General features: G+C 71.8%; 59 protein-coding genes and 1 riboswitch (2 of these 60 cut by a window edge). Of the genes, 15 read left to right on the top strand and 44 right to left on the bottom strand.

The window, feature by feature from the left end:
- From AB0I04_RS03105 to AB0I04_RS03095, 3 genes are all read right to left on the bottom strand, one after another.
- Nucleotides 1-258: the 5' portion of a hypothetical protein gene (locus AB0I04_RS03105; protein ID WP_360878061.1), read on the bottom strand. The gene continues 48 nt to the left of window position 1, outside the view; the window shows 258 of its 306 coding nt (coding positions 1-258); its start codon is at nt 256-258; its stop codon lies off the left edge, out of view.
- A gap of 74 nt (nt 259-332) precedes the next feature.
- A complete protein-coding gene (locus AB0I04_RS03100) occupies nt 333-977 on the bottom strand; it encodes a response regulator transcription factor (protein WP_360878058.1) in 645 nt (214 codons plus the stop codon).
- The gene (locus AB0I04_RS03095) at nt 941-2,446 is read right to left on the bottom strand and encodes a histidine kinase (RefSeq protein WP_360878055.1); all 1,506 of its coding nucleotides are present in this window, start codon (nt 2,444-2,446) and stop codon (nt 941-943) included. The genes AB0I04_RS03100 and AB0I04_RS03095 overlap by 37 nt, the downstream gene beginning before the upstream one ends.
- Nucleotides 2,447-2,722: 276 nt before the next feature.
- On the opposite strand from AB0I04_RS03095, the gene AB0I04_RS03090 reads away from it, so the two are divergent.
- From AB0I04_RS03090 to AB0I04_RS03075, 4 genes are all read left to right on the top strand, one after another.
- Nucleotides 2,723-3,928 carry an alpha/beta hydrolase gene (locus AB0I04_RS03090; RefSeq protein ID WP_360878052.1) on the top strand — a complete coding sequence of 402 codons (1,206 nt, stop codon included), beginning with the start codon at nt 2,723-2,725 and terminating at the stop codon, nt 3,926-3,928.
- Between the two features lie 363 nt (nt 3,929-4,291).
- The gene (locus AB0I04_RS03085) at nt 4,292-4,717 is read left to right on the top strand and encodes a hypothetical protein (protein ID WP_360878049.1); all 426 of its coding nucleotides are present in this window, start codon (nt 4,292-4,294) and stop codon (nt 4,715-4,717) included.
- Nucleotides 4,714-5,619 (top strand): aldose 1-epimerase family protein, encoded by a 906-nt coding sequence (locus AB0I04_RS03080; protein ID WP_360878046.1) that lies wholly within the window; start codon nt 4,714-4,716, stop codon nt 5,617-5,619. Before AB0I04_RS03085 ends, AB0I04_RS03080 begins: the two co-directional genes overlap by 4 nt.
- Before the next feature lie 371 nt (nt 5,620-5,990).
- Nucleotides 5,991-7,190: an aldolase gene (locus AB0I04_RS03075; RefSeq protein ID WP_360878043.1), complete on the top strand. Its 1,200-nt coding sequence runs from the start codon at nt 5,991-5,993 to the stop codon at nt 7,188-7,190.
- 199 nt (nt 7,191-7,389) lie between these two features.
- On the opposite strand, the gene AB0I04_RS03070 is transcribed toward AB0I04_RS03075, so the two are convergent.
- From AB0I04_RS03070 to AB0I04_RS03035, 8 genes are all read right to left on the bottom strand, one after another.
- On the bottom strand, nt 7,390-7,710 hold the full coding sequence (locus AB0I04_RS03070) for a hypothetical protein (RefSeq protein ID WP_360878040.1): 321 nt from the start codon (nt 7,708-7,710) through the stop codon (nt 7,390-7,392).
- Nucleotides 7,711-7,854: 144 nt separating this feature from the next.
- On the bottom strand, nt 7,855-8,433 hold the full coding sequence (locus AB0I04_RS03065) for a nucleotidyltransferase family protein (RefSeq protein WP_360878037.1): 579 nt from the start codon (nt 8,431-8,433) through the stop codon (nt 7,855-7,857).
- A gap of 81 nt (nt 8,434-8,514) precedes the next feature.
- Nucleotides 8,515-8,655, bottom strand: a complete 141-nt coding sequence (locus tag AB0I04_RS03060) for a hypothetical protein (protein WP_360878034.1) — start codon at nt 8,653-8,655, stop codon at nt 8,515-8,517.
- Nucleotides 8,656-8,786: 131 nt separating this feature from the next.
- On the bottom strand, nt 8,787-9,884 hold the full coding sequence (locus tag AB0I04_RS03055) for an XdhC family protein (RefSeq protein ID WP_360878032.1): 1,098 nt from the start codon (nt 9,882-9,884) through the stop codon (nt 8,787-8,789).
- On the bottom strand, nt 9,877-10,986 hold the full coding sequence (locus tag AB0I04_RS03050) for a VWA domain-containing protein (RefSeq protein WP_360878029.1): 1,110 nt from the start codon (nt 10,984-10,986) through the stop codon (nt 9,877-9,879). Before AB0I04_RS03050 ends, AB0I04_RS03055 begins: the two co-directional genes overlap by 8 nt.
- Nucleotides 10,987-10,988: 2 nt before the next feature.
- On the bottom strand, nt 10,989-11,900 hold the full coding sequence (locus AB0I04_RS03045) for a MoxR family ATPase (RefSeq protein WP_360878026.1): 912 nt from the start codon (nt 11,898-11,900) through the stop codon (nt 10,989-10,991).
- Between the two features lie 341 nt (nt 11,901-12,241).
- A complete protein-coding gene (locus AB0I04_RS03040) occupies nt 12,242-13,426 on the bottom strand; it encodes a transposase (RefSeq protein WP_360878023.1) in 1,185 nt (394 codons plus the stop codon).
- A 75-nt stretch (nt 13,427-13,501) separates the two neighbouring features.
- Nucleotides 13,502-13,876, bottom strand: a complete 375-nt coding sequence (locus tag AB0I04_RS03035) for a helix-turn-helix domain-containing protein (RefSeq protein WP_360878020.1) — start codon at nt 13,874-13,876, stop codon at nt 13,502-13,504.
- 65 nt (nt 13,877-13,941) lie between these two features.
- Here AB0I04_RS03035 and AB0I04_RS03030 point away from each other — a divergent pair, with 65 nt between their 5' ends.
- Complete coding sequence (locus tag AB0I04_RS03030; RefSeq protein ID WP_360878017.1) at nt 13,942-14,568, top strand: NAD(P)-binding domain-containing protein; 627 nt, start codon at nt 13,942-13,944, stop codon at nt 14,566-14,568.
- Between the two features lie 259 nt (nt 14,569-14,827).
- Entirely contained in the window at nt 14,828-15,019 is a 192-nt protein-coding gene (locus tag AB0I04_RS03025) for a peptidoglycan-binding domain-containing protein (RefSeq protein ID WP_360878015.1), read from the top strand.
- A gap of 192 nt (nt 15,020-15,211) precedes the next feature.
- On the opposite strand, the gene AB0I04_RS03020 is transcribed toward AB0I04_RS03025, so the two are convergent.
- Together AB0I04_RS03020 and AB0I04_RS03015 are read right to left on the bottom strand one after the other, a co-directional pair.
- Nucleotides 15,212-16,222, bottom strand: a complete 1,011-nt coding sequence (locus AB0I04_RS03020) for an aldo/keto reductase family protein (RefSeq protein WP_360878012.1) — start codon at nt 16,220-16,222, stop codon at nt 15,212-15,214.
- A gap of 34 nt (nt 16,223-16,256) precedes the next feature.
- Nucleotides 16,257-17,156: a LysR family transcriptional regulator gene (locus tag AB0I04_RS03015; RefSeq protein ID WP_360878009.1), complete on the bottom strand. Its 900-nt coding sequence runs from the start codon at nt 17,154-17,156 to the stop codon at nt 16,257-16,259.
- Nucleotides 17,157-17,240: 84 nt separating this feature from the next.
- On the opposite strand from AB0I04_RS03015, the gene AB0I04_RS03010 reads away from it, so the two are divergent.
- Nucleotides 17,241-17,795, top strand: a complete 555-nt coding sequence (locus tag AB0I04_RS03010; RefSeq protein ID WP_360878006.1) for an NADH-quinone oxidoreductase subunit B family protein — start codon at nt 17,241-17,243, stop codon at nt 17,793-17,795.
- Nucleotides 17,796-17,891: 96 nt separating this feature from the next.
- Here the strand turns inward: AB0I04_RS03010 and AB0I04_RS03005 are convergent, their stop codons facing one another.
- Both AB0I04_RS03005 and AB0I04_RS03000 read right to left on the bottom strand, forming a co-directional pair.
- Entirely contained in the window at nt 17,892-18,062 is a 171-nt protein-coding gene (locus AB0I04_RS03005; protein WP_360878003.1) for a DUF397 domain-containing protein, read from the bottom strand.
- On the bottom strand, nt 18,050-18,862 hold the full coding sequence (locus tag AB0I04_RS03000) for a helix-turn-helix transcriptional regulator (RefSeq protein WP_360878000.1): 813 nt from the start codon (nt 18,860-18,862) through the stop codon (nt 18,050-18,052). Before AB0I04_RS03000 ends, AB0I04_RS03005 begins: the two co-directional genes overlap by 13 nt.
- 192 nt (nt 18,863-19,054) lie before the next feature.
- Here AB0I04_RS03000 and AB0I04_RS02995 point away from each other — a divergent pair, with 192 nt between their 5' ends.
- Together AB0I04_RS02995 and AB0I04_RS02990 are read left to right on the top strand one after the other, a co-directional pair.
- Nucleotides 19,055-19,792, top strand: a complete 738-nt coding sequence (locus tag AB0I04_RS02995) for an ABC transporter ATP-binding protein (protein WP_360877997.1) — start codon at nt 19,055-19,057, stop codon at nt 19,790-19,792.
- Nucleotides 19,793-19,797: 5 nt separating this feature from the next.
- A complete protein-coding gene (locus AB0I04_RS02990; RefSeq protein ID WP_360877994.1) occupies nt 19,798-21,582 on the top strand; it encodes an FtsX-like permease family protein in 1,785 nt (594 codons plus the stop codon).
- A gap of 75 nt (nt 21,583-21,657) precedes the next feature.
- Here AB0I04_RS02990 and AB0I04_RS02985 read toward each other — a convergent pair whose 3' ends face one another.
- Both AB0I04_RS02985 and AB0I04_RS02980 read right to left on the bottom strand, forming a co-directional pair.
- Nucleotides 21,658-22,338 carry an ABC transporter ATP-binding protein gene (locus AB0I04_RS02985; RefSeq protein WP_360877991.1) on the bottom strand — a complete coding sequence of 227 codons (681 nt, stop codon included), beginning with the start codon at nt 22,336-22,338 and terminating at the stop codon, nt 21,658-21,660.
- Complete coding sequence (locus AB0I04_RS02980; RefSeq protein ID WP_360877988.1) at nt 22,335-23,423, bottom strand: FtsX-like permease family protein; 1,089 nt, start codon at nt 23,421-23,423, stop codon at nt 22,335-22,337. The genes AB0I04_RS02985 and AB0I04_RS02980 overlap by 4 nt, the downstream gene beginning before the upstream one ends.
- Before the next feature lie 169 nt (nt 23,424-23,592).
- Between AB0I04_RS02980 and AB0I04_RS02975 the strand changes: the two genes are divergently transcribed.
- The gene (locus AB0I04_RS02975; RefSeq protein ID WP_360877985.1) at nt 23,593-24,813 is read left to right on the top strand and encodes a sensor histidine kinase; all 1,221 of its coding nucleotides are present in this window, start codon (nt 23,593-23,595) and stop codon (nt 24,811-24,813) included.
- Entirely contained in the window at nt 24,810-25,445 is a 636-nt protein-coding gene (locus AB0I04_RS02970; protein ID WP_360877982.1) for a response regulator transcription factor, read from the top strand. The genes AB0I04_RS02975 and AB0I04_RS02970 overlap by 4 nt, the downstream gene beginning before the upstream one ends.
- A gap of 124 nt (nt 25,446-25,569) precedes the next feature.
- On the opposite strand, the gene AB0I04_RS02965 is transcribed toward AB0I04_RS02970, so the two are convergent.
- The 10 genes from AB0I04_RS02965 to ribD all read right to left on the bottom strand — a co-directional run bounded on the left by AB0I04_RS02965 (nt 25,570) and on the right by ribD (nt 33,911).
- On the bottom strand, nt 25,570-26,286 hold the full coding sequence (locus AB0I04_RS02965) for a helix-turn-helix domain-containing protein (RefSeq protein WP_360877980.1): 717 nt from the start codon (nt 26,284-26,286) through the stop codon (nt 25,570-25,572).
- A gap of 34 nt (nt 26,287-26,320) precedes the next feature.
- Nucleotides 26,321-27,544: an FAD-dependent monooxygenase gene (locus AB0I04_RS02960; RefSeq protein ID WP_360877977.1), complete on the bottom strand. Its 1,224-nt coding sequence runs from the start codon at nt 27,542-27,544 to the stop codon at nt 26,321-26,323.
- Nucleotides 27,545-27,679: 135 nt separating this feature from the next.
- On the bottom strand, nt 27,680-28,339 hold the full coding sequence (locus AB0I04_RS02955) for a hypothetical protein (protein WP_360877974.1): 660 nt from the start codon (nt 28,337-28,339) through the stop codon (nt 27,680-27,682).
- A 96-nt stretch (nt 28,340-28,435) separates the two neighbouring features.
- Nucleotides 28,436-28,864: a PH domain-containing protein gene (locus AB0I04_RS02950; RefSeq protein ID WP_360877972.1), complete on the bottom strand. Its 429-nt coding sequence runs from the start codon at nt 28,862-28,864 to the stop codon at nt 28,436-28,438.
- 24 nt (nt 28,865-28,888) lie between these two features.
- Entirely contained in the window at nt 28,889-29,764 is an 876-nt protein-coding gene (gene hisG, locus AB0I04_RS02945) for an ATP phosphoribosyltransferase (RefSeq protein WP_360877969.1), read from the bottom strand.
- A 46-nt stretch (nt 29,765-29,810) separates the two neighbouring features.
- Nucleotides 29,811-30,323 (bottom strand): 6,7-dimethyl-8-ribityllumazine synthase, encoded by a 513-nt coding sequence (ribH, locus tag AB0I04_RS02940; RefSeq protein WP_360877966.1) that lies wholly within the window; start codon nt 30,321-30,323, stop codon nt 29,811-29,813.
- A complete protein-coding gene (locus AB0I04_RS02935; protein ID WP_360877963.1) occupies nt 30,320-31,528 on the bottom strand; it encodes a bifunctional 3,4-dihydroxy-2-butanone-4-phosphate synthase/GTP cyclohydrolase II in 1,209 nt (402 codons plus the stop codon). The genes ribH and AB0I04_RS02935 overlap by 4 nt, the downstream gene beginning before the upstream one ends.
- Nucleotides 31,525-32,172: a nicotinamide mononucleotide transporter family protein gene (locus AB0I04_RS02930; protein WP_360877960.1), complete on the bottom strand. Its 648-nt coding sequence runs from the start codon at nt 32,170-32,172 to the stop codon at nt 31,525-31,527. Before AB0I04_RS02930 ends, AB0I04_RS02935 begins: the two co-directional genes overlap by 4 nt.
- Nucleotides 32,169-32,768 (bottom strand): riboflavin synthase, encoded by a 600-nt coding sequence (locus tag AB0I04_RS02925; protein ID WP_360877957.1) that lies wholly within the window; start codon nt 32,766-32,768, stop codon nt 32,169-32,171. The genes AB0I04_RS02930 and AB0I04_RS02925 overlap by 4 nt, the downstream gene beginning before the upstream one ends.
- Nucleotides 32,769-33,911, bottom strand: coding sequence for a bifunctional diaminohydroxyphosphoribosylaminopyrimidine deaminase/5-amino-6-(5-phosphoribosylamino)uracil reductase RibD (gene ribD / locus AB0I04_RS02920; RefSeq protein WP_360877954.1), 1,143 nt, complete (start codon nt 33,909-33,911; stop codon nt 32,769-32,771).
- Nucleotides 33,912-33,979: 68 nt separating this feature from the next.
- A riboswitch (FMN riboswitch) is annotated at nt 33,980-34,110 on the bottom strand.
- A 181-nt stretch (nt 34,111-34,291) separates the two neighbouring features.
- Here ribD and AB0I04_RS02915 point away from each other — a divergent pair.
- A complete protein-coding gene (locus AB0I04_RS02915; protein WP_360877951.1) occupies nt 34,292-35,314 on the top strand; it encodes an MBL fold metallo-hydrolase in 1,023 nt (340 codons plus the stop codon).
- A 167-nt stretch (nt 35,315-35,481) separates the two neighbouring features.
- On the opposite strand, the gene rpe is transcribed toward AB0I04_RS02915, so the two are convergent.
- A complete protein-coding gene (rpe, locus tag AB0I04_RS02910; protein ID WP_360877948.1) occupies nt 35,482-36,147 on the bottom strand; it encodes a ribulose-phosphate 3-epimerase in 666 nt (221 codons plus the stop codon).
- A gap of 61 nt (nt 36,148-36,208) precedes the next feature.
- On the opposite strand from rpe, the gene AB0I04_RS02905 reads away from it, so the two are divergent.
- Nucleotides 36,209-36,799, top strand: coding sequence for a DUF3592 domain-containing protein (locus AB0I04_RS02905; RefSeq protein WP_360877946.1), 591 nt, complete (start codon nt 36,209-36,211; stop codon nt 36,797-36,799).
- A 51-nt stretch (nt 36,800-36,850) separates the two neighbouring features.
- Here the strand turns inward: AB0I04_RS02905 and AB0I04_RS02900 are convergent, their stop codons facing one another.
- Nucleotides 36,851-37,771 (bottom strand): LysR family transcriptional regulator, encoded by a 921-nt coding sequence (locus AB0I04_RS02900; RefSeq protein WP_360877944.1) that lies wholly within the window; start codon nt 37,769-37,771, stop codon nt 36,851-36,853.
- A gap of 129 nt (nt 37,772-37,900) precedes the next feature.
- On the opposite strand from AB0I04_RS02900, the gene AB0I04_RS02895 reads away from it, so the two are divergent.
- Nucleotides 37,901-39,184 (top strand): pyridoxal phosphate-dependent aminotransferase, encoded by a 1,284-nt coding sequence (locus AB0I04_RS02895; RefSeq protein ID WP_360877941.1) that lies wholly within the window; start codon nt 37,901-37,903, stop codon nt 39,182-39,184.
- Between the two features lie 81 nt (nt 39,185-39,265).
- Here AB0I04_RS02895 and AB0I04_RS02890 read toward each other — a convergent pair whose 3' ends face one another.
- From AB0I04_RS02890 to AB0I04_RS02875, 4 genes are all read right to left on the bottom strand, one after another.
- Nucleotides 39,266-40,651: a transcription antitermination factor NusB gene (locus AB0I04_RS02890; RefSeq protein ID WP_360877939.1), complete on the bottom strand. Its 1,386-nt coding sequence runs from the start codon at nt 40,649-40,651 to the stop codon at nt 39,266-39,268.
- On the bottom strand, nt 40,651-41,577 hold the full coding sequence (fmt, locus tag AB0I04_RS02885; protein ID WP_360877936.1) for a methionyl-tRNA formyltransferase: 927 nt from the start codon (nt 41,575-41,577) through the stop codon (nt 40,651-40,653). The genes AB0I04_RS02890 and fmt overlap by 1 nt, the downstream gene beginning before the upstream one ends.
- Before the next feature lie 19 nt (nt 41,578-41,596).
- On the bottom strand, nt 41,597-42,142 hold the full coding sequence (def, locus tag AB0I04_RS02880; RefSeq protein ID WP_360877934.1) for a peptide deformylase: 546 nt from the start codon (nt 42,140-42,142) through the stop codon (nt 41,597-41,599).
- Between the two features lie 69 nt (nt 42,143-42,211).
- On the bottom strand, nt 42,212-44,710 hold the full coding sequence (locus tag AB0I04_RS02875) for a primosomal protein N' (protein WP_360877931.1): 2,499 nt from the start codon (nt 44,708-44,710) through the stop codon (nt 42,212-42,214).
- A gap of 153 nt (nt 44,711-44,863) precedes the next feature.
- Between AB0I04_RS02875 and AB0I04_RS02870 the strand changes: the two genes are divergently transcribed.
- A complete protein-coding gene (locus tag AB0I04_RS02870; RefSeq protein WP_360877928.1) occupies nt 44,864-45,808 on the top strand; it encodes an ABC transporter permease in 945 nt (314 codons plus the stop codon).
- Between the two features lie 116 nt (nt 45,809-45,924).
- Here the strand turns inward: AB0I04_RS02870 and AB0I04_RS02865 are convergent, their stop codons facing one another.
- The 11 genes from AB0I04_RS02865 to AB0I04_RS02815 form a co-directional block, all read right to left on the bottom strand.
- The gene (locus tag AB0I04_RS02865; protein ID WP_360877925.1) at nt 45,925-46,293 is read right to left on the bottom strand and encodes an MmcQ/YjbR family DNA-binding protein; all 369 of its coding nucleotides are present in this window, start codon (nt 46,291-46,293) and stop codon (nt 45,925-45,927) included.
- A gap of 34 nt (nt 46,294-46,327) precedes the next feature.
- Entirely contained in the window at nt 46,328-46,525 is a 198-nt protein-coding gene (locus AB0I04_RS02860) for a hypothetical protein (RefSeq protein ID WP_360877922.1), read from the bottom strand.
- Between the two features lie 129 nt (nt 46,526-46,654).
- Nucleotides 46,655-47,827, bottom strand: a complete 1,173-nt coding sequence (locus AB0I04_RS02855) for a cytochrome P450 (protein WP_360877919.1) — start codon at nt 47,825-47,827, stop codon at nt 46,655-46,657.
- A 225-nt stretch (nt 47,828-48,052) separates the two neighbouring features.
- Nucleotides 48,053-48,793 (bottom strand): MBL fold metallo-hydrolase, encoded by a 741-nt coding sequence (locus AB0I04_RS02850; protein WP_360877916.1) that lies wholly within the window; start codon nt 48,791-48,793, stop codon nt 48,053-48,055.
- A gap of 144 nt (nt 48,794-48,937) precedes the next feature.
- Entirely contained in the window at nt 48,938-50,131 is a 1,194-nt protein-coding gene (gene metK / locus AB0I04_RS02845) for a methionine adenosyltransferase (RefSeq protein WP_360877913.1), read from the bottom strand.
- Between the two features lie 123 nt (nt 50,132-50,254).
- Nucleotides 50,255-51,439 carry a bifunctional phosphopantothenoylcysteine decarboxylase/phosphopantothenate--cysteine ligase CoaBC gene (gene coaBC, locus AB0I04_RS02840; protein ID WP_360878799.1) on the bottom strand — a complete coding sequence of 395 codons (1,185 nt, stop codon included), beginning with the start codon at nt 51,437-51,439 and terminating at the stop codon, nt 50,255-50,257.
- 134 nt (nt 51,440-51,573) lie between these two features.
- The gene (rpoZ, locus tag AB0I04_RS02835) at nt 51,574-51,840 is read right to left on the bottom strand and encodes a DNA-directed RNA polymerase subunit omega (RefSeq protein WP_252782944.1); all 267 of its coding nucleotides are present in this window, start codon (nt 51,838-51,840) and stop codon (nt 51,574-51,576) included.
- 14 nt (nt 51,841-51,854) lie between these two features.
- The gene (gene gmk / locus AB0I04_RS02830) at nt 51,855-52,439 is read right to left on the bottom strand and encodes a guanylate kinase (RefSeq protein WP_360878796.1); all 585 of its coding nucleotides are present in this window, start codon (nt 52,437-52,439) and stop codon (nt 51,855-51,857) included.
- A 58-nt stretch (nt 52,440-52,497) separates the two neighbouring features.
- Entirely contained in the window at nt 52,498-52,824 is a 327-nt protein-coding gene (gene mihF, locus AB0I04_RS02825) for an integration host factor, actinobacterial type (protein WP_252782942.1), read from the bottom strand.
- Nucleotides 52,825-53,738: 914 nt separating this feature from the next.
- Complete coding sequence (pyrF, locus tag AB0I04_RS02820) at nt 53,739-54,437, bottom strand: orotidine-5'-phosphate decarboxylase (RefSeq protein ID WP_360877909.1); 699 nt, start codon at nt 54,435-54,437, stop codon at nt 53,739-53,741.
- On the bottom strand, nt 54,434-55,368 hold the 3' portion of the coding sequence (locus AB0I04_RS02815) for a dihydroorotate dehydrogenase (RefSeq protein WP_360877906.1). 91 nt of this gene lie beyond the right edge of the window; 935 of the gene's 1,026 nt are visible here — the last part of the coding sequence; its start codon lies off the right edge, out of view; the stop codon is at nt 54,434-54,436. The genes pyrF and AB0I04_RS02815 overlap by 4 nt, the downstream gene beginning before the upstream one ends.

The raw sequence follows: 55,368 nt of genomic DNA, 5'->3' as shown, positions 1-55,368 counted from the left end.
CGATCCACTCGCCGCGCCCTGGGGCCCTCCGCTCGGGTCCGTGTCGCCAGACGCAAAGTAGCTGTGCGTAGTGACGTGGCTTTCTGCGGCGGCGTGGAGGTGGTCGGCGAGCAGGCCGGGCAGGTCGAGTGTCACCTGCGTCTTGGTCTTTGGACTGGGCCGCTCTGCGGGAGCGGGGAGCACGTCAACCTGTTGGGGGAGCTGGCGGGCGTCGGTCTGCTTGTCGGTGGAGTGCCGAAGGTAGATGCGGTCGACCATGCCCGATCGTGTCCCTTCACCCAGGTCGCCCGGTGCGTTCTGGCGGCCATCGTAGGGGGGCGAAATGGGGGTCTTTAGCGGTTGAGGTAGGCCAGGACGGCGAGGACTCGCCGGTTGTCGTCGCCGGAGGGTTGCAGGCCGAGTCTGTGGAAGATGGAGGTGGTGTGTTTGGCGACGGCTCGTTCGGTGATGACCATGTGCTGGGCGATGGCGGTGTTGGAGCGGCCTTCTGCCATGAGGGCGAGTACTTCGCGTTCTCTGGGGCTGAGTGTGGCCAGGGCGGTGTCGCTGGAGTTGTGGGTCAGCAGGCGGGTGATGACTTCGGGGTCGATGGCGGTGCCGCCGTCGGCGACCCGGCGTACCGCGTCGATGAAAGGGGCGCTGCGCAGGACCCGGTCTTTGAGGAGGTAGCCGATGCCGCCTGCGCTATCGGCCAGCAGCTCGCGGGCGTACAGCGGTTCGACGTACTGCGACAGCACCAGGACCGGCAGCCCGGGCTCCTCGCGTCTGGCTTTGAGCGCGGCGCGCAGTCCCTCGTCGGTGAAGGTCGGTGGTAGCTGGACGTCGACGATGGCCACGTCCGGCCTGTCGGCTGCCACGGCGGTGAGCAGGTCCGGCCCGTTGTCGACGGCGGCGGTGACCTGAACTCCGCGCGCTCTGAGCATCCGGGTCAGGCCCTCCCTCAGCAGGAAGAGGTCTTCGGCGATGACAACGCGCACGGGATCTCCAGGTTCACCAGGGTCGGCCCGCCGGGCGGGCTGCTGACAGCAAGGATGCCGTCGAACGCGGCGAGCCGCTGCTCCAGGCCGCGCAGCCCGGTGCCGTGCGCGGGATCGGCACCGCCGCGGCCGTCGTCGGTGACGCTGATCCGCAGTGTCCCGGCGGTGTGACCGATGTCGATCCAGACCTCGCCGGCCCGCGCGTGTTTGGACACGTTGGCCAGCAGCTCGCTGACCGCGAAGTAGGCAGCTGATTCGACCGGCGCCGGTGGCCGGCCCGGCAACTCGACCGCGAAGTGAACCCGCAGCGGCAGATCCAGAGCGAGCCCGTGCACCGCGTCGACCAGCCCCCGGTCGGCCAGCATCGGCGGGTGGATGCCGCGGACCAGGTCACGCAGCTCGGCCAGCGCTTTGACCGAGGAGTCCCTGGCCTCGGCCAGCAGCGCCCGTGCGGCCTGCGGGCTGGTTTCGACCAGTTCCTCGGCCGCGTCCAGGGTCATGCCCATCGCCACCAACCGGGCTTGTGCGCCGTCGTGCAGGTCCCGCTCGATGCGGCGCATCTGGGCCGCGCCGGCATCGATGGTGGCCGACCGGGTCTGGGCCAGGTGGCGGACCCGCAGCGCCAGCTCAGCCTGACTGTTGGGGCTCAGCATCGAACGGGCGAACTCACCGTACGCCGGCAGCAGCCGCGGCCCGGCCCACAGCCCGAGCGCCATCAACGCCAGACCCAGCGGCACGGCCAGCCAAGCGGTCGGCTGCAGGGTGGCCATGGTGCCCAGCCCACCGGCCACCAGGGCGGCGGGCGCGGCGACCAGAAGGCAGCCGCCGGTGGTGTTCACGGCCGTCCACATCAGGTCCCGCCAGGTCGCCGGGTCGGTCAGCAGCCAGCCGACCCACCGCAGGCGGACGGTCTTCTCGCCCGGAGCGGGCCGGTACGGGACGGCGATATTCACCCCGCACCACGCTCCGGCCAGCCGTCTGGTCAGTCCGGCCACCCAGCGTGTGCCCAGCACGCCGCAGGGAACCAGGAGTACCGCCAGGCCCAGGCACAGGAAGCTACGTCCGCCGGTGGGCGTGCCACGGTTGATCAGTACGGCCGTCAGTGCCAGTGCCGGAGGCGCCAGCGGCACGGCCCCGGCCTGCCAGGCGATGCGTCCGGTCACCCACCACATGCCCACCACGCTGCACGAGACCAGCAGAACCATCAGACCCAGCCACAGGTAGTCGTACTGACCGCGGGCGCCGGGATAGGGCGGTGGCACCGAGCCCGGGCCATCGAGGTGGTGGAACCCTACGGCGGCCACCGCGAGCACCGGAGCCCCCAGCAGCGCGGCGGCCCCGGCCAGCGTCAACCCGCACAACACCAGCCCGCGGGCACAAGCCACCAGGCCATCGCCTATCCAGAACGTCCATGACCGGCGCTCGCGCTGCGGGAACGCCGTTGCCGGGATCGTCGCTCTACCGGTCACCGCTGAGCTCCTCGGCCGGGGGTGTTTCGGTTCATTGTGCCGGGCGTCCGACCCGGCCCGCAGTGACCTTTAATCCCGAACCGCAGGTACGTCTACACGTACCTCATACATGCCATCCAGCCGTATATCGCCGCCAGCAGGTCGATACCTAGCGTAATTGGCAGCCCGGCACACCCGGGTCGGCTTCGAACTCATCGAGATCAAAAGGAACGCCATGAACCTGCAGTTCACCCGTCCCACCAGGCCGTACCTACGGCCGGCCGCGGCGGCCAAGCGATGACCATCGGATCGCGGACCCGTGGGCTGCGTGGCGGCCTGGCCGCCGCCACCACACTCCTCGCCTTCGTGCTGTCCGCCGCCTGCTCGCCGGCGCCCGCCTCCCCGGTGTCCGCGACTACGTCCGCTACCCCTTCGGCCACGCCCTATCTGCTCAAGCCGACCGGTCCTCATCCGGTCGGAACGACCTCGGTGTATTTGAAGGACACCTCCCGCCCCGACCCCTGGGTCCCCCAGCAGAAGGCCCGGGAGCTGATGGTCACCCTGTGGTATCCGGCGACGTCGCCGGGCCGACAGCGGGCGCAATACATGACGCCCAAGGAGTCAGAACTCCTTCTGAAGGGCGAGGGCGTCACCGGCGTGCCCTACGACGCGCTGAGCCGAGTCCGGACCGGCGCCTTCAGCGACGCCAAACCAGCCGGCCGCAGGCACGGTCTCCCCCTCGTCGTGCTCTCGCCCGGCTTCCAGGTGACTCGCAAAACACTGTCGGGCCTCGCCGAGGACCTGGCAAGCCACGGGTATGTGGTGGCCGGGATCGACCACACCTACGAGAACTTCGCCGAGACCTTCCCCGACGGGCGGATCACCACATGCGTCGCCTGCAAGGCCACCCAAGATCCGGGGTTCACCACCAAGCTCATGCAGGTACGGGCAGCCGACGTCTCCTTCGTCATCGACGAACTGACCGGGCCACACCCGGCATGGAGGGGCGCATCTTTGATCGACCCGTCCCGGATCGCGATGGCGGGCCACTCCCTCGGCGGCGCCAGCGCCATAGCAGCCCTGGTGAAGGACTCCCGCCTGCGCGCCGGGATCGACATGGACGGCACCACCTACGCCTCGATCCCAGACAGCGGGCTGCCACGGCCGTTCCTGTTCCTGGGCACGCAGGCCAACCACAGCCCGGGAGGTCGGGACACCAGCTGGGACCGTGACTGGAAACTCCTGACCAGGTGGAAGCGCTGGCTCGTCGTGGCCGGGGCGCAACACATGTCCTTCACCGACCTTGGGCTGCTGAACGACCAACTCGGCCTCGGCCACAACGCCGTCCTGCCCGGCACCCGGGGCATGCAGATCACCCGCCGATACGTCCTAGCCTTCTTCGACCTGAACCTGCGCAACCAGCCACAGCCCCTGCTGGACAAACCGTCAAAGCGCTACCCGGAACTCAAGTTCTGCTCCCCGGGCACCAACACCTGCCAATAGCGCTCCTCCCGGTGCGGTGCGGAGGGCACTCCCCACCGCACCGGGAGTTTCCTCCGCTCCCGAGCGTGGCCCGGCCAGACCGAACAAACCGAAATCGTCGAGCGCGTCTTCGAATTACCTCAGCTCAGACACAGATTCGTTGGATCTTCCGTGTTCGGGGACCCCTGTAGAGAGCACTGGTCCTCACCGACCGACGCGGGCACGGTTCCCGACCCACTCGCCGCGCCCCGGCGGGCAGGATCCCGGGCCCACGACAAGGCCGGCACGCCGTCGGTCCACCCCCGTCCCACGCGCACCGGCCCAGCGCGGTTCGTCGCCATTGGCTCTTCTGGTGGCCGGTCGTGATCAATACGCTCGGGCCTCATGGACCTGCTGCGTTCCGCGTGGAAGGCCGGCCCCGCCGCCGATCTGGGCGGATCGGTGCTGGTCAGCGTCACCGATTTCACCGCCGACCGGCTGCTCGATCTGCCGGGGATCGCCCGTGCCGGGTACCGCCTGCGCCGGTACTGGCCGGAGCTGGAGGGCGCGGTGGGCATGTGGCTCTGGACGCGACCGCTGGAACGGCGGGTGGGGTCGGTGTCCGTGTGGGCCGACGGCCGGGCTCTCCGCGGTTTCGTCAAACTGCCGGCCCACGTGGAGATCATGCGCACGTACCGGGTGCGCGGCTCGATCAATGCCACGATGTGGACGGCCGGAGAGTTCGACCCCGAGGAGGTCTGGCGGTCCGCGCGGCGACACCTCGCGGCGGGTGCGACGTCGCCTCCGGAGTCGACGACAATCGACGCATGACACTCTCCGGGAACCAGTACGAGATCGCCGCCGGGCCGTACGCCGCCGTCGTCACCGAGCAGGGCGGCGCGCTGCGCGCGCTCTCCCGGGACGGCCGGCCGCTGATCCTCACGCACGGCCCGGACGAGATGCCGCCCGCGGCCTCCGGGCAGCTGCTGGCGCCGTGGCCGAACCGCATCGACCGGGGACGCTATGAGTTCGGCGGCGAGGCGTACCAGCTGCCCGTCAACGAGCGCGAACGCGACAACGCGATCCACGGCCTCATCCGCCAGGAGTCCTGGGCGGTGGCCGACCAGGAGCCGCACCGGGTGCGCCTCACGCACCGGCTGCTCGGTCACACCGGCTATCCGTTCCGGCTGGACCTGGCCCTGGAGTACGCCCTCGACGCCGAGCGGGGCCTGACCGTACGCGTGTCGGCGCGCAACGCCGGTTCGCGGCCCGCGCCGTACGGGCACGGCGCGCACCCGTACCTCACCCTCGGCCGCTCGCTGGACGAGTGCGACCTCACGATTCCCGCCGACCGGTATCTCGAGGTGGACGACCGTGCCATCCCCGAGCCGGCCGCCCGGGAGGTGGCCGGCACCCCGTACGACTTCCGGGAGGGACGTCGGCTCGGCGCCACGGAGATCGACAACCCGTACACCGGGCTGCGCCGTGACGCGGATGGGCGCGCGTGGGTGCGCCTGGAGGACGGCACCCACTCGGTCGCGCTCTGGGCCGACGAGGCGCACCCGTGGTTGGAGATCTACACCGCCGACGAGACGCCCGCGGAGATGCGGCGTGCGGGATTGGGCGCAGAGCCGATGACCTGCCCGCCGAACGCCTTCGTCACCGGCACGGATCTCATCACGCTGGAGCCCGGCGCCGAGTTCAGCGGCTCCTGGGGCATCGTCGGCTCCTGATCGCCCGTTCCCCGTACGGGGAGCCAGACCGGTCCGCCGGCGGGGCGGATGCCGGTTCCGCTCGCGGGGAATCGGCTCAGGCCCGTCGGTGGTGTCGACGCGGGCGAGACCAGCTCCGCGCGTTCGCGGGGGAAACCGGGTCGGACCCATCGGCGGCGTCGACGCGGGCGCGACCGGCTCCGGGTCCGCCCCATCGGCGATGTCGAACGCGGGCGAGACGGTTCCGCGCGTTCGAGGGAACCGGTGGGCGCGGGCAGCGATCAGACTTCCGAGACGTGCGGCCGGACCGGGTCCGCTCGGCCGGCGATCGAAGGCCGCCGGGCGGGCCCGGATCGGTAACGTGTGACGCGGTGTCTTTGGGAAGGAACTCCGTGAAGCTGACCCTGTCCTCTGTCGACGACCTGAGCGCCCGTGTCGAAGAGGCGCGCGCCGAGTACGAACGCCAGTACCCCGGCGAGCCGGAGCAGCGCCGGCCGGTGCACACCGTGTGCGTCCCGGCGGACCGCTTCACCGCCGCGACCGCCGCGGACCTCGGCAAGGAGGCGCTGCGGCTGCTCGACGCGCACGCGCCCGACGGCGCGGCGGCGGCCACCGCGTTCGGCATCGACGCGGCGCTCGGCGACACCGTACGCGAGCGGGTCGCCGCCAAGCTCGCCCGCGACCCCGTGGAGGACCTGCGCATCGACTTCGCCGACGGGTACGGCGTCCGCGACGACGCCGAGGAGGACGGGCACGTCGCCGCCGCCGTCGAGGCGGTCGCCCAGGCGTACGAGACGCGGTCCCTGCCGTACTACTGGGGGCTGCGGGTGAAGTCGTTCGCGGACGGCGGGCACGAGCGGACCATGCGCACCCTCGACGGCTTTCTCACCGGCCTGGCCGAGCGTCTCGGCCGGCTGCCGGGCGGCTTCGTGATGACGTTCCCCAAGATCGTGACACCTGAGCATGTGCGGATCTTCGGCGACTTCCTCGGCCGGTTCGAGGAGGAGATCGGCCTGCCAGAGGGCCTGCTGCGCTTCGAGATTCAGATCGAGACCCCGCAGTCGGTCGCCTCTCTCCCGGAAATCCTCGACGAGGCCGGGAAGCGGTTGAGCGCCGCCCACTTCGGCGTGCACGGCTACACGGCCGCTCTCGGGCTGCCCCCGTCGGAGCAGCGGCTCGACCATCCGGCCTGCGACCACGCCCGGCACGTCATGCAGGTCGCCCTCGCCGGCACCGGCGTACGGCTGTCGGACGGATCGGCGAACGTCGTCCCGGCCGGCGAGGAGACCAAGGACGTGCACAAGGCCTGGCGGCTGCACGCGGGCCTGGTTCGCTACTCCCTGCTGCACGGCTTCTACCAGGGCTGGGACGAGCACGCCGCGCAGTTGCCGAGCCGGTACGCCGCGGTGTACGCCTACCTGCTGAACGGCCTGGACGACACCGTCGAACGGCTCCGCGCCCACCGTTCCGGGCAGGGCGACGGCGACGTCCTCGACGACCCGGCGACCGTCGCGGCGCTGACCGCCCGGCTGCGGTCCGCGGTCGACTGCGGCGCCGTCGACCGCGACACCGTACGCGAGCTGATCGACTGACTGAAGAGCCCACCGGCCCGTCGTCCGCAGGGCCCGGCGCCGGCTGATCGGCAGGCGCACCGGCCCCTCAGGCACGACTTCGCGCACGGACCGATCGGCGGGCCCACCGGCCCTCAGGCGCGGCTCCCTGCCCGAACGGATCAGCGGGCCCACCCGTGCGCCGACTGCGATCCCGGACCGGATCTGATCGGCCGGCGGCCTACCGGTCCGCCACCGCGCCCGGGTGCAGCGCTGCAGGCTCGTCGACGCGCCGGTCCTCGCCGAGGTCGTCCACGCCCATGAACTGCCGCAGGTCGTCGATCGCCATGGTCTGCTCGCGGATCTTGGCCATGATGTCGCGGAGCGTGTGCACCACGACGAGGGTGGCCTCCGCCTGGGCGAGGGTGGCGTGGACCTGTGCCAGTGCCGGGTCGGGAGGCATCTGGTTGAGGGCGTTCTCGGCCTTCAGCAGGTGGGAGGCGGCGGTGTCGTTGTGTGTCACCCAGTGGTAGCCGGGTTCCTCCGGCCAGGCAGACGTCATAGCGGGCTGCTTACCTTCCCAGCCGGAGCGCAAAGCCAGCGCCCGGCGATTTTGTCCGAACCGTACACGGCCCCCCGTGCCTCGGTAGGACGCGTGAGTCCCGCCGACGGTTGACGTCGCGCACGTCTCGATCCGACCTCCGTCTCAGCTGAGGCGTTGGAGGTCTTCGGGGGTGTCGATGTCGTCCGCGGCTGCGACGTCGTCGCAGGGGACGGCGACGACGAGCTCTGGGTGGGCGCGTAGGAAGCCCCGGGCGCCGACGTCTCCCGAGGCACCGGCCGCCGCCTCCGCGAAGTGCTCGTGGGCGATGAGGACCGGGTTGCGCGGCCGGCCGCCGTACGTGGCGACCGCGACCCGCGCTCCGGACTCATGCGCCGCGCGCAGCCGGCGCACGGCCGCCGCCGTCACCCGTGGCTGGTCGACGAGTGCGATGACGACGGCCGGGCAGTCCGGTGCCAGCGCGGACAGCCCGGCGCGCAGCGATGACGCCATGCCGGTCCGCCAGTCCGGGTTGTGGATGACGACCGCGCCGGCCACGTCGACCGCGGCCGCGCCGGTGACCACCACGATCGGGGTACAGCCCGCCTCATGGAGCATGCGCGCCCCGCGGTCGACGAGCCGCACGCCGTCGATCTCGACCAGTGCCTTCGGTATGCCGAGCCGGCGCCCCTCTCCCGCGGCGAGCAACAGCCCCGCCGGTGCGCCAGCGTGCCTGATCCCCATCTCGGGAGCGTATCCATCCGCGTGGCCCCGGTCACGCCTCATCGGCACGCGGAGAGACGGCACGGCACGCCGGGAGATCGATCAGCGGTGGCCGGCCACGGGCGGGAGGACACCGTGGGTGGCACGATCGGGAGCGGCCACCGCTCCAGCGGCCATGGCGGCCCCGATCAGCGCCGTGACGACGAGCCGGTGCGCCACGGTCTTCCGGGTGTTCTGCGACATGATCAACGGCCTTCTTCCCCGTTCGTCTGGACTCTTCCGAGTCTCGGCCATGATCCACGCCCGCGCAGTAGGGCCAGATCGACTCTTGGACGGTGGGGCCAGCCCCACCAGTGCCACGGGGTCAGGTGACACTAGCCCCCGTGGATCCGTCCGTCGGTCTCGCTGAGGGGGAGTCCGCTGCCGCCCCAGCGGAGCCGGATCAGCTCGGCCGCGACCGACACGGCGGTCTCCTCCGGGGTACGGGCGCCGATGTCGAGGCCGATGGGCGAGCGCAGCCGCGCGATCTCGTCCTCGGTCACGCCCGCGTCGAGGAGCCGTTTGACCCGGTCGTCGTGGGTGCGCCGGGAGCCCATCGCCCCCACGTAGGCCGCCGGGGTGCGCAGCGCCACCTCCAGCAGCGGCACGTCGAACTTCGGGTCGTGGGTGAGCACGCAGATCACCGTGCGCTCGTCCACCTCCGTGTCGGCCAGGAAGCGGTGCGGCCACTTCACCACCACCTCGTCCGCCTCGGGGAAGCGCTTGGCGGTGGCGAAGATCGGACGGGCGTCGCACACGGTCACGTGGTAGCCGAGGAACCGGCCCATCCGGACGACCGCCGCTGCGAAGTCGATCGCGCCGAAGACCAGCATGCGGGGCGGCGGCGCGAAGGAGTGCACGAAGACGGACAGCTCGTCGCGGCGGCGTTCGCCGTCCGGTCCGTAGCGGCGGATGCCGGTGATCCCCTGGGCCAGCATCCCGCGGGCGTCGTCGTCGACGGCGGCGTCCAGGCGGTCGAGCCCCAGGGAGCCCGCCACGCGGTCGGACCAGATGACGCGCCGGGCGCCGAGCTCCCGTGGCCCGGCGACGACGGTGGCGACCGCGACCGGCTCGTGCCGGTCGATCGAGGCCGTCACGTCCGCGAACTCCGGGAACGTCGCCGGGCCGACCGGCTCGACCAGCACGTCGAGCTGTCCGCCGCAGGTCAGGCCGACGGCGAAGGCGTCGTCGTCGCTGACGCCGTAGCGCTGGACGACCGGCCGCCCCGTCTCCAGAACCTCCTGCGCCAGTTCGTACACCGCGCCCTCGACGCAGCCGCCCGAGACGCTGCCCACCGCCTCTCCCCCGGCGGAGACGGCCATCGCGGCGCCCGGCGGGCGGGGTGCGCTGCGGAACGTGTCGACGACGGTGGCCAGGCCGAACGTCTCCCCCTCGGCGTACCAGGTACGGATCTCGTCGAGCACGTCACGCATCGCCGATCACTCCTGCCAGTTCCTCGAGCGCGGCCAGGCTGTGCCCGGCCACGAAGTCGTCGACGTACGGTAGTGCCGCCGCCATCCCCGCCGTGAGGGGTTCGTACCCGGGTCGGCCCTTGTGCGGGTTCGCCCACACCACCCGGTGGGCGAGCCGGCGCAGCCGCGCCATCTGCGCGGCCAGCAGCGTGGCGTCCCCGCGTTCCCAGCCGTCGGAGGCGAGGACGACGACCGCGCCCCGTGCCATGCCGCGCTGGCCGAACCGGTCGAGGAACTCCTTCAGCTCCTCGCCGAGCCGGGTGCCGCCGCTCCAGTCGGGGATCGCGGACGACACCGCCCCCATCGCCGCGTCGGGTTCGCGCTGCCGCAGTTCACGGGTGACCCGGGTCAGCCTCGTGCCGACGGTGAACACCTCGGTGCTGCGCGGCGCGCAGCGTACGGCGGCGTGCGCGAAGCGCAGGAGGACGTCGGCGTACGGGCTCATGGAACCGCTGACGTCGACGAGCAGCACGACCCGGCGCGGGCGGGTCCGGTGCGCACGGTGATGGAGCCGAGAGATCTCGCCGCCCCGCCGCAGGATCGAGCGGACCGTCCGGCCGGGGTCGAGGCGGCCCCGATGGGCCTGGGTGAACCGCCGGGAGCGGCGGCGCGCCGAGACGTCGTCGAGGAGCGCGATCAGCCGATGCACCTCGTCGCGTTCTTCGGCGCTGAGCCGGGCGACGTCGCGCCGACGCAGGACCTCGGCCGTGCTGGCCGCAGCGACGCTCGGGTCGCCGCGCGCCTCCTGCCCGGCGGTGTCGGCCGTCGCGACCGGCCGTGCGGCGACCACCGGGGGCCGGGCCGTCCGGCGGACCGAGGCGGACTCCCCGGAGAAGTACGCGGCGAAGCACCGGTCGTAGCGCGGCAGGTCGGCGGGGTCGGCGCACAGGGTGAGACGGCCCGCCCAGTACACGTCGCGCGCGTCCGTCACGTCCAGGCGGTCGAGCGCGCCGATCATCGCCTGGAGCCGTTCGGGATCGGCGTTCACCCCGGCCGCGCGCAGCGTACGGGCGAAGCCGGTCAACGTCCCGACCACGTCACGCGGGGGCTCCGGCCCGGCCATGGTCAGGACCCGTTGAGCAGGACGTCGAGGCCCTTGACGACCCGTTCGGTGTCCTCGCGGTACTTCAGCACCGCGCCGAGCGTGACGGCGGCGGTGTCGGGATCGAGGTCCCGTGCTCCGAGCGCGACGAGGGCCTCGGTCCAGTCGAGGCTCTCGGCGACGCCCGGGGTCTTGAGCAAGTCCAGGCCGCGCAGCCGGGCGGTGGCGCCGGCCACCTGGCGGACGAGCCGTTCGGACGCCTCCGGGAGCCTCCGCCGGATGATCGCGACCTCGCGGTCGAACGCCGGGTGCTCGAGCCAGTGGTAGAGGCAGCGGCGTTTCAGCGCGTCGTGGACCTCGCGGGTGCGGTTCGAGGTGACGATCACGACGGGCGGGTGCTCGGCCCGTACGGTGCCGAGCTCCGGGATCGAGATCGTGAAGTCGCTCAGCACCTCCAGCAGGAACGCCTCGAACTCGTCGTCGGCGCGGTCGATCTCGTCGACCAGCAGCACGCTCGGGCGGTCCGCCGAGGAGGTCTCCAGTGCCCGCAGCAGCGGCCGGGCGACGAGGAAGCGCCGGTCGTACAGCTCCGATTCCAGGCGCTGGACGTCGGTCACGCCCGCAGCCTCCGCCGCCCGCAGGTGCAGGAGCTGGCGCGGGAAGTCCCAGTCGTAGAGCGCCTGCGCGGCGTCGAGGCCCTCGTAGCACTGCAGGCGGATGAGGGGGACGCCGAGGACGGTCGCGAGCGTCTTGGCGAGTTCGGTCTTGCCGACCCCGGCCTCGCCTTCGAGGAAGAGGGGGCGCCTCATGCGCAGGCCGAGGAAGCAGGCGGTGGCGAGCCCCTCGTCGGCGAGGTACGCATGCCGGTCCAGCGCCTCGCTCAACGCCGTCGGTGAAGCGAAGTCAGATGCCGGGATTGCGGTGGTCTGCGGCACGCCTCAAGGCTACTTCTCGGGATGAACCATCCAGGTTCGTCACGCACAGCGCGCAAAGCACCCTTCTTGCCGTAACTCCCGGAATCGCCGCATGGCGCCCACTACGCTCCGATGATCATGAAGCGAGCACCCCGACCGAGGAGTCGTTCGATGCGTTTGAGATCTCCGTTGCCGACCGCAGCGGCGGCGATCGTGGCCGTGGGGATCGCGGGGGGCGCGTGCTCTCCGACGCAGACGACCGCCGACGCGGCCAGACGTTCCCGGTCAACTTCTCGGTCCTGAGGACCGAGCTTGCAGCTAGAGCCTCACTGGCGGTGAGGTGGTCTGCCGCGTCTTGGCCGTCAGCTTGGTGGGCTGGTGGTCGGGACGTGTGACGTCCGCCCCGCATCCCACGCGTCCTGGCCCCTTCGGGCCAGGACGCGGGAAGCGTTCCGGTCTGCGTGCGCAACGACGCCGCAGCCCCGGCAGGTGAACAAGGCTTGAGAGATCCGGTTGAGCCGGTCAACATGCCCGCACTCGGCGCATTCCTTGGAGGAGTAGGCGGGGTCGACGAACACGACAGGCACACCGGCGCGGTGGGCTTTGTAGACGATGAAGTCTGCGAGTTGGGCGAAGGCCCAGGAGTGCAGTGCGACCCGTTGGGGCTTGCGGAGCCGTACCCGGTCACGGATCCCCGTCAGTTCTTCCAGGGAGATCCCGCGTCCGGTGCGTTCAGCCTCGGTCACGATCGTCTTGGAAACACAATGATTGACGTCCTTGGCCCGCCGCGATTCCTTCCGGCGCTGTTTCCTCAACAGCCGTTTGGCGGACCTGGTGCCCTTCTTCTGCAGCTTCGCCCGCAACGCGAGCTGCCGCTTTCGGTAGCGGTTCAGTTTGCGTCCGGCGGCCCGGTAACCGGTGGAGGTGGTGGCGATGTTGACGATGCCCAGATCCACCCCGATAAAGGTGTCCGGCTCACCGGTCTCGGGCTCGGGCATTTCACAGGTGGCGATCAGGTAGAACACCCCGTCGCGTTCGACCAGGTCACTCTCGCCCTTGCGGTGGGTGATCAGCTGCTTGAGCGCGTTCGGTGAACAGGCGAACCGCACGCCCTTCAATCGGCCTGCGGTGGTCCAGATCGAAACGGTCTGGGCGTCGTACTGCCAGCTGAGACAGCGATCGTCGTACGGCTGGGCCGCCTGGGGCCGGAAGGTGATCGGCTTGGACTCGGCCTTGACCCGCCGCCGGGAACCCTTCTTACCGAGGTTCCCTGCCCGCAGGTTGGCGTGCAGGCTGGTGTAGGCGTCCCGGACCTTCTTGATCACATGCTGCGCTACCTGCGCGCCCAGACCACGTTTCCTGAGCTCGGCGTAGGTGTGCCTGCGCAGCTCGTATTCACGGGGCACCCCGCGCTCGAAGGCCACGCCGGAGACCCAGCATGCGGCTTCGTTGACCGTGCGCAGGGTGTGTTTCAGCGCCGCCGCCTGCATGGGCGTCGGCATCAGCTTGACCTGCACCACGACCTTCACAGACCGAGACGTTACCATCGCTTTACGTCACCACACCGGGAAATCGAACCTCTGTTTGAGGGGCAACAAGAGCGGGGTTCCCCCGAAGTGTGATCACCGGGCTATGCGCCAATAGGCCTGGGCCACCGCAGCACGCTCCTGCGCCGCTACGACGACGTCGGCGTAGCGCTCGGTCCAGCGGGCGAGCGCGTCGATCGGCTCGAGCAGGCCACGGCCGGCCTCGGTGAGCGCGTACTCGACGCGCGGCGGTGCCTCGGCGTACGTCCTGCGGGTCACCAGACCGTCGCGCTCCAGCCGGCGCAGCGTCTCGGTCAGCATCTTGCCGCTGATCCCGCCGATCACCTTGCGGAGCTCGACCGGCCGCATCGGCCCGTCGCGCAGCGCGTGGACCACGACGGCGTTCCAGGTGTTCGTCAGCAGGTCGAGCGCCAGCCGGGTCTGGCAGTCGGCGAGGAGCTCCTCGGTCATCCCTACGTCCTATCGCATCGGCCGGGCACCGAATGGTGCCCATCGGAATCCCTAGTGTCGCGTCCATGCGAATCGGGATTCTCGGATCGGGGAACATGGCCGACGCGCTCGGCACCCAGTGGGCGCGTGCGGGGCACGAGGTGCTCATCGGCGCGCGCGACGGCGAGAAGGCCGCGCGGCTCGCGGCACGGATCGGGCCGGATGTGCGCTCGGGCGGACTCGGCGACGCGGCGGGCTTCGGTGACGCCGTGCTGCTCGCCGTGGCGTACGGGGGCGTCAAGGACGTCCTCGCGCAGGTCGGGGATGCCCTGCGCGGGCGAACGGTGATCGACTGCGTCAACGGCATCGTGCATCCGGGCGTCACGCTCGCCACCGGGAACGGCCCGTCCGTCGCCCGGCAGGTCGCCGACGCGACCGGCGCCCACGTGGTCAAGGCGTTCAACATGTGCCCCGACGCCGTGTGGCGGATGACGCCGCCGCACTTCGACGGCCGCCCGCTGGCCGTGCCGATCTGCGGCGACGACCCGGATGCCCTGGCGACGGTACGGACCCTGATCACCGACCTCGGCTGCGCGCCGGCCGACGCCGGCGGCCTCGACCGGGCGGGCGTGCTGGAGGCCACGGCGGCGTTCGTGATCGGCCTGCACATCTCCGGCGTCGACCCGCGCTCCGCCCTGCCTCCCCTCGCGTAGCCGGGTCCCTTTGTTCGAACCAATTTCGTCAAATACGATCAATCGTAAGTCAGAGTTCGGTTTTTAAGTAGATCACCAGCATCGGGGCTAGTTGCGACGGGTAGGGCCGCGATTGTGAGGGACTGCACGGATAGCGTCAGTCGTCCACTGACCAGACCGGCGGTCCAGTCCAATACGGAAACGGGAGAGTCCAACCATGCCGACACCGCCACCTTACAAACCGCCTCCGTTGACGAACCCTACGTTCAACGATCCTCGGGTGCGTCAGTGGCAGCAGCAGATGAAGGACCGCGGCTGGAGCATCGCGGTCGACAGTGACTACGGCGACGACAGCGAAAGGATCTGCAAGGCGTTCCAGAAGGAGAAGGGCCTGAAGGTGGATGGCATCGTCGGGCCCATCACCTGGAAGGCCACTTGGGAGGCGCCGGTCACGGCCGCCGCCAAGCACTGAACCATCGCTTGCAGATGACGGGCGCAAGGCCCGTGTGATGCATGACGGCTATGAGGGCCGGCCGCCCCTCAGCGGGTGGTCGGCTCGCGTCATGCCGTCTCGGCGGCGAATCCTGGATCACCGGGTTCCGCAGGCCGGCGGCCACACGATCCGCGCCGGCGTGCGGGCACGTCGCACGGCTCGCGTGGAAGGTCAGCGCCGCCAGGACGGCATGACCTCGAACATCGCCGCCGTCTTGGCGGGATCGCGGTCGACGAGTTCGTCGAGCACCCCGTCGATCCGCTTCATGATCGAGTCGTCGAGACGCCGCCCGCTGACGGCGGCGTTCTCGGCGACCTGCTCCGGCCTCGAGGCACCGATGATCGCCGCTGCGACGTTCGGGTTCTGCAGGACCCACGCCACGGCGAGCTGGGCCATCGTGAGCCCGGCCTCCTCGGCGATCGGTCGCAGCCGCTGGACCCGTTCGAGCACCGTGTCGGACATGTAGCGGCCGACGAAGCGCGAACCCCGAGCGTCATCGGCCCGCGACCCCGCGGGGACCTCCCGGCCGGGCAGGTACTTGCCGGCGAGAACGCCCTGGGCGACCGGGGAGAACACGATCTGGCTCAGGCCGAGACGCTCACACGCGGGCACGACCTCCGGCTCGATGACCCGCCACAGCATGGAGTACTGCGGCTGGTTGGACACCAGCGGCACCCCCAGCGGACGGGCCAGTTCCTGCCCCTTCTCGATCTGGGCGGCCGTCCACTCCGACACCCCGACGTGGAGCACCTTCCCCTGCCGCACCAGGTCGGCGAACGCCCGGATGGTCTCCTCAAGCGGAGTGTCCTCGTCGAAGCGGTGCGCCTGGTAGAGATCGACGTAGTCGGTGCCGAGCCGCCGCAGCGAGGCGTGGCAGCTCTCCATGACGTGCTTGCGTGAGAGTCCCCGGTCGTTCGGGCCCGGACCGGTCGGCAGGCACACCTTCGTCGCGATCACGAGGGACTCGCGGCGGACCCCGGCCAGCGCGCGACCGAGCACCTCCTCGGCGCGCCCCTGGGAGTAGATGTCGGCCGTGTCGAACGTCATGATGCCGGCGTCCAGGGCCGCCCGAATGCATGCCGCCTGCGTGTCCTCCGCGATCTGGCCGTCCAGCGTCAGCCAGTTCCCGAAGATGATCTCGCTGACCTTCAGGCCACTGTGCCCCAGGTATCGATGCTCCACGATGATCATCGTAACGACCCGCCGGCAGAGGCGGTCACCTCGATCGGGCTCCGCTCATACCGGCCACCCGGGCGAACTCGCGGATCATCGGGTTCTGCGCGCCGGCGAGCCACGCGGGCGCGCAGATCATCGGCGGTAGGCCGGACACCGGCACGCTGACGACGTGGGGGTTGTCCGGGTGCAGCGAGGCGATCGTCAGGTGGACCGAGTCTCCCTCGGCCGCCAGGATGATCGCCTCTTCGAGGGACGCGGAGGCGTAACGGGCGACGCGGCGGAGCGGCACGCCGCTCGGAGTGGTACGAGGAATCCAGAGGTCGGCGAGCCGCTCCGGCATGCCGCTCGGGTAGAGCAGGTCATGGTCGGCCAGTTCCTCGACGTCGACGACGGCGCGCCGGGCCAGCGGATGCCCGGTCGCCACCAGTACCGCACGCTCGTCCCGCAGCAACGTGGGTCCGACGCGTACGCCCAGGTCCCGGACCATCGAGAGGTCGGCGGGCAGCCAGCCGATGAAGACGTCCACCGGCCACTCGTCGCCCCAGCGGGACGGGTCGGTGTTGGGGTGCGCGGACCGCACCACGGCGCACTGGGGGTGGGCGCGCTCGAAGGCCCTGATCGGCCGGTCGGCCACACCTTCGGGCAGGCTCGTCGCGACGCCGACGCGCAGCACGCCGGGCCGTACGCTCCGCTGGGCGTCGGACAACGCCCGCTCCATCCGGTCGTACGCGGGCCGCAGCTCCTCCTCGAGCCGTTCGCCCAGCGGCGTCAGGCGGACCCGCCTGCTCGTCCGCTCGAACAGCGGAGCGCCGACCCGGCGTTCGAGCGCGCGCACCGCCTGGCTGACACGAGGAGTGGAGATGCCCAGATGGGCCGCTGCCTGCCCGAAGTGCAGCTCGCGGGCCACCGCCAGGAATGCCTCGATCTCCCGGATCTCCATACGCCCATTGTGTCGCCCTGCTTAACGATCGTGACGCGATCCGTCGTTGATCAGCGGTCTCGGGGCGACGAGCCTGGAAGGACTATGGGACTCGAAGAGCAACTTCCCGGGGGATTCCTGCTCACGACGGTCGAGGCGGTTGCCGGCCTGGCGCGCAAGTCGTCGATGTGGCCGATGACGTTCGGCCTCGCGTGCTGCGGGATGGAACTGATGGCCGTCGGCGATCCGCGCCACGACTTCTCGCGGTTCGGAATGGAGCGCCCATCCGGCTCGCCGCGCCAGGCGGACCTCATGGTCGTCGCCGGACGCGTCAGCCAGAAGATGGCACCGGTGCTGCGGCAGCTCTACGACCAGATGGCCGCGCCGAAGTGGGTCATCGCGATGGGCGTCTGCGCCTCATCCGGCGGGATGTTCAACAACTACGCCGTCGTCCAGGGCGTCGACCACATCGTGCCCGTCGACATCTACCTGCCCGGCTGCCCGCCGCGCCCGGAGATGCTGCTCGACGCGATCGTCAAACTGCACGACAAGATCCAGAACACCAAGCTGGGCGCACACCGACGCGCCGAGATCGTCGCCGAGGAGCGAGCCCGCGTGACGGGGCTCCCGCTGATCGACGTGTCCCCGGCTCAGGTCTGAATCACCGGTCCGTCCCGCAAAGCAGACACCCCCGCCCGGCCCTGTCGGCCGGCGGGGGTGCAGGTGAGTGAAACAACCAGTCCGGGAGCCAGGCCGTCAGCGGCGGCCGTACGTCTCCTGGCCGGCCCGCTCGACGACGGCCACCTCGACACAGTCACCGCCGTTGGCCGTGCTACGCGTGGCCTTCCGCCAGGTCACCGCCAGCTCCACGCAGTTGCCGCCGTTCGAGCCGCTGCGGGAGGCTTTCCGCCACGTCAGGTCGTCCATTGCTCCAGCTTCCTCCGGATGAGCTCGATCGACTGCCGCCTGGGGAGGGCGTCCGCCCGGAACACTTCGAACATACGTCGCAGCGCCGCGACATCATGCGGGCGCTCGATCACCTCTCCGCTGAGCTGACTGTCAACGTATGCCAGCTCTGTGGCGCCGTCGAGTGTCGCGATGACGAAAGGTCCGAGGAAGCCGGCACACGCCTCGGCGCTCGCTGGCACGACCTGCACGATCACGTTCTCCCGCTCGCCCATGGCCGCCAGGTGGACGAGTTGGTCGGCCATGACCTTGGCTCCGCCGACGTTCTGGCCGAGCACGCTCTCGGCGATGACGGCGACGAGGACGGGCGGGGATTCCTCCCGGGTGAGGATCTTCTGGCGACTCAACCGCGCGGCCACCATGTCGTCCAGGTCGGCGATGTCGTACGGGCCTGCCCGCAATACGGCGCGTGCGTAGTCCTCGTTCTGTAGCAGGCCCGGCACCACGGTCGACTCGAACGACAGAAGCGAGGTGGCCCGGCGTTCGACCGCGAGCCACTTGTCCAGCCACTCGGGCGGGACCTCCCCGGCGACGAGTTCGTCGATGACGCGGACGAGGATGTCGCCCAGGCCCAGGATCGGCAGGAGGCGTTCGAGGTGCTCCGGCCGCGGCAGGATCCGGCTGGTCTCCCACGAGGCGACCAGGGAGTCGGAGACGTAGAGGGATTTCGCCACGGCCGCCCGCGTCAGCCCTTTCGCCTCGCGAGCGCGGCGAAGCTCCTTGGCGACGAACACCCGCGCCGTCATCCGATTTCCGCTCATCGGCCCGCGTCCCTTCGTACGAAATGGTGAGCGCCCTATTCGCCCGGTAACAGTGGAGCGCTCCTTAGCGTACTCACATGACCACTCTCTGTTGTCGATTGTCGAGAAACCGTTGGTCCTCGGACTCCGTTTGACGCCCACACTGGCTAACCGCTATCTATTGGCTAGCCGTTAGGGAGGCGTGCAAGACGCATGAACGAGTTGGGCGGTGTGGTGCAGGTCCGCGGCCTGTTCAAGGAGCATGGCCAGGGGCAGAATCTGGTTCGCGCGGTCGATGGAGTCGACCTGGACGTACGGGCGGGACAGATGCTGGCGGTAATGGGGCCCAGCGGCTGTGGGAAGTCCACACTGCTGCACCTGCTGGGAGGCCTCGAGCGGCCCACCGATGGACAGGTGTGGCTGGCCGGCCGGCGCATCGACACCGTGAACGAGCGGGGCTTGGCCCGGCTGCGGCGGCGGGCGGTGGGGTTCGTCTTCCAGGCCTTCCATCTGGTGGAGGAACTGTCGGCGGCGGAGAACGTAGAGCTGCCCGTGCTGTTGGCCGGGCGCTCGGCGCGCGCGGCCAGGCGCCGCGCGGCCTTTCTGCTGGAGCGGTTCGGGCTCGCCGACCGCGCCCGGCATCTGCCCTGGCAGCTGTCGGGAGGACAGCGTCAGCGGGTGGCCATCGCCCGCGCCATGGCCAACGAGCCGGCGGTCCTGTTGGCCGACGAGCCGACCGGGAACCTGGACACCGCGGCGACGCTCGATGTGCTGCGGCTCTTCGCGGACCTGCGTGCCGCAGGGCAGACCCTTGTGGTCGTCACGCATGACGAGCGAGTCGCGGCCACCGCGGACCGGCTGGTCTCGATGCGCGACGGGGTGTTGGTCGACGACACCTGGCCGGCAGGCAATGCCAGGCGGCTCGACGGCCTGTTCGGACTGGAGGGCTGAAGGCCGTGGGCCGCATCCTGCTCATCTTCCGCCTCGTCCTGGCCGACGTGCGCCGGCATCCCGGCCAGGCCGCGATGCTCCTTGTCTCGATAACCGCCGCCACCGCCGCCATGGGCCTGGGACTGTCCCTGCACGGGGCGACCGGCGCGCTTTACCGACAGACCCGTGCAGCCACGGCCGGGCCGGACCTGGTTGCCGTTTCCCCTGGCACCGACCGGACTGCGATCTCGGCCCTGGCGTCGTTGGAGCACGCGCCCGGGGTCGTCGCCCACAACGGACCGTACCGCCAGTTCTATGCGAAACTCACGGCGCGCGGCACCACGGCGAACGTGGTGATGGAAGACGCCGATGCCACACCGGGCTCGGTCAACCGCCCGGTGGTGACCTCGGGCAGCTGGGTACGCCCCGGAGGCGTCGTGGTCGAACGCGGCTTCGCCAACGCTCTGGGCGTCCACGTCGGCGACCACGTCACCGTCGCCGGCCGCTCACTGCCGATCGCCGGGACCGCCGTGACCGCGGCCCACCCCGTCTACCCGTGGGCGCAGCTGACCGGCGCGGACGGCGGGGAGACCGACAACAGCGGTCTGGCCTGGCTGAGCAAACAGGACACCCGAGCGCTGGTTTCCGCGCGTCTTTCGGCGACCTCCGCCCTGGACCTGAAGTTGCGCGACCCCACCGCGACCCGGGCGTTCATAGATTCCCACCGCGGCTCCGAACTACCGGTGAACTTCTTCACCTGGCAGTTGATGGCCGACCAGGACTCCGTCATGCTCAAGGACAGCCAGCCGATCCTGGTCATCGGCAGTTGGCTGCTCTGCTTCCTGGCCATCGCCGGCGTGGCCACGCTGGCCGCCGGACGTGCCGCCAGGCAGACCCGCCGGGTGGGACTGCTCAAGGCCGTCGGTGCCACACCCGGCCTCATCGCCGGTGTCCTGCTCGCCGAATACCTGACCCTGGCGCTGATCGCCGACGCTCTGGGGCTGACGGTCGCTCGGCTGGCCGAGCCCGCCATCATCAACCCCACCGGCAGCCTGATCACCGCCGCCACCGGACCGACCGGCACCACCATCGCCGTCACGACCGTCATCGCCCTGGCCGTGGCGGCCCTCACCACCCTCGGCCCGACCATCCGGGCCCTGCGGACCGAAACCGTCGCCGCGCTGGCCGACACCGCCCACCAACCCCAGCACCGAGCCCGGCTGACCAGAATCTCCGCGCTGCTGCCGACCCCGCTCCTGCTCGGGCTACGCCTGATCGCCCGCCGACCCGGCCGCGCGTTCCTGCACGCGTGCAACATGACGGCCACGCTGACCGTGATCACCGCCCTGCTGGTCCAATACGCCCAGCCCGCCAGGGGCTACGGCGTCGACGGCTCTTCCAGCCTGGCCAATCTGAAGGCCGACCAAGGCCGGCACATGATGCTGGCCGTCACCGCCGCACTGATCATCCTCGCCGTCATCAACACCATCACCATCACCTGGACCACGGCGCAAGAAGCCCGCCCCACCATGGCCATCGCACGCACCCTCGGGGCCACCCCCGGACAGATCACCGCCGGGCTGTCCACCGCGCAACTGCTTCCGACGCTGCCCGGCGCCCTCGTCGGCATCCCCATCGGCATCATCCTGTGCCTGCCCTTCAGTAACGGAAACGTGGCCTGGCCCCCCACGTGGCTGCTGCTCACCGCCGCACTCGCCGCCCTACCGGCGACAGCGGCGCTCACCGCCGTACCCGCCCGCCTCGCGGCCCGCAGATCCGTCGCCCAGACCCTCAGCGCCGAAGCGACGTGAGCGTCGACCGGTCCACGGACCTTTCGGCCGAGCCGTGCGGCCCGCTCGCCGTGGCTGGATCGCCCGGATCGGGCCTCAGCGGGCCGCCGGGATCCGGAGGCGTCCGTCGTGGACTTCGGCGACCCGGTCGGCGACGGCGAGGTGGGCACGGTCGTGGGTGACCAGGACGGTCGCGGTGGCCCGTTGGCGGGTGAGACGGGTGATCAGATCGATGATCGCGGCGCCGCGTTCATGGTCGAGGGCGCTGGTGGGTTCGTCGACCAGGAGGACGGTGGGATCGTTCATCAGGGCACGGGCGATGTTGACCCGCTGACGCTGACCGCCGGACAGCCGGTGGGGGCGGCGGTCGGCCTGGTCCGCCAGGCCGACCGCGTCGAGCAGTTCCATCGCCCGGAGCCGGGCTCTGGCCGGGGAGCGACCGTCGATCCGGGCCATGACCTGGAGCTGTTCGGCGGCGGTGAGCGAGGGGAGCAGGTTCGGCTGCTGGAAGACGATGCCGATCTTGTGGCGCCGCACGGCGGTCAGTTCGCCGCGGGTCAGCCCGGTGGTGACGGTGCCGTCGATAGTGACGGTGCCGGCGTCGGGGGTGATGAGGGTCGCGGCGACGGCCAGCAGGCTGGACTTGCCGGAGCCGGAGGGGCCGATCAGGGCGGTGAGGCCGCCCTTGGGCACCTCCAGGTCGACGTGGTCCAGGGCGGTCAGGCGACCGTCGCCGTCGGGGTAGGTGAGGGTGATGTCGGTCAGTGTGAGGCTCAACGGGCGCTCCCCAGGGCGGTCAGCGGGTCGACTGAGGTGATGCGGCGGACGGACAAGGCGGCCCCGAGCGCACCGAGGAGGATCATCACGGTCGCGGGGAGAAGGATGGTCGCCGGAGTGAGGATGAACGGCACGGCCGAGCCCGCCACGACGGCGCCGAGGGCGACGGCGATGGCGGTACCGACGAGGGTGCCGCCGGTCAGCACGGCGACGGCTTGGCCGAGGGCGTCGCGCAGGAGGTAGGCGGTGGAGGCGCCCAACGCCTTGAGGATCGCGACGTCGGCGCTGCGCTGGATGGTCCATACGGTGAAGAAGGCGCCGATGACGAGCGCGGATATGGCGAACAGGAAACCGCGCATCAACTGCAGGGAGCCGTTCTCGGAGGTGTAGGAGCCGATCGCGGTCAGCGAGTCGCCCTTGGACACCGTCCTGGTGCCCGCCGCCGTGTCGGTGGCCTTCACGTCGGCGCGCGCGGTGGTCTTCAGGGCGATGACGGTGGCCGTCGGTCCGTCCGTGGAACGGGTGGGTGGTGCGGTCTTCCACCAGGTGTCCAGGCTGGTCCAGACGACCGGGGTGTGGCTGAAGTGCGCGTCCCCCCGTACGGCGGCGACGGTCAGTGTCCGCCCGGCGAGCGTGAGGGTGCCTCCTGGCCGTACACCGAGGTCGTCGGCGGCGGAAGTGGAGATCACCACCGAGCGTTCGCCGATCCGGCCGCCGTCCGGCGCGAGTGCGGAGCCGGGCCGCACGCCGAAGACCGAGACGCCGACGCTCCTGCCTCCGGCGACGGCCCGCGTGACGGTGATGCCCAGCGGCTCGGCGCCGGTCACGCCGGGTGTCTCGGCCCACTGCCGCCACTGCCGCTCGGTGACCGTGGAGTTCGAGTACGACAGACCCTGTCCGCCGCCGGGCGCGCCGAAGGCGATCCGGTCGGCGGGCAGACCGCTGATCGCGGAGATGTTCTGCCGGCCCAGCCCGGCGGTCAGCCCGGACAGCAGCCCGACCAGCACGGTGATCAGCACGATGACGGTCCCCATCAGGGCAAAGCGCCCCTTGGCGAACCTCAGGTCTCTCCAGGCCACGAACACGGCTTGGACCTGCCCTTTCGAGAGTGGAAGCGGTACACCTCCACCGTCGCCGCCCCGCCCGGCCACGGCATCCGGCCCAGGACGGGAATTCCAGGGCCGAAGGGTGGCGGACGGGTTCTAACTTTCGATGGAGGCACCTTTGGGCCTCGGCTTCTAGGCTGGAGAGACCGTGAACAGCGCCGCGCCCACCCTGACCCTCACCATCCGGGCCCTGACCTGGTGCCTGCACCTCCTGATCGCCGGCCTGCTCGCCCTCACCGCCGCCCGGGCCGTGGCCGGCGGCGGGCCGCATGTCGCGCCCACCGTCGCGACGGCCGCGGCGCTGGAGCTGGTGTACGCGGCCGGGCCGGTCCTGCCCCGCGGCAGGCGATCCCGCTGGACGGCCGTGCTGTGGCTCGCCGCCGTGGGCCTCGTATGGCTGGTGCTGCTGACGCTGTCCGCCGACGCGGTCTGGCTCGCCTTTCCCCTGTACTTCCTGCAGCTGCACCTGCTGCCGCGCGGTGCCGGCCTTGCCGCGGTGATCGCCACCGCGCTCGCGGCGATCACGGCCTTCGCCGCCCACCAGGGCACCTTCAGACCGGCCGCCGCGATCGGCCCGGCCCTCGGCGCCGCCGTGGCGGTCGCGGTCGTGTGGGGGTATCAGGCCCTGTACCTGGAGGTCGAACGCCGCCGGAGGCTGATCGAGGAGCTCACCGCCACCCGCACCGATCTGGCCGCCGCCCAGCACACCGCCGGGATGCTGGCCGAGCGCGAGCGCCTGGCCCGAGAGATCCACGACACCCTCGCCCAGGGCCTGTCCAGCATCCAGCTCCTCCTGCGCGCCACCGAACGCGCCCTTCCCGACCGGCCCGACACCGCCGCCCGCTACGTGGGCCAGGCCCGTCAGGCCGCAGTGGACAACCTCGCCGAGGCCCGCCGCTTCGTCGCCGCCCTCGCCCCGCCCGTGCTGGAGGGCACCACGCTGGCCGGCGCGCTGGAGCGGCTGTGCGCCACCACCTCCACCCGCAATCCGCTCACCGCGCGCTTCCACCTGGCCGACGACCCGGTGCCCCTGCCGACCGCGCACGAGGTCGCCCTGCTCCGCGTGACCCAGTCCGCCCTGGCCAACGTCGTCCAGCACGCCCACGCCGTCACCGCCGAGGTCACCCTGGGCTACGTCGGCGACCACGTCACCGTGGACGTCGTCGACGACGGCGTCGGCTTCGACCCGGACCGACCGCCCGTCCCCCATCCGGAGGGCGGCGGTTTCGGGCTCGCGGCCATGCGTGCCCGTGTGCGCGCTCTCGACGGCACCCTCACGGTCGAGTCCGCCCCCGGGCACGGCACCGTCCTGACCGCCAGGCTTCCCCTCCCCCGGGCCGACGCCCCCGAGGCCGAGGCGAGCCTATGACCGACGCCACGATCCGCCTGCTGCTGGCCGACGACCACCCTGTGGTGCGAGCCGGGCTGCGCGCCGTACTGGAGACCGAACCCGGCATCACCGTGGCGGCCGAGGCGGCCACCGCCGAGGAGGCCGTCGCCCGCGCCGCCGACGGCGATGTGGACGTCGTCCTAATGGACCTGCAGTTCGGCCGGGGAATGAGCGGCGCGCAGGCGACTGCCGCCATCACCGCCCGTCCCGGAGCCCCCCGTGTCCTGATCGTCACGACCTACGACACCGACGCCGACACTCTGGCCGCCATCGAGGCGGGCGCCACCGGCTACCTTCTCAAGGACGCTCCGCCCGAGGAACTCGCCGCCGCCGTGCGCACCGCCGCGGCCGGCCGCACCACGCTGGCCCCCTCCGTCGCCGACCGGCTCATGAACCGGCTGCGCAGCCCGGCGACCGCCCTGACCCGACGCGAGACCGAGGTTTTGGCCCTCGTCGCGGACGGCCTGTCCAACCAGGCGATCGGTCGACGGCTCCACCTCACCGAGGGCACCGTCAAGTCCCACCTGGCCCATGTCTACGCCAAGCTCGGTGTCGAATCCCGCACCTCCGCCGTTGCCGTCGCCACCGACCTCGGCCTCATCCGCCGCTGATCGGGACGCGTACGCGTCCGGGCGGTCACATGGTGCGCGGTCGGGCTCAGCGGCCGATGACCGCGACGGCGGCGACGAGGCGGCCCCACGCGTGCGGACGGACAGTCCGAGCTGCGACAGGTCATCATTCGTCGACCTGGCTGCGCTCGATGAGGTCCAGTACCGCCTCCCGCGTCCGGCGCATGACGGCGACGGTCTCCTCGGCGGCTGCGGCGATGGCCGGGTCGCCGGGGGCGACGGGCGGCTCGAGCAGCACGGCCACGGTGTCGGCGAGGACCTCGTCAGGGTCGTCGACGCCGAACGCGGCGGTGGCCGGGTCGGACATCGCGGTGCCGAACCCGGTGAGCACGGCATGCATGGCGTAGGCCTGGCCGGACAAGGGACGGTCGTGGCGGATCAGACCGTGCCGGTGAAGGATCGGCATGACCGCCTCGCACAGGGCGCTGGGACTGGTGCGGGCGAACAGGTCGCGGTCGCCGGCCTGCTGCGTGAGCAGCCGCAGCAGGTCGGCGTCGCCGGCGTTCAGGCGGCGGGCCAGTGGGAGTTTCGACCCGGTGCGGATCAGCAGTGGGGCCAGGCGGCGCGGCAGCACGGCGGAGGGGTCGGCGAGGAGACGGCTGATGATCTCATCCAGGAAGGCCAGCACTTCGCGGGCGAACAACCCGAGGATGAGATCCTCCTTGGCGGGCCAGTACAGGTAGACGGTGCCCTTGCCGACCCCCGCGGCCCGGGCGATCTCGCTGACGGTCACCTTGCGCACACCGTGGTCGAGCACCAGCTCGCGCGTGCTGTCCAGGATGCGAGCGGCTTTGCGCGAGTGGTGCTCGATCAGCTGGCTCACCTGGGCTGTCCTCTTCCTTCGTGCTCGAGACGGGTCACACGGCGGCGACGTCGAGTTCCTTGTTCGTGAAGTCCGGGCCGTTCATTATCTTGCCCATGGCGTGTCCGAGGACGGGCCTGTTCATGAGGCGCAGCATCACGGTCCGCATGATGTGTTCCTTGCGGTCGTGGGGAGTGAAGATCCTGCGCATGATCAGGGCACTGTCCTGCTCGGTGTGGATGAACGGCCGCATCTTCGCCTCCCACGCTCGCAGCGCGCCGGGCAGGTCGTCGGGGTGGCGCTGCAGCATGGTGCCCAGCAGTTCGCCGCCCGCGATGGCGCTGGAGGCTCCCATGCCCGCGTACAGGGTCACGCACCAGGCGGCGTCGCCGACGAGGACGACCCGGCCGCGGTGCCAGGTCGGCATCTTGACCTGGTGTACGGCGTCGAACAGGTGCTCTGGGGCCTGCTCGAACCGTCTGAACAAGGTCTCCAGCAGGGGGCCGGGACGCTGCGGGCCGAAGGCGGCGCGGATGGACTCGATCGGCGGACGTGCGAACTCGGCGTCGATGTCGTCGGTGCGGTAGGAGAACAGCAGGCTCGGCGGATGGTCGGCGAAGGGGAAGGTCCATGCCGAGCGTCCCGGCTCGGCCAGGATCAGGCCCTCATGGAGGGTGAAGCCCTCGATCGGCGCGTCGAGCGCGGTGGCGCCGATCATGTAATTCAGCGGATGCAGGTACTCCTCGGGGCCGAAGACCATCTTGCGCACGGTCGAGCGCATCCCGTCGGCGCCCACCACGAGGTCGAAACGCTCGGTGACGGTGGCGCCGGAGGCGGTGTCGTGCAGGGTGACCTCTGCCGCCGAATCGTCCTGGGTGATGCGGGTGGGCACGGTGGAGTAGCGGATCTCCACATCGGCCGGCAGCGCGGAGAACAGCCCCTGTTCCACGTCGCCGCGCAGCAGCTGCCGGGGTCTGGTGACCACGCCGGGCAGATCGGCCGGATTCATCCCGGGCCTGCGGCGCCCGGCCCGGTCCACCTCGTACGCGGCGAGCCGCGGATGGCTGCGGTCGCCGATCGCCTCCAGCACGCCTAGCCGCCGCGCGGAGGCGACCCCGGTGCCGAACAACAGGATGAAGTACCCGCTCGAGCGACGCGCGGCCGCCCGCTCCACCAGCACCGGCTCCCAGCCCACCTGCCGTAGTCGCACCGCGGTGGCGATGCCCGCGACCCCGAGCCCGACCACCAGCGCACGGCCCCACCCGACTGTGTCCTTCATGGCGACTCCCTTCCTGTCGTCACCACGGTATCCGACGAACTGACCAGAATGGTTCTACTGGTCAGTCGCACCACCGTGTGGAAAGGGCGAGAGTGACGTCGATACCCGGATGCGCCGGCGCGTCCGATCCCGGGTCTAGAGCCCGAACGCCTGCGTCACTCGGCCGGCCACCTCGTCTTCGGGCATCGTGGTGTCGACCTCGATGACGGGCAGTTCGAGGCGCTTCGTCTCCTCGAAGAGGCGGTCGGTGAACATCCGGTCGCGCTCGAGCAGGTTGCGCCGGGCCCGCTCCGGATCGCTGGTCTTGCGGGGGATCTCCCAGCCACGGCCGTCGAACGCCGTCCGGCGGAACTCGGGGGTCGGGAGGAGCCAGACCGCGTGGTCCTGCGCGGCGAGCAGCGGCTTGACGAGGTGCGGCAGCAGCCGGAAGCCCTCGGCGACGATGCCGGTCTCCGCCGGCAGGCGCAGCAGGTCGTCGACGATCATGCCGAAGCCCTCGCCCCGGAACCAGTGGAAGGTCTCGAGCATGATCTCCGGAGACCGGTTCACCCAGCGCTCGTCCATGTCCATGGTCATGAACCTGCTCAGGTACGGGGCGTCCTCGGGCGTGCTGCGGCGGGCGTGGCCCGGCATCGCCTCGTCGGTCGAGTACACGTGCAGGCCGTACCGGGCCGCGATACGCCGGGCGATCGTCGACTTGCCCGCGCCGCTGCCACCGCCGATCCAGTAGACGTGCCGCAGTCGTGCACGCAGTGCCACCGCGTCCGCGGCCTCGTCGCGTCCGTCAGAACTCACTCATACCCCCAGCGGCTGCCTCAGCCACTGCTATCACGGTCCTCGGCTCCCCCGCGTGGTCCCCACTCATCAAGGCCGGAGCAGATGATCGTCAGGTCAGGGGCCGGTGGTCTCGCCGCGTTCGCGGATGAGGGTGGCCAGTTCGGCGAGAGCGCGGTTCGCGCGCTCGCCGTCGGAGGACTGGATGCCCATGACCGCGACGGTGGAGCCGTCGGCAAGGTCGAGGGAGGGCCAGGGCGCGCCCTCGGCCATGGACACGCCCAGCACCTCCGCCCACTCGTACTCGTGCGTGCGCAGGCCGTTGACGACCGTCACCCCGTCGGGGTCGGCCGTCACCCGGCTGCGGGCCAGCATGTGCAGGATCCCGGCGACGATCAGCCCGATCGCGACCAGGCCGATCCGGTCGCCGAGACTCCACGGGGCGGGCATGACCACGGCGAGGGCGATCATGCCGGCGACCACCACCGTCGCGAGGACGTACGGGACGATTCTGGCCCGTCGTGGCCGCCACGTCGCCGTGGTCATGAGGGAGCCGCCTTAACGCAGGGGTCAGTCGACGATCTTGGAGATCGGGATCTCGAGGATGTCGCGGGCACCGGCCGCCTTGAGCGCCGGGATCAGGGTGTTCACGCCGTGCTTGGCGACGACGCTCTCCACCGCGTGCATCTCACCGCCGGCCAGCGGGGTGACCGTCGGCGACGACATCGACGGGATGATGTCCAGGACCGACTGCAGCGCGCCGTTCTCGACGTTGAGCTTGAGCAGGACGTTGCCGCGGGCCCGGATCGCGCCCTGCAGCAGCAGTGCGATGTCCTCCATCGCCGCGCGCTTCTCGGCGTCCTCGTACGCCTCGCGGTTGGCGACCAGCTCGGTGTAGCTGGTCAGCAGGGTGTCGAGGATGCGCAGGCCGTTCTTGCGCAGCGAGGAGCCGGTCTCGGTGAGGTCGACGATCACGTCGACGATGTCGGGGACCTTCGCCTCGGTCGCGCCGTACGACGGCACGACCCGCGCCTTGACGCCGTGCTGGGCGAGGAAGCGCTCGGTCAGGGCGGGGAACTCGGTGGAGATCCGCACGCCTTCGGGCAGGTCGGAGACGGTCTGCCAGGGCGCGTCGTTCGGCACGGCCATGATGACGCGCACCGGGTTGGACGTGGCCTTGGAGTACTTCAGCTCGCCGAGCGAGACGACGTCGGCGTCGGTCTCGGTGATCCAGTCGCGCCCGGTGATGCCGAGGTCGAACAGCCCCTGTTCGAGGTAGGTCGGGATCTCCTGCGGGCGTAGGACGCGGACGCGGTCGATCCGCGGATCGTCGATCGAGGCGCGGTAGTCGCGGTCGGACGCCCGGCGGACGGTCAGGTCGGCGGCGTCGAACAGCTCGAACGTCGCCTTTTCCAAAGAGCCCTTGGGCAGCACGAGTGACAGCACGGTTCATGAACCTTTCTGCGAGAGATGGGTGTCGCGGCGTCGACGCTCAGGAGCCCAGATGCTCCGCGTCATGCCGCGCGTGACCGTGGTGCCGAAGACCTCGCAGGGTCAGTGCCGTATCGAGAGCGGCCACGGTCGCCTCCATCCCTTTGTCCTCGTGGCTGTGGTCCAGCCCACATCGGTCCAATGCCTGGTCGAGCGTCTCACATGTTAGTACCCCATTGCCCACCGGGGTGCCTTCGTCCAGGGCAACCCTCGTCAAACCCGCGGTGACGGAGTCGCAGACGTAGTCGAAATGCGGGGTCCCGCCGCGGATGACCGTTCCCAGGCAGACGACCGCGTCGTTGTCGCGGGCGAGCTGCTGGGCGACGACCGGGATCTCGAGCGCGCCGGCCACGCGCACGACCACCGGATCGGCGACGCGGCACTCCTTGGCCGTCGCGACGGCCCGCTCCAGCAGCTGGTCGGTGACCTGCGCGTGCCACCGGGTGCAGACGATGCCCAGTCGCAACCCGGAGGCGTCGACGAAGGTCTCCTCCGGACGTCCGGCTCCACTCATCCCAGGTCTCCGATCGTGTGGCCGAGGCGGTCGCGCTTGGCGGCGAGGTAGCGCCGGTTGTGCTCGGTGACGGAGACGGGCAGCGATTCCCGTCCGCGTACCTCGACGCCGAAGCTCTCCAGCCCGTCGACCTTGGCCGGGTTGTTGGTCAGCACCCGGACGGACCGGACGCCGAGGTCGAGCAGCATCTGCGCCGCGTTGCCGTACTCGCGGGCGTCCACCGGCAGGCCGAGCTCGAGGTTGGCGTCGACGGTGTCGGAGCCGTCGTCCTGGCGCTGGTAGGCCCGCAGCTTGGCCAGCAGGCCGATGCCCCGGCCCTCGTGGCCGCGCAGGTACAGCAGCACTCCCCTGCCCTCGGCGGCGATCGCGGCCATCGCGGCCTCGAGCTGGGTGCCGCAGTCGCAGCGCTCGGAGCCGAGCACGTCGCCGGTCAGGCACTCCGAGTGGGCCCGGACGAGGACGTCCTCGCCGTCGCCCAGGTCGCCGTACACGAGGGCGACGTGCTCGCCGTCGTCCACCTCGCTGGCGTAGCCGACCGCACGCCACATGCCGTGGCGGTTGGGGATCCGGGTCTCGGTGATGCGCTCGACCATCCGCTCGGTCCGCTTGCGGTACTCCACGAGCTGTTCGATCGAGATCAGCTTGAGGTCGTGCTCCTTGGCGAAGATCTCCAGCTGCGGCAGCCGCGCCATCGTGCCGTCGTCGTTGACGACCTCGGCCAGCACCCCGGCCGGGGTCAGCCCGGCCAGCCGCGCCAGGTCGACCGCCGCCTCGGTGTGCCCGCGCCGCCGCAGCACCCCGCCCTCGCGGTAGCGCAGCGGGAAGATGTGGCCGGGCCGGACCAGCTCGTACGGCTCGGTCGCCGAGTCGGCGAGCGTGCGGATCGTCCGGGCGCGGTCGGCGGCGGAGATGCCGGTGTCCACACCGTCGCGGGCGTCGACGCTGATGGTGTACGCCGTGCGCATCCGCTCGTTGTTGTGCGCCGTCATCAGCGGGATCTGCAGCCGGTCGAGGTCCGGGCCCTCCATCGGCACGCAGATCACGCCGCTGCTGTACCGGATCGTGAAGGCCACCAGCTCCGCCGTCGCCTTGGAGGCGGCGAAGATGAGATCTCCTTCGTTCTCCCGGTCGGCGTCGTCGACGACGACCACGGCCTTGCCGGCCGCGATGTCCGCGATCGCATCTTCCACGCTGTCGAAACTCATGCCGCTACCACCTTGGGCTCGGTGTGCCGCCGCTGTCGGCGGTACTGCTTCAGCCAGTCACGGAAACCGGCGAGGACGAGAATGAAGAAGATCCCGTACGCCGCGCCGGAGACGTACAGCCCCGACTTGAACGCCAGGGGGACGCCGACCAGGTCGACGAGGACCCAGATGACCCAGAAGTCGACGAGCGCGCGGCTCTGCGCGAACGTCGCGACCGCGCTGCCGACGAAGATGTACGCGTTGGCCAGCGGCGACCAGGAGATCTGCAGCCAGGGGATGTTCGCGAACAGCAGGGCCACCGCGACGGTGCCCGCCGCGAGCACGCCGATGAGGGCGGTGCGCTCGCGCGGGGTGGCCGGGCGCACGGCCAGCTCCCGACTCTTCCGGATGCCGCGCAGCCACCGGACCCAGCCGTACGAGGCCAGCGCCAGGAACATCACCTGCTTGAGCGCGTTGCCCGGCGCGTGCGCGCTGAGCGAGGCGACGAGCAGGAGCGCCGCGCCGGCGATCTGCACGGGCCAGGTCCAGATCGTGCGGCGGATCGCCAGCAAGACCGTGCCGAGGGACAGGACGTTGCCCACGAGGTCGGTCCACAGGACCTTCTCGCCGAGGACGGTGATGCCCGCCTGTGTCCAGGAGCTCACCGTGCCCCTCCGGCCGTGACGAGGCGCTCGACGTACTTGGCGACGACGTCGACCTCGAGGTTGACCGGGTCGCCGGGGCCCTTGCGGCCCAGGGTGGTCAGCTCGAGCGTCGTCGGGATCAGCGCGATGGTGAAGGCGTCGTCGCGGGCCTCGACGACGGTGAGGCTGACGCCGTCGACCGTGATCGAGCCCTTCTCGACGACGTAGCGGGCCAGCTGCGGGGGCAGTTCGACCGTCACGACCTCCCAGCGGTCGCCGGGCTCGCGGGAGACGACGCGGCCGACCCCGTCGACGTGGCCCTGGACGATGTGGCCGCCGAGCCGGTCCGTCGGCCGTACGGGGCGTTCGAGGTTGACCGGCGATCCCGGCTTCAGGCCGGCGAGGCTGGACCGGTCGAGCGTCTCCTTCATGACGTCGACGGTGAAGGCGTCGTCCTTGACGTCGGTCACGGTGAGGCAGACCCCGTTGACCGCGATGGACGCGCCGTGCACGGCGTCGGACACGACGAGCGGGCCACGGACGGTGAGCCGGGCGGAGTCCCCCGCCGGTTCGAGCGCGACCACCTCGCCGAGTTCCTCGACGATTCCGGTGAACATTCAGTGCTCCCTTCGGGCCGCTACCGGCCGGGTGGGGGTTTCGGCGGCTTGCGGTACGGCGGTGACGCGCAGGTCCGGGCCGATCCGCGTGACGTCCTCGATCCGCAGGTGGTGGGCCTCGGCGAGCGTGCCGACGCCCGCCGGGCCGAGCGCGGTGGTGCCGGAGCCGAGAAGCGTGGGGGCGAGGTAGGCGACGACCCGGTCGACCAGCCCGGCGGCCAGGAACCCACCGGCCAGGGTCGGGCCGCCCTCGAGGAGGACCGAGACGATCTGCCGGTCGCGCAGCTCGGCGAGGAGGGCGGCCAGGTCGAGCCCGCCGTCGCCGCGCGGCAGGCGGACGACGGCCGTGCGGGCCTCCAGCGCCGCGGTGTCGGTGTCCTCCGCGACGGCGATCAGCGTGGGGGCCTCGTCGTCCAGGATCCGGCTGGTCAGCGGCGTACGGGCCCGGCCGTCGACGACGACGCGCAGGGGCCTGCGGGACGTGAGCAGGTGATCGTGGCGCTGCACGCCCCGTACGGTCAGGCGGGGATCGTCGGCCAGCACGGTCCCGGCGCCGACGACGATCGCGTCGCAGCGGGCGCGGAGCTCGTGGACGTCGTGCCGGGCCTCCGGGCCGGTGATCCACTGACTGGTGCCGTCGGCGGCGGCGGACCGGCCGTCCAGCGTCGCGGCGAACTTCCAGGTGACGTGCGGCCGGTTCAGCCGGGTGCGGGTGAGCCACTCGGCGTTGGCCCGCTCGGCCTCGTCGGCGAGCAGCCCGCCCTCGACCTCGATGCCCGCCTCGGCGAGCCTGCGGGCTCCGCCACCCGCGACCGGGTCGGGGTCGGCGACCGCGTAGACGACGCGCCGGACGCCGGCGTCGATGACGGCGAGGGTGCACGGGCCGGTACGGCCCTGGTGGTCGCAGGGTTCGAGGGTGACGACGAGAGTGCCGCCGCGGGCCCGGCCGGCGGCCTCCCGGAGCGCGACGATCTCGGCGTGCGGGCCGCCGGCGTAGGCGTGGTATCCCTCGCCCGCGACCTCTCCGGCGGCGTCGAGGACGACACAGCCGACGACGGGATTGGGGCTGGTCTCACCGCGGGCGCGGACGGCGAGCGCCAGCGCCCGGCGCATCGCCCGCTCCTGCGCGGGATGATCGGTCACCCGGGCCTCCCTCATCAGGCTCCGGGTGTGTGGCAAGGCCACAGATGCCATGCCCACGAAGGGCACGGCCGCGCGCTGCCTCCCATCCGGACTTTAACCGTCGGTCCCGGAGTTCCACCGGGTCAACCGGCCGATGGTTTCGGCCGGGTCGCGGACTGTCACCGCCGGTTCGGAATTTCACCGACCCCGGAGCACGCTTACTGACTCCCAACCAGTGTGCCACGCCGGACATTCCGCGCCATATGTGAGGATGTCCACAGCTGGCCAAGCAAGCGCTCGCTTGGTTGGCATCGAAACTTGTGGACGCTAACAATGGCGCGGGCCGCCCGTGGTCCGATATAGATCGAATGTCGTTCTAGTGCGAAAGATGAGGCGGGCCGATGACGCAGCGGACGGAGTGGATAGAACCTGGAGCGTTCCAGGTGGCGCCGGGCGTGCACCGCATCCCCCTGCCTCTTCCGAGCGACGGCCTCCGCGCCGTCAACGTCTACGCGATCGAGGGCGATGACGGCCTGGTCCTGATCGACGGCGGCTGGGCCCTCGAGGAGTCCCGGCGGCGGCTCGAAGCGGCGCTGAAGGAGATCGGGTACGGCCTCGGGGACATCACGCGGTTCCTCGTCACCCACGTCCACCGCGATCACTACACGCAGGCGGTGGCCGTCCGCCGGGAGTTCGGGACGCGGGTCAGCCTCGGCATCGACGAGCGCGCGACCCTCGAGCTCCTCACGGGGCCGCGCCGGCGTGAGGACTCCCCGCAGCTCGCCCAACTCCTCGTGTGCGGAGCACGCCCGCTCGTCGAGCGCCTGAAGGCCGCCTGGCGGGAGGGCGGGCACGACGTCCTCGAGTGGGAGATGCCGGACGACTGGATCGACGGCCGTACGGAGCTGCCGCTGGGCGGCCGGGACCTCCTCGCCGTCCCCACGCCGGGCCACACCCGGGGGCATCTCGTCTTCGCCGACCTCGACGACGGGCTGATGTTCGCCGGTGACCACGTCCTGCCCCACATCACGCCGTCGATCGGGTTCGAGAGCGCGCCGGGCGCCTCCCCCCTCGGCTCGTACCTGGACTCCCTCAGAATCGTCCGGGAACTCCCCGACCTGCGGCTGCTCCCCGCCCACGGGCCCGTCACCGACAGCGTGCACGCCCGCGTCGACGCCCTGCTGGCGCACCACGCCGAGCGCCTCGACGCCTGCGCGGCGGCCGTCACCGCGGGTTCGGGCACGGCGTACGAGACGGCCCGCGCCCTGACCTGGACCCGGCGGGAACGCCATTTCGACGACCTCGACATGTTCAACCAGATGCTGGCCACCACTGAGACCCAGGCGCACCTGCTGGTGCTCGTCGCCCAGGGCCGGCTGCGCAGCCACGCGAACGGCGACGGCGCCGAGGTGTTCGAGGCGTAGGGACGCGCCGTCACGGCCGGCGCGGCGCAGGGGGCGGCCTCGTGGCCGGTGGACTCGTGATCCGCTCGCGCGACGGCGACCGGGCCGACGCGGTGTGGGCCGCGCTCGCCCGCTCGCGCGGGGAGACGCGGCCTGAACGGTGTTCCGCGGTCGCCTGCTCGCGCGGGCTACGCGGTGTAGGCGGCGCTCGCCTGCTCGCGCAGGGAGCGGACGGCCTCGGCGGGGTCGTCGGCGGAGTAGACGGCCGACCCCGCCACGAAGACGTCCGCGCCCGCCTCGGCACAGCGCTCGATCGTCTCGGCGTTGACGCCGCCGTCGACCTGCAGCCAGACGTCCGACTCGCGGCCCTTGATCAGCTCTCGGGCGCGCCGCACCTTGGGCAGCACCACGTCGAGGAACGACTGGCCGCCGAAGCCCGGCTCGACCGTCATCACGAGCAGCATGTCGATCTCGGGCAGCAGGTCGGCGTACTGCTCGACGGCGGTGCCGGGGTTCAGCGCCAGTCCGGAGCGCGCTCCGGCCGCGCGGATCGCCCGCAGCGTACGGATCGGGGCGCTCGCGGCCTCCGCGTGGATGGTCACGCTGGACGCGCCCGCCTCGGCGTAGCCGGGAGCCCACCGATCCGGGTCCTCGATCATCAGGTGGCAGTCCAGCGGCAGCGGCGTGACCTTGAGCAGCGACTCGACCACCGGCAGCCCGATGGTGAGGTTGGGCACGAAGTGATTGTCCATCACGTCGACGTGGATCCAGTCGGCGCTGGCGACAGCCGTCACCTCATCGGCGAGGCGGGCGAAGTCGGCGGACAGAATGCTGGGAGCGATTTGCACGGCCATGATGTGCCCAAGTCTAGAGACTTCAAAGGATGGCCATGCTCCGGAATCGGAGGTGATCAGCGTGACCGACGCCCCGCGCGGCCATGCCGACGTCGCATGGGTCGACGTCTCCCGGCGCAGAGCCTGGTGGGCGGTCAGTATCGGATGGGGCCTGCTGCAGCTGGTCATCCTCGCGCTGTGCCTCTTCTGGGGCGGAGTCGCGGGCGTATCCGTGACCTGGTCGCTACTGCCGCACCTGCTGGGCATCCGGCATAGCGTCAACGGCCTGGCCGTCGGGTTCCTCACCGGACTCGCCGTCGGCCTCATCATCAACCACAAGGCTCGCATGTGGGTCCGGCGAGCGAGACTGCGCCGGCTGCGAAGGCGCGGGAGCAGGGCAACGGCACGCGTGGCCGCCGTGGACCGGCAGCACCGCTCGGTCAGGGGATCGAAGAGCACCTCCTACGTCGTGCGCCTGCAGTGGATCGATCCCGCGACCAGGACCGGGTACCGGTGCCGGCGCTGGTATCGCTTCGCGGGGTCGGGATCCGCGGCGTTCGAGAAGGCCTGTTCCACCGGCGCCGAGGTCACCGTCTGGTTTCCGCCGGGCCGGCCGTCCCGGGCCGTGGTCGACATCCCGTTCGCACCCGTCATGGCCGACCTGCTGTTCTAACAATCGTCATGATTCGCCGGCCCGTTCCCGGTCGCCGGCGGTGTCGGGGTGTCAGCGCCGCCGGTCGACGCGGTCGACGTCCACGGCGGCCGCGGCGGACTTCAGCGCCTGCACGGTGACCGCGACCGAGGGACGGCGTACGCTCGCCGTGCGCACGACCGCGTAGACGTAGCGGGTCATCGCCCGGGGCAGCCGGCGTACGGCGATCCCCGCAACGTCGGTGGTGAGGGCGAGACTGGGGATGGCGGCGATGCCGACGCCCCGGGCCACCAGGCCGAGGATCGTGCCGAGCCCCTCGAACTCCCACGGCACCGACGGAGCGCCGCCGACGTCGGCCAGGAGCCGGTCGAACGCCTGCCGTGACGGCTCACCGGGTGGAGCCGCCATCCAGGGCTCCTCGCGGAGCCGCCGCAGATCGATCGAGACGGCCGGGTCGGCCGCCCAGTGGTCGGCCGGCACTACGAGGACGAGCGGGTCGTGCATCAGCAGCGAGAAGCGCAGGCTGCCGCCCCCGCGGGTGGGGAGACGGCCTGTCCAGTCGTCGATCAGCGCGACGTCGACCTCGCCGGAACGCACCTGCGGCAGCCCGTCCCCGGAGCTCTGGCGGAGCTGGAACGTCAGGCCCGAGTGGCGGCGCAGGCTGTGCGCGAGGGCGGGCGCGAACGCGATCGCCGCCGTGGGGAAGGCGGTCAGGACCACATGCCCGGACGGCTCCGGCTCGGCCATGTCCGCCTCGGCGAACTCGATCATCCGGAGGATGCGCTCGGCGTGGCCGGCGAGCCGGCGTCCGGCATCGGTCAGCTCGGCGCTGCGGGCGGTGCGGTCGAGGAGCGCCGTGCCGATCTCGCGCTCGAGCACGGCGAGCTGCTGGGAGACCGCCGACGGGGTGTAGCCCAGGGCCTTCGCCGTGGCGGCGATACTGCCGCGCTCGGCGAACTCACGCAGCAGCCGGAGCCGCCGGACGTCAAGCATAAGCTCATCTTATGCATAGCAGCGGAAAGCCTCGCTTGTGATGATGCACTTCGAGACTCGACGATTGAGGGGTACGGCGCGCCGCGAACAACACCTCACACAAATGCCCCGCATCCATCAGGAGCGAAGATGCCAGTCGCAGTATCCGCGACTCTTGCCGCCAACGAGGCGCTCGACGACAGACGACGGGCCGGCCTGCCGGTGCTGCCCCTCGCATTCGGCGAGGCCGGCCTGAACGTCCACCCGTCGCTCGAACGCGAGCTCGCCGCCGCTGCGGGCCGTGGCGCGTACGGCCCGGTCGCGGGCAGTGCCGCCCTGCGCGGCGCCGCCGCGGGCTACTGGCGCCGTCGCGGTCTACGCGCGGACCCCGACCTGGTGGTCGCCGGCCCCGGCAGCAAACCGCTCCTGTACGCCCTGCTGCTCGCGATCGGCGGCAGCGTCGTCGTCCCGCGCCCCAGCTGGGTCAGCTACGCCGCGCAGACGCGCCTGATGGGCACCGAACCGATCTTCGTCGCGACCCGGCCCGGCGAGGGCGGGGTGCCCGACCCCGACGCCCTGCCGGAGGTCGTGGCGCGCGCCCGCGCCGCCGGGCAGCCCGTCCGCAGCGTCGTCGTCACCATCCCCGACAACCCGACGGGCACCCTGGCCCGTCCCGAGACCGTACGCCGGCTCTGCGAGGCCGCCCGCGCGCTGGACCTGATCATCATCGCCGACGAGATCTACCGCGACCTCGTCTTCGACCAGGGTGCCGGGTTCCCGTGCCCGGCGCGGTTCGCGCCGGAGCGAACGGTGATCACCACGGCGCTGAGCAAGAGCCTCGCGCTCGGCGGCTGGCGCATCGGCGTGGCGCTGCTGCCGGAGGAGCTCAGCGGCCTGCGGGACCGGCTCGCCGCCGTCGCGAGCGAGATCTGGTCGAGCGCCTCCGGCCCCGTTCAGGAGGCGGCCGCCTACGCCTTCCGCGAGCCGGCGGAGATCGTCGACCGGATCGCGGCGAGCCGGCGGCTGCACGCCACGGTGGCGACCGCGGTGGCCGAGCGGTTCGCCGACGCCGGGGCGCGTGTGGCGATGCCGCAGGGCGGCTTCTACTGCTATCCGAGCCTCGACGAACCGGCGTTCGCGGATCTCGGCGACCGGTTCGGCGTCAAGACGGACACGGACCTGGCCGAGTTCCTGCTCGACGAGTACGGCGTCGGCGTCCTTCCGGGAAGCGCGTTCGGCGACCGCCCCGAGGCGCTGCGCATCCGCGTCGCGACCAGCCTGCTGTACGGCGAGACCCATGAGGAGCGCGAGGCCGCGCTCCTCACCCCGGACCCGCTCACGCTCCCATGGATCGCCGACGCGTTGGAGCGTGCCACCGAGGTGCTCACGGACCTGTCCTCGCCCGTCCGCGAGCCGGTTCCGATCTCCGCCTGACGCCGCCCGACCCGGGCCGACGGCCCAAGGGCTGTCCAGTAGATCTCTGTCCACCGGACACCCCTAGACGCGCGGCCTGGGTCAGGCGCGGCGGCGGAGCAGGGCGAGGAACATCGCGTCGGTGCCGTGCCTGTGCGGCCAGAACTGCGCGTACGGGCCGTCGCCCAGGTTCGGCACCTCCGTGAGGTGGGCGGGGGCGTCCAGGCGCTCGACGTCGTCGCGGTCGCGCAGCACGTCGTCGACGACGACCCTGGTCTCGGCCAGGTGCGGTGAGCAGGTGACGTACGCGACGACGCCGCCGGGACGTACCGACTCCAGCGCCGAGGTGAGCAGCCGCCGCTGCAGCGGGCCGAGCTCGGCGACCGCCTCCGGGCCGCGCCGCCAGCGAGCCTCCGGGCGGCGGCGCAGCGCTCCCAGGCCGGTGCAGGGCGCGTCGACGAGCACGCGGTCGAACGAGCCCGGCCGCCAGGCAGGCCGGGTGCCGTCCACCACGGCGATGGCGCCCGCCGCGTCTACGCTGCCCGCGACGAGGCGGGCGCGATGCGGCTGGACGTCGCAGGCGAGCAGGTGCGCGCCGCGCTCGCCCGCCAGGCCCGACAGCAGGCCGGCCTTGCCGCCCGGGCCCGCGCACAGGTCGAGCCAGCGGCGGTCGGGGCCGTCGAGCTCGGCGCGGACGAGCGCGAGGGCGACGAGCTGGCTGGCCTCGTCCTGGACCGCCGCGCGGCCCTCGGCGACCGCGGGGATCGCACCGGGGTCGCCTTCGGCCAGGTAGGCGGCGTACGGGGAGTACGCGGCGGGCTCGCCGCCGAGCTCCTCGACGGTCGAGCGGCCGGGCCGGGCGACCAGCGTGACCCGGGGCCGGTCGTTGTCGGCGGCGAGGAGCGCCTCGATCTCGGCCGGCCCGACGGCGTCGCGCAGCGCGTTCACGATCCAGCGCGGATGGCTGTGCACGACCGTGAGGCGGGCCGTCTCCTCCTCGGGCGCCACGATCGCCAGCCAGGCGTCCAGGTCGCGGGCGGCGACCTTGCGCAGCACCGCGTTCGCGAACTTCGCCTGGCCGGGACCGGCCACCGACCGGGCCAGGTCGACGGTCGTGCCGACGGCGGCGTGCGCCGGGATGCGGGTGCGCAGCAGCTGGTGGGCGCCGAGCCGCAGGACGTTGAGCAGCGGCTGATCGATCTTGGCCACCGGGCGGTCGCTGCACACGTCGAGGACGGCGTCGTATGTGCCGCGCCCGCGCAGGGTGCCGTAGGTCAGCTCGGTCGCCAGCGCCGCGTCGCGGCCGGTCAGGCCGCGCTCGCGCAGCAGGGACGGCAGCAGCAGGTTGGCGTACGCGTCGCGGTCGTCGACCGCCTGGACGACGTCGAACGCGGTGCGGCGCACAGGGTCGCGCGGACGGCGCGGCCGCTGCGCGGGACGGCGGTTCGCCCCCGGTGCGGGGGTGCGGCGGGAATGCCGGGGAGGCATCAGATCAGCTCGTCCTCGTCGGTCGGGTGCACGCCGCGCGCCCAGTCCGCCGCGTCCATGCGCTGCTTGCCCTGCGGCTGAACCTGCCCGAGCAGCACCGGATGGGTGCCGGTGCCGGCGAAGACCTCGTGCTTGGAAGCCCGCAGTCGGCCGGGCGCGAGCGGCTCGGCGTCCGGAGCGGGCCGGACCGGACCCAGCTTCAACCGCTCACCGTGGAACGTCGTCCAGGCCCCCGGTGCCGGCGTGCAGGCGCGGATCCGCCGGTCGACGTGCAGGGCGGCACTGCTCCAGTCGACGCGGGCGTCGTCGGGGGTGAGCTTCGCGGCGTACGAGACGCCGTCGGCGGGCTGCGGGCGGGGCTCGAGCTTGCCGTCCTCGATGCCGTCCATCGTCGCGACGAGCAGCTGCGCGCCGGTCTGCGCCAGGCGGCCGAGCAGGTCGCCACTGGTGTCCTCGGGCAGGATCGGCTCGGTGACGACGCCGTACACAGGCCCGGTGTCGAGGTCCACCTCGATCTGGAACGTCGCCGCGCCCGTGATGTCGTCGCCGTGCAGCACGGCGTGCTGCACAGGCGCCGCGCCGCGCCAGGCGGGCAGCAGCGAGAAGTGGAGATTGACCCAGCCGTGCCGCGGGATGTCCAGCGCCGAACGCGGGATGAGCGCGCCGTACGCCACGACCGGGCAGCAGTCCGGCGCGATCTCACGAAGCCGGTCGAGGAACTCCGGCTCCTTCACCTTCGCGGGCTTGAGCACCTCGACGCCCGCCTCGGCCGCCTTATGGGCGACCGGGCTCGGCGTCAGCCGGCGCCCGCGCCCGGCGGGCGCGTCGGGCCGGGTGACGACGGCGACGACCTCGTGCCGGGATTCCAGCAGCGCCGCCAAGGCGGGCACCGCGGTCTCCGGCGTTCCGGCGAATACCAGGCGCACTAGCGGTCTCCGTCCGCGCTCACAGGGCCTTGCCGAACGTACTGTGCGGCGACTCCTTGACGATGGGCTTCGGCTCACCGAACCACTCGGCCTCGCGGATCGCCTTCATCGCGGCCTTGCGCTGTTCCTGGTCGAGCCGGTCGATGAAGATGATGCCGTCCAGGTGGTCGGTCTCGTGCTGGACGCAGCGGGCCAGCAGGTCGGTGCCCTCCAGGACGATCGGCTCGCCGTACATGTTGAAGCCCTTGGCGACCACACCGATGGCGCGCTTGGTCGGGAAGACCAGGCCGGGCAGCGACAGGCAGCCCTCGTCGCCCTCCTCCTGCTCGTCCGACAGGTCGAGGGTGGGGTTGACGACGTGGCCGAGCTGGTCGTCGACGTAGTACGTGAAGACCCGCAGGCCCACCCCGAGCTGGGGCGCGGCCAGTCCGACGCCCGGCGCCTCGAGCATCGTGTCGGACAGGTCCTTGACGAGCGTCCGGAGCTCCTTGTCGAAGTCCTTGACCGGATCCGCCGGGGTCCGCAGGACCGGGTCACCGAAGAGGCGGATGGGCTTGACTGCCACGTACGGCTCCGTTTCGACGTTCTGGGGCTGGAACACCTCAGTCTACGGACGTCCGGACACCGGAAGCGCTCAGATCAGCTCCAGCGGGTCGATCTGAACCCGGATCACGTCGGCGGCCTTGCGCGCGCTGCGCGCGGCCTGGGCCGCCTTGAGGCACCGCGCCAGAACCACACCCCGGGCCCGGTCGACCCGGACGAGCGCGCGTTCCTGGCCGTCGCCGACCTCGACCGGCCCCAGCACCTCCGCGTCGGGCGGGAGTCCGGCCGCCTCCACCAGCTCGCGGATGGCCTGCGGACTCCCGGTCAGGGACGCCATGCGCACGGCGGGCGGGAAGCCGAGCTCGCGGCGTTCGGCGAGCTCGCGTTCGGCGAACGTCACCGGGTCCCAGCGGATCAGCGCCTGCACGGGTGTGAGGGCGCCGTCGGCGAGCACGATGACGGGACCGCCGGAGCGTACGAGGGCGGCGGCGTCGGTCCAGCGGCGCATCGCCTCCTCCCCCGCACGCAGGTCGGCGCGGCCGAGCAGCACCCAGCCGTCGAGCAGTAGCGCCGCGGCGTACCCGTCGGTGGGCACCGGCTCGGCGCCCGGGGTGGCGACGACGAGCGCCGGTTCCGGGCCCACCGAGTCCAGCACGCCGTCCCGCCCCGAGGTGCGGACCGGCACGCCGGGGAAGGCTCGGCCCAGTTCTTCGGCGGTGCGCCGCGCCCCGACCACCACCGCCCGTACGTGCGGGCTCTCGCACTCCGGGCAGCGCCACATCCCGGCGATCCGCCCGCACCATCGGCAGTACGGCGCCGCGTGCCCCGAGGTCAGGGCGAGCGGCCCCTCGCACTCCGGGCAGCGCGCCGGGCCCCGGCAGCGGGCGCAGGCCAGGGCGGGAACGTAGCCGCGTCGTGGCACCTGGACGAGCACCGGACCCGTCTCCAGGCCCTGCCGGGCCGCCCGGAACGCCAGGTGCGGCAGTCGCGCCGTGCGGGCGGCCTCGTCCCGGGCGAGCTCGGCGTCGTCACCGGCGGGCCGGACGTACGGCATCGACCGGCGCAGCCGGTCCCGGTCCGGGACGAGGGCGTGCGCCCAGCCGGTCTCGACGAGCTGGGTGGCGTCCGTCGTGCGCGTGAACCCGCCGATGAGGGCACCGGCGCCGGCCCGGTGAGCGCGCAGCGCGAGGACCTCGCGGGCGTGCGGGTACGGGGCGTGCGGCTCGGCGTGGACGTCGTCTCCGTCGTCCCACAGGACCACGAGCCCCAGGTCGCGCACTGGCGCGAACATCGCCGCGCGTGTGCCCACGACGACGTTCACCTCGCCGCGCAGAATGGTGAGCCAGCGGCGGTAGCGCTCGGCCGGACCGAGCTCGGCGGTGAGCGCGACGTGCCCCTCCACGCCCTCCTCCGCCTGCAGGGCAGCGTCGACCCGCGCCACCTCCCGGCCGTCGGCGACCACGATCAGGACCCCCTGCCCACCGTCGAGCGTGGCACGGGCGGCACGGGCGACGAAGGCGGTCCAGTCCGTTCCGGGGAGGGCGGTCCAGACGGCGTGGGGAGCACGCCCCGTCGTCAGCGCGGCGAGGAAGGACGGACCCGCCCGGTAGGCCTCCCAGGGCCCGGGATCGACGGACGCGCCTCCGTCCCGGCCGGCTCCGCCGCCCGCCGACCGGCTTTCCCCCTCGGGCTCCGCCTGACCCGCGCCGCCCGCCACGTGATCGACCCGCTCGCTCAGTGTCGCGGCGCTTTCCCGACCGGTCCGGTCGCCCTCCGTCCCGGACGCATCCCCTTCGGCGTCCGCGCCCTGGCCCGTGCCACCGCTCCCGCCCTCGGCGTCCGCGCCCAAGCCCGGAGCTCCGGCCTCGCCGCCGGCATCCACGCCTCCGTCCATGGCGTCGGTCTGACCGTCGGCCGCGCCCCTCGCCGGCTCCGTGCCGCCGGCCTCCGGACCGGCCGCCTCCCGCACCGGGCCCGCGCTCCGTCCAGCACCACCCACCTCAGCCCCGGCCGTGCTCCCCTCCGCGCCACCGGCCTCCGGACCGGCCGCCTCCCTCGCCGGAGCAGCGCCCTGCTCGGCACCGTCGGCCTCCGTAGCGGCCACCTCCCGGGTCCCGTTCGCGATCCGGACGGTGGTCTCCGCGGCGGCGGGCCTGCGTTCCGCTTCGACGCGGGCGTGCCGGGGCGGGACGGCGAGGCGGAGGACGTCGGCGAGGACGCCGGCGTAGCGGTCGGCCACCTCGCGGGCGAGCGCGGCGATCTCGGGGGTCAGCACCGGTTCGGGGGAGATCACGCGATCGAGGAAGGACAGCCGCCCGTCGTGGTCGCTCTCCTCGACGCGATCGAGCAGGAAGCCGTCGACCAGCTGACCGGCGAACCGCACCCGTACCCGGCAGCCCGGCACGGCCTTCTCGTCCAGGTCCGACGGGACCAGGTAGTCGAACGGCCGGTCCAGGTGCGGCAGGGACACGTCGACGGCGACCCTCGCGACCTTCATCGTCTCCGCGGGCAGCCGCGCGCCCTTCCTCGACGCCTTCTTGCGGCCGGCGCGCGGGCCCGCCTCGGGGACGACAGCCGTCACGTCGTCCATCCCGGGGATCTGGGGAGTGGTCCCGGGCCCCCCGCCGTCGTTCGCCACTCCCCCGTCCTACCAGATCGCATGGACACCGACGCCGCCGCGAACCGGCGGGAAGGCCGCCGAAGGCCCGATCAGGACCGGCATCGATGCCGTAGGTTGGCGCGCATGATCCGTTTCGTGATCCGCCGAGTCCTGACCGGCGGGTTAGTGCTCTGGATCGTTACGACGGGCGTCTTCATCCTCTTCTTCGCCACCTCTCGCGATCCGGCCGCCCGCTTCGCCGGAAAGATGGCCACACCTGAGACGCTCGCCCTGCTCAGGCACCGGATGGGCCTGGACGATCCGATACCGGTGCAGTACTGGCACTTTCTCACTCGTACGCTCGAGGGCGATTTCGGCTACTCGTACGTCACGAGAACTCCGGTCGGCGACATGCTCAAAGACGCCTTTCCCGTCACCGTGTCCCTGGCCGTCGGAGGGTCCGCCCTGTGGCTGCTCGTGGGCCTGGTGTGCGGAGTCGCCAGCGCCAGGCGGGCGCACACGCTCGTCGACCGCGGGATCGCGGTCGCCGTTCTGGTCGGCATCTCGGTACCCGCGTTCATCGCCGCCATGACCCTGCTCTATCTGTTCACCGCGGCACTGCCGATCTTTCCGCAGAGCGGCTACGTCCCCATCGGACAGAATCCGGTTCGGTGGTGCGAACACCTGATCCTGCCCTGGGCGACATTCGCGATCGTGCAGGCTGCCGTCTACACCCGGTTGACCCGGGGCGCGCTGCTCGACGTGCTCGACGAGGACTACATCCGCACCGCACGCGCCAAGGGCCTGGCCGAACATCGCGTCGTCTTCCAGCACGGCCTCCGAGCGGCGCTGACGCCCGTCGTCACGCAGTTCGGCGTCGACGCCGGCATGGCGATGAGCGGCGCGCTGGTCACCGAGTCGGTGTTCGGCCTGCAGGGAATCGGGCAGCTGACCGTGCGGTCCATGATCAGTGGTGACCTCCCGGTCATCATGGCCGTCGTGCTGCTCGCCGCGTTCTTCACGGTGCTCGCGAACGTCGCCGTCGACATCGTCTACTGCGTCCTCGACCCCCGCGTACAACTCGCCTGAACCGGTCCCCCGGTCGCCGCGCCGACGTCGCCGAAAGCGACACGGAGGGCAGGGCACGTCGGGGGGCAGGGGCGCATCGGCTGACCAGGCCCGCGACCGGACGGCGGACCGTCCGGTCAGCGGCGGCGGGTGCCGGTGACCGGGCTCGGTCCGAGACGTGCGGCGGCGACGCGCTTGGGCACGACCATGCGCCAGGCATCCTCGACGAGTTCGCGCATCTCGTCCTCGTCGAGGGTGGCGAGGCGGACCTCGACCCAGTTGAAGCGCTGGTCGGAGAGCCGGGGCATGAGGAACTTCTCCGGCTCCGCGGCGATGAGGGCTTCGCGTTCCTCCTTCGGGAACGCGAAGCCCATCTCCTTCTCGTCGCGGGAGAACGCGAGGTAGACGATCTTGCCGACCCGGAACTTGATGCGGTCCCTGATCAGGTGCTCTTCGGTGCGCGGCAACGACGATGCCACGCGCCGTACGTCCTCGACCGTGACCATCCCCGCCCGTCCCTTCCTCACGCCCGCGTGCGGCTCAGCAGTCCGGCGCGGAGCAGGTCAGCTCCATCTCGTCGGAGGCCTCCTCCGTACGGGCCCGGCCCGGCGGTCCCGCCGGGGCGTGATGGCGTTCGAGCCGGGCGGCGACGGCCAGGGCCCGCAGCGAGTGCGACCGCACCAGGTGCTGCCGGGGGCTCGCGGCCCGGGTCCTGCGCTGGGGGATGCTGTTGTTCACCGATGACCTCCAGGGGTTCGCGGTGACACACGCTCATCGGAAGGCGGCGTGTGTCCCTCGTACTCCACAGCGCAAGATCATTGGTGAATATTCCGAAACGTGAATAATTCTTCCGCTGCCTCGCGGCTCTCAGGCGGCCGTGAACGTGACGGGCAGGTGCTCGAGCCCGCGCAGTCCGCCGATCTGCCGGGGCAGTTCTCCGTACGGCACGGCGAGGGCAAGATCGTCGAGTCGCCGCAGCACCGTCCCGATGGCGATTCGCCCCTCCAGCCGGGCCAGCGGCGCGCCGAGGCAGTAATGCATGCCGTGCCCGAACGCCAGGTGGGCGTTGCCGGGTCGTGCGACGTCGAGACGGTCCGCCTCGGGGAATTCCGCCGGGTCGCGGTCGGCGACCGCGGTGGCGATGATGACGGTCGCGCCCCGGGGAACGGCCACTCCGCCGATCTCCAGGTCCTCCTCCGCGACGCGCAGGACGCCCGGGTTCACCGGGCCGTCGTATCGCAGGAACTCCTCTACGGCGTCCGGGAGAAGACGCGGATCGTCGCGAAGGAGCTTGAGCTGGCCGGGGTGGGTGAGCAACGCCGCGATGCCGTTGCCGATCAGATTGACCGTGGTCACGTAGCCGGCGACCAGCAGCAGGAAGGCCATCGCCACCAGCTCGCCCTCGTCGAGCCGCTCGTCCTGGTCCCGGGCGGTGATCAATGCGCCGAGCAGGTCGTCGGCGGGGTCTGCCCGCTTGGCCGCCAGGAGCCCTTCCAGATAGGACCACATCTGCCGCCACGCCCGCTCCGTCGCCGCCCTGGCCGTCCGGTCCGGGCGCGAGGCGAGCAGAACGTTCGTCCACGCCTGGAAGCGATCCCGGTCCCTCAGGGGCACGCCGAGCAGCTCACTGATCACCGTGACCGGCAGCGGCAGGGCGAAATCCTCGATCAGGTCCGCCCGCCCGGCCGGGATGATCGCGTCGAGCAGCCGATCAGTGATCTCCTGCACGCGTGGTTCGAGTTCCGCGACCCGGCGGGCCGTGAACGCCTTCGACACGAGACGGCGCAGCCGCGTGTGGTCGGGCCCATCGAGGCGGATCATGCTGCGCATCGCGGAGGTCCGCTCCGCGGAGGGCAACTGCTCCAGGAGCCGAGGGTCCGTGGCACCACGGAGGTCATTGGTCAGACGAGGATCCGTGAGCGCCTCCCGGGCATCGCCGTAGCGGGTCACCAGCCACGCCTCCAGCCCGCCTACGGTGATGACCCGGCGGACCGGGCCGCCCTCCTGGAGCCTGCGATAGAACGGGAACGGGTCGGCCACGAAGGCCGGATCCTCATGCGGTAGAACGATCGGCTCACGCATCCGGTACCCCCGAACCGGTCACGACGGCGGCGGCGTCCGCCGTCCGGGCCGCGCCTCCGCTCACGCGGCCGTGCGGGACCGGAAGCGCACCGCCCGTACGCTCTTGGGTCTGCCCGCCGGGAACCGGCGTCAAGCTTCGCGGTCGCGACTACGGGCGCGTCACCCGGGACCGTCATGGCCGTCTCAGAGGCTTAGCCCGGCGTCCCTCGCGGCGACCGTCACCGGGCCCGCGAACTCCCGGAGAGCGGCCTCCCGGGCGGTCTCGCGCGGAGTGCCGGGCCACAGGTGGGTGAGCATCAGGCGGGCGGCGCCCGCGTCGGCGGCCTGCCGCGCCGCCTGCCGGGCGCTGGTGAGGAAGGCGGCGTCCTCCGGCGGTACGACCTCCGGATAGGTCGCGTCGGCGATCAGCAGGTCGGCGTCCCGGGCGAGTTCGACCACCTCCGGACTCGGGCCGGTGTCGCCGGTGTAGGCGAGGACCTTTCCGCCGGCGGCCACGCGTACCCCCGCGTTGGGCACCCAGTGCGGGAGCAGCCGGGTGTCGACGGTGAACGGCCCGATGCTCAGGCGGTCACCGGCGGAGAACTCGCGCAGCGCCAGGGCGTGGTCGAGCATCCCCGGACGGTCCAGCGCCAGCACCGCGTCCAGGGCGCCGGGCAGCGCGTACACCGGCAGCGCCGGGACCGGCTCCGCAGCCAGGCCGCGGGCCCGCAGGAGCGGGTTGAGGTCGGCGCAGTGGTCCGGGTGCCCGTGGCTGATGACCACCGCGTCGACCTGGTCGGCCGTGATGTGCCGGAAAAGCTCGGGCACTGTCGCGTACCCGAGGTCGAGCAGCAGCCGACGCCCGTCGTGCTCCACCAGGAACCCGCTGCACGCCGCTCCGGCGGCCGGCCACGCGCCGCACCCGCCCAGCACAGTGATCTTCACAGCGAGCATCCTAGGGATGTTGTTCGTGGCGAGCGGCGTCCAGAGATCCACCGGGCACCCCTGGAACGCGTCGCGGCCGCCCCGGAGTCATCCGGGACGGCCGCGATGTGAAGCAGGGTGCTTCCCCGCCGAAGGGCGCTCGGGTCAGAGCCCGGCGGCCGACTGCAGGGCCTCGGCGCGGTCGGTCCGCTCCCACGAGAAGTCCGGCTCCTCGCGACCGAAGTGGCCGTAGGCGGCCGTCTGGGAGTAGATCGGGCGGAGCAGGTCGAGGTCGCGGATGATCGCGGCCGGGCGGAGGTCGAACACCTGGAGCACGGCCTTCTGGATCTGCTCCACCGGGGCCTTCTCGGTGCCGAAGGTCTCGATGAACAGGCCGACCGGGTGGGCCTTGCCGATGGCGTAGGCGACCTGCGCCTCGCAGCGGTCCGCGAGGCCCGCGGCGACGACGTTCTTGGCGACCCAGCGCATGGCGTACGCGGCGGAGCGGTCGACCTTGGAGGGGTCCTTGCCGGAGAAGGCGCCACCGCCGTGGCGGGCCATGCCGCCGTAGGTGTCGATGATGATCTTCCGGCCGGTGAGACCCGCGTCGCCCATCGGGCCGCCGATCTCGAACCGGCCGGTCGGGTTGACGAGCAGGCGGTAGCCCTCGGTGTCGAGGTCGAGCTCGGCGACGACCGGGTCGACGACGTGCTCCTTGATGTCCGGGCTCAGCAGGTCGCTGAGGCTGATGTCCGGGGCGTGCTGGGAGGACACGACGACCGTGTCGAGCCGGACCGCGCGGTCGCCGTCGTACTCGATCGTGACCTGGGTCTTGCCGTCGGGACGCAGGTAGGGGACCACGCCGCTGTTGCGGACGGCGGACAGGCGCTGGGCGAGCCGGTGCGCGAGCATGATCGGCAGCGGCATCAGCTCCGGCGTCTCGCGGCAGGCGTAGCCGAACATCAGGCCCTGGTCGCCGGCGCCCTGCCGGTCCAGCTCGTCCGCGCCCTCGCCCTCGCGGGTCTCGTACGCGTCGTCGACGCCCTGCGCGATGTCGGGCGACTGCGCGCCGATGGAGACCGACACGCCGCAGGAGTGGCCGTCGAAGCCCTTGCTGGAGGAGTCGTAGCCGATCTCGAGGATCTTCTCCCGGATGACGCCGGGGATGTCCACGTACGTCTCGGTGGTCACCTCACCCGCGACGTGGACCTGCCCGGTGGTGATCAGCGTCTCGACGGCGACGCGGCTGCGCGCGTCGTCCTTCAGCATCGCGTCGAGAATCGCGTCACTGATCTGGTCTGCGATCTTGTCCGGGTGACCTTCCGTCACGGACTCGGAGGTGAACAGGCGACGTGACACGTGGGTGCACTCCTTGCAGCGGCTGCTGACTGACGTAGCAGAGCGGATCTCTTACGGGTATCGGACGCGCAGTCTATCCAGAGGCGATTAAGGCACACTCAAGCCACGCTGGACCCGTGTTCTTTACTGTAGCCGCCCTGTCACCTGGTCCCATACCTCGTCGGCCAGGTCTTCTTTCGACCCCCGGGGCACGTCGACGGAGGTGCCGTCGGCGGACAGGATCACGGCGGCGTTGTCGGGCGCACCGAAGGTCAGTCGCTCGCCCACCTCGTTGACGACCAGCAGGTCACAGCCCTTGCGGGCGAGCTTCTCCCGCCCGTTGCGGAGCACGTCGTTCGTCTCGGCGGCGAATCCGACGATCACCTGGCGGGGGCGGCGGGCGGCGACGAGCTCGACGAGGATGTCGGGGTTCTTGACCAGGGCGATCGGCGCGGGTTCGTCAGTGTCCGTTTTCTTGATTTTCACGTCGTGGTAGCCGGCCGGCCGGAAGTCGGCCACCGCGGCCGCCATGACGACGGCGTCGGCGTCGGCCGCCGCCTTGAGCACCGCGTCGCGCACCTCGAGCGCCGAGCCGGCCCGTACGACGTCGGCGCCCGCCGGGTCCGGCAGCGCGACGTTGGCGGCGACGAGCGTGACCCGGGCGCCGCGCGCGAGCGCGGTCCGCGCGAGGGCGTAGCCCTGCAGGCCCGAGGAGCGGTTGCCGATGAACCGGACCGGGTCGATCGCCTCGCGGGTGCCGCCGGCCGAGACGACGACGTGGCGGCCGGTGAGGTCGGCGGGAACGCCGCCCCGCGCCAGGACGAGGCGGGCGACGTCGAACAGGGCGTCGGGATCGGGCAGCCGTCCCTTGCCGGAGTCGGCGCCCGCGAGCCGGCCGACGGCCGGCTCGATCACGAGGCAGCCGCGCGAGCGCAGGGTCGCGACGTTGGCCTGCGTGGCCGGGTGCTCCCACATCTCGGTATGCATCGCCGGCGCGAACACGACCGGGCAGCGTGCCGTCAGCAGGGTGTTGGTGAGCAGGTCGTCGGCGAGGCCGTGCGCGGCCCTGGCCAGCAGATCGGCGGTGGCCGGCGCGACGAGGACGAGGTCGGCGCCCTGGCCGAGCCGGACGTGCGGCACTTCGGCGACGTCCGACCAGACCTCCGTGGCCACGGGCTGACCGGACAGCGCCGCCCATGTCGGCTCGCCGACGAAGCGCAGCGCGTCACGCGTCGGGATCACCCGGACGCCATGCCCGGACTCGGTCAGCCGCCGCAGCAGCTCGCAGACCTTGTACGCGGCGATGCCGCCGCCGACCCCGAGGATCACCCGGGGACGCCCGGCCGGGTCAGCTCCCGCACTCACCTGCGGGCCCTTCCGCCGGGCACGCCGCGACGCCGTACGGCCGCCGCGGACGGCCGCCCGTCAGGGCGCGACACGCCCCAGGGCCGCCGGAGGACAACTCAGGCGCCTTCGATGGCCTCGGAGTGCAGCAGGCCCTCGCGGACCTCGCGCAGCGCGATCGACAGCGGCTTCTCCTGAACCTGGGTCTCCACGAGGGGACCGACGTACTCCAGGAGGCCCTCGCCGAGCTGGGCGTAGTAGGCGTTGATCTGGCGGGCGCGCTTGGCCCCCATGATCACCAGGCTGTACTTGCTGTCGACGATCTTCAGCAGGTCGTCGATCGGCGGGTTCGTGATGCCTTCGGCACCAGGGGCATTCGATGCCACTCCTGCGCCTTCCGCTAGTCGGAGTTCGGTGGTTGTGCAGCCAGCAAGGCTACCAGCTCCGAACAGACGTCCTGGACCGACGTGTTGACCAGTGTGACGTCGAACTCCTTCTCGGCCGCCAGTTCCGTACGGGCGGCGTCGAGACGGCGCTCGATCACCTCGGGCGGCTCGGTGCCACGGCCGATCAGGCGGCGGACGAGCTCGTCCCACGACGGTGGCGCGAGGAAGACGAACAGCGCCTCCGGCATGGCGGCGTGCACCTGCCGGGCGCCCTGCAGGTCGATCTCGAGCAGGACCGGCACGCCGGCTTCGAGGTGCTCAAGCACCGCGCGGCGCGGCGTGCCGTAACGATTGCCCGCGAACTCGGCCCACTCGAGCAACTCCCCTTCGGCGACGAGCCGCTCGAACTCGGCGACGTCGACGAAGAAGTAGTGCACACCGTGGACCTCGCCAGGACGGGGCGCACGGGTTGTCACCGAGACCGACAGCCACACCTCCGGGTGGGCTCGCCGGATCTCGGCGACGACCGTGCTCTTGCCGACGCCGGACGGCCCGGAGAGGACCGTCAGGCGCCTGGACGGGATGGAGCCGCCCGCCATGGGGGTGGCGGAAGCGGCCGCGGCGGTCTGCCCACCGCGCCCGCCCGTGGCGAGTCGATCAGCGATTTCCACCGCCGCCGAACTCACGCTCGAGAGCGGCGCGCTGGTTGGCACCGAGACCCCGCACGCGGCGGGACTCGGCGATACCGAGCCGCTCCATGATCTGCTTGGCGCGGACCTTGCCGACACCAGGCAGGGACTCCAGCAGAGCCGACACCTTCATCTTGCCGATGACGTCGTCGGCCTGCCCATCCTTCAGAACCTCAGCGAGGGAGGTACCCCCGTGCTTGAGCCGGTCTTTGACCTCGGCACGCTCTTTGCGAGCCTTTGCAGCCTTTTCCAGAGCTGCGGCGCGCTGTTCAGGGGTTAGGGGCGGAAGCGCCACGCCGGGTCACCTCGTGTTTCCACTCGATTGAGTCGGACGGCTTGGGAACCTAGCGAGTTCAGGGCCCATAAAGCAACGTGAAAGCCCGTATAGCCCGTCATTAAGTTGCAGATGTTACTCTATGGGGTTCCCTGGTCACTCACTGTATTGAAAGTAGGGGGTTCTTACACCCCGAACCGTACGACGGCCTGGCGTTTCTTGCGAGGGGAAAACAGGCCAGTCAAGCGGCTCCGAGACGACCGCGTCGACCCGGCGACAACCGCGCGCGGACGGACCGCTCCGGCGGCGTCCCACAGCCGGGCACGAGACGACCGATCGACACGCCTGAAACGGCTCCCACGCGCCGGCCCCGCGGCACCGCGCGAGCGAGCGGCACGCCCTACGCGCCCCCGCACGCCGATGCACCGCCGCGCACGGACGGAGCAGTCCGGCGGCGCCCCACAGCCGGGCACAGGACGGCCGAGCAACGCCCCACACGCGGCTCCCCCACGCCGGAGCGCCGCCGCGTCGGACAGGCGCCCGGCACGCCTCAGCGGGCTCCTGCGGGCCGGAACCGCCCGCTGCAGCACCGCGCGGGCGCCCAACGCGCCCCCCGCACGCCGATGCGCCGCCGAGCCGGACGAAGCGACGCCTCAGACGGCACCGTACGCCGGAACCGCCAACCGCCTGGAACAGCGACCGACACGCCTCACACGGCCCCCACGCGCCTGGACCCCTCTGCCACGTCGCGCGGGCGAGCGACGCGCCCCACACGGCTCCCGTACGCCGGTGCGCCGCCGCACCGGACCGGCGAGCGACGCGGTACATACGTGCGCCAGACTCCCGCCGACGCACCCCGCAGGCGAGCGATACGCCCCACACGGCTCCCACACACCGGTGCGGCTCCACCGCACCGGACGGGCGAGCGACGCGCCTCAGACGGCTCCCGTGCGCCGGAGTGCCGCCGCGATGCCCGCTGCCGCTGCGCCCGGGTCGGGTGCGCCGGTGATGGGCCGGCCGATCACGAGGAGGTCGGCTCCGGCGGCGAGGGCCTCCTCGGGCGTGGCGACGCGCGCCTGGTCCTGTGTGGCGGTGCCGGGCGGCCGTACGCCCGGTGTGATGAGCGTGATGCCGGGACCGACCTCCGCGCGGACGTCCGCGACCTCTCGGGGCGAGCACACCAGCGCCTGGGCCCCGGCGTCGACCGCGAGAGCGGCCATACGGCGCACGACGTCCGACGCCGGACCCGTGAGTCCCACCCCGGCCAGATCGGCCTCCGAGAGGGACGTGAGGACCGTTACAGCGGCGATCTTGGTCTGCGGGGCCGCCTCGACGGCCGCGCGGATCATGGCGGCGCCGCCGCCGGCGTGCACGGTGAGGTACGCGGGCTTCAGCCGGGCCACCGCGTGCGCGGCGCCCGCGACGGTCGCCGGGATGTCGTGCAGCTTCAGGTCGAGGAAGACCTGCACTCCGCTCGCCCCGCGGACGCTGGCGACGACGTCCGGGCCGTACCGCAGGTACAGCTCCAGGCCGACCTTGACCGTGCTGACGTGCGGCGTCACCAGCGCGGCCCAGCGCGCGGCGGTCTCGAGGTCCGCCGCGTCGAGCGCGACGGCGATGGGAGCGGTGTTCACTGGGTGGTCTCCTGTTCGGTCGGCTCGGTCGGGCCCGCCTCGGCGGTGTCGGCGGCCGCCAGGCCGACGTTGGGGTCGATGCGGCGGTGGAGGCTCCCCGCCGGCTTGTGGGCGAGCCCTATGACGTCGGCGAGCCGGTCGATGCCTCGCTGCTTCAACGCCCCGTCGAGTTCGCGCAGGATGCGTACGCAGGCGGACGGGTCGTGGAGGGTCGCCGTGCCCACCGCGACGGCCGAGGCGCCCGCGAGGACGAACTCCAGGGCGTCCAGGCCGGTCCGTATCCCGCCCATCCCGACGATGGGCACCTCGGGCAGTGCCGCGTGCACCTGGTAGACGCAGCGGACCGCCACGGGGCGGATCGCGGGTCCGGACAGTTCGCCCGTCACACCGGCGAGCCGCGGGCGGAGCGTGTCGGTGTCGATGGCCATGCCGTGCAGCGTGTTGATCATCGACAGGCCGTCGGCGCCGGCGTCCGCGCAGGCCATGGCCACGCCGACGATGTCGGTGACGTCCGCGGACAGTTTGGCGAGCACGGGGAGGCGGCGCGGCGCGCTCGCCCGCACCGCGCGCACCAGGCGGGCGGCGGCCGACGGGTGGGCCGCGAACATCGACCCGCGGTCCTCGACGTTGGGGCAGGAGGTGTTGATCTCGATCGCGGCGACGCCGGGGGCGTCTCCGAGCAGGCGGGCGACCTCGGCGTACTCGCCGACGCTGCCGCCCGCGACCGAGACGATGACGCGTGCCTCCCGCTCGGCGAGCCAGGGCAGGTCGCGGGTCAGGAAGGCCTCGACGCCCGGGCCCTGCAGCCCGGCGGCGTTGAGGACGCCGCTGGGGGTCTCGGTGAGCCGGGGCGCGGGGCGCCCGGCGCGCGGGCTGGGCGTGATGGACGGCGTGATCAGGGCGCCGAGCCGTCCGACGTCGAAGAAGCGGC

It is taken from the genome of Actinoallomurus sp. NPDC050550 (assembly GCF_040655075.1).
Lineage (GTDB): Bacteria > Actinomycetota > Actinomycetes > Streptosporangiales > Streptosporangiaceae > Actinoallomurus.
Note: the sequence above shows the minus strand (reverse complement) of the source record. Positions and strands in the feature narration are given on the sequence as shown.

Excerpts from the sequence above, each read along its gene's own strand:
- AB0I04_RS03090 (WP_360878052.1), top strand. The coding sequence starts at position 2,723 with ATGACCATCGGATCGCGGACCCGTGGGCTGCGTGGCGGCCTGGCCGCC.
- AB0I04_RS03085 (WP_360878049.1), top strand. The coding sequence starts at position 4,292 with ATGGACCTGCTGCGTTCCGCGTGGAAGGCCGGCCCCGCCGCCGATCTG.
- AB0I04_RS03080 (WP_360878046.1), top strand. The coding sequence starts at position 4,714 with ATGACACTCTCCGGGAACCAGTACGAGATCGCCGCCGGGCCGTACGCC.
- AB0I04_RS03070 (WP_360878040.1), bottom strand. The coding sequence starts at position 7,710 with ATGACGTCTGCCTGGCCGGAGGAACCCGGCTACCACTGGGTGACACAC.
- AB0I04_RS03065 (WP_360878037.1), bottom strand. The coding sequence starts at position 8,433 with ATGGGGATCAGGCACGCTGGCGCACCGGCGGGGCTGTTGCTCGCCGCG.
- AB0I04_RS03060 (WP_360878034.1), bottom strand. The coding sequence starts at position 8,655 with ATGTCGCAGAACACCCGGAAGACCGTGGCGCACCGGCTCGTCGTCACG.
- AB0I04_RS03055 (WP_360878032.1), bottom strand. The coding sequence starts at position 9,884 with ATGCGTGACGTGCTCGACGAGATCCGTACCTGGTACGCCGAGGGGGAG.
- AB0I04_RS03050 (WP_360878029.1), bottom strand. The coding sequence starts at position 10,986 with ATGGCCGGGCCGGAGCCCCCGCGTGACGTGGTCGGGACGTTGACCGGC.
- AB0I04_RS03040 (WP_360878023.1), bottom strand. The coding sequence starts at position 13,426 with ATGGTAACGTCTCGGTCTGTGAAGGTCGTGGTGCAGGTCAAGCTGATG.
- AB0I04_RS03035 (WP_360878020.1), bottom strand. The coding sequence starts at position 13,876 with ATGACCGAGGAGCTCCTCGCCGACTGCCAGACCCGGCTGGCGCTCGAC.
- AB0I04_RS03030 (WP_360878017.1), top strand. The coding sequence starts at position 13,942 with ATGCGAATCGGGATTCTCGGATCGGGGAACATGGCCGACGCGCTCGGC.
- AB0I04_RS03015 (WP_360878009.1), bottom strand. The coding sequence starts at position 17,156 with ATGGAGATCCGGGAGATCGAGGCATTCCTGGCGGTGGCCCGCGAGCTG.
- AB0I04_RS03010 (WP_360878006.1), top strand. The coding sequence starts at position 17,241 with ATGGGACTCGAAGAGCAACTTCCCGGGGGATTCCTGCTCACGACGGTC.
- AB0I04_RS03005 (WP_360878003.1), bottom strand. The coding sequence starts at position 18,062 with ATGGACGACCTGACGTGGCGGAAAGCCTCCCGCAGCGGCTCGAACGGC.
- AB0I04_RS03000 (WP_360878000.1), bottom strand. The coding sequence starts at position 18,862 with ATGAGCGGAAATCGGATGACGGCGCGGGTGTTCGTCGCCAAGGAGCTT.
- AB0I04_RS02995 (WP_360877997.1), top strand. The coding sequence starts at position 19,055 with ATGAACGAGTTGGGCGGTGTGGTGCAGGTCCGCGGCCTGTTCAAGGAG.
- AB0I04_RS02970 (WP_360877982.1), top strand. The coding sequence starts at position 24,810 with ATGACCGACGCCACGATCCGCCTGCTGCTGGCCGACGACCACCCTGTG.
- AB0I04_RS02960 (WP_360877977.1), bottom strand. The coding sequence starts at position 27,544 with ATGAAGGACACAGTCGGGTGGGGCCGTGCGCTGGTGGTCGGGCTCGGG.
- AB0I04_RS02950 (WP_360877972.1), bottom strand. The coding sequence starts at position 28,864 with ATGACCACGGCGACGTGGCGGCCACGACGGGCCAGAATCGTCCCGTAC.
- ribH (WP_360877966.1), bottom strand. The coding sequence starts at position 30,323 with ATGAGTGGAGCCGGACGTCCGGAGGAGACCTTCGTCGACGCCTCCGGG.
- AB0I04_RS02935 (WP_360877963.1), bottom strand. The coding sequence starts at position 31,528 with ATGAGTTTCGACAGCGTGGAAGATGCGATCGCGGACATCGCGGCCGGC.
- AB0I04_RS02925 (WP_360877957.1), bottom strand. The coding sequence starts at position 32,768 with ATGTTCACCGGAATCGTCGAGGAACTCGGCGAGGTGGTCGCGCTCGAA.
- AB0I04_RS02915 (WP_360877951.1), top strand. The coding sequence starts at position 34,292 with ATGACGCAGCGGACGGAGTGGATAGAACCTGGAGCGTTCCAGGTGGCG.
- rpe (WP_360877948.1), bottom strand. The coding sequence starts at position 36,147 with ATGGCCGTGCAAATCGCTCCCAGCATTCTGTCCGCCGACTTCGCCCGC.
- AB0I04_RS02900 (WP_360877944.1), bottom strand. The coding sequence starts at position 37,771 with ATGCTTGACGTCCGGCGGCTCCGGCTGCTGCGTGAGTTCGCCGAGCGC.
- AB0I04_RS02895 (WP_360877941.1), top strand. The coding sequence starts at position 37,901 with ATGCCAGTCGCAGTATCCGCGACTCTTGCCGCCAACGAGGCGCTCGAC.
- AB0I04_RS02890 (WP_360877939.1), bottom strand. The coding sequence starts at position 40,651 with ATGCCTCCCCGGCATTCCCGCCGCACCCCCGCACCGGGGGCGAACCGC.
- AB0I04_RS02875 (WP_360877931.1), bottom strand. The coding sequence starts at position 44,710 with ATGGACGACGTGACGGCTGTCGTCCCCGAGGCGGGCCCGCGCGCCGGC.
- AB0I04_RS02870 (WP_360877928.1), top strand. The coding sequence starts at position 44,864 with ATGATCCGTTTCGTGATCCGCCGAGTCCTGACCGGCGGGTTAGTGCTC.
- AB0I04_RS02865 (WP_360877925.1), bottom strand. The coding sequence starts at position 46,293 with ATGGTCACGGTCGAGGACGTACGGCGCGTGGCATCGTCGTTGCCGCGC.
- gmk (WP_360878796.1), bottom strand. The coding sequence starts at position 52,439 with ATGGCGGGCGGCTCCATCCCGTCCAGGCGCCTGACGGTCCTCTCCGGG.